Annotated in this window: 55 protein-coding genes and 1 pseudogene (2 of these 56 only partly in view); 33 read left to right on the plus strand and 23 right to left on the minus strand. The window is 69.2% G+C overall.

The features are described from left to right. A protein-coding gene (locus OIE74_RS28520) for a hypothetical protein (protein WP_329388596.1) crosses the window boundary here: on the minus strand, positions 1–838 show its 5' portion. It extends 443 nt beyond the left edge of the window; the window shows 838 of its 1,281 coding nt (coding positions 1–838); it begins with the start codon at positions 836–838; its stop codon lies off the left edge, out of view. Between the two features lie 175 nt (positions 839–1,013). On the opposite strand from OIE74_RS28520, the gene OIE74_RS28525 reads away from it, so the two are divergent. Then, complete coding sequence (locus tag OIE74_RS28525) at positions 1,014–2,189, plus strand: sialidase family protein (protein WP_329388598.1); 1,176 nt, start codon at positions 1,014–1,016, stop codon at positions 2,187–2,189. A gap of 16 nt (positions 2,190–2,205) precedes the next feature. On the opposite strand, the gene OIE74_RS28530 is transcribed toward OIE74_RS28525, so the two are convergent. Together OIE74_RS28530 and OIE74_RS28535 are read right to left on the minus strand one after the other, a co-directional pair. Beyond that, complete coding sequence (locus tag OIE74_RS28530; protein ID WP_329388600.1) at positions 2,206–2,865, minus strand: response regulator transcription factor; 660 nt, start codon at positions 2,863–2,865, stop codon at positions 2,206–2,208. Beyond that, entirely contained in the window at positions 2,853–4,148 is a 1,296-nt protein-coding gene (locus OIE74_RS28535) for a sensor histidine kinase (RefSeq protein WP_329388602.1), read from the minus strand. The genes OIE74_RS28530 and OIE74_RS28535 overlap by 13 nt, the downstream gene beginning before the upstream one ends. A 181-nt stretch (positions 4,149–4,329) precedes the next feature. Here OIE74_RS28535 and OIE74_RS28540 point away from each other — a divergent pair, with 181 nt between their 5' ends. The 6 genes from OIE74_RS28540 (at position 4,330) to OIE74_RS28565 (ending at position 10,142) form a co-directional block, all read left to right on the plus strand. Then, on the plus strand, positions 4,330–4,572 hold the full coding sequence (locus OIE74_RS28540; protein ID WP_329388604.1) for a hypothetical protein: 243 nt from the start codon (positions 4,330–4,332) through the stop codon (positions 4,570–4,572). A gap of 5 nt (positions 4,573–4,577) precedes the next feature. Then, positions 4,578–5,411, plus strand: coding sequence for an ABC transporter ATP-binding protein (locus OIE74_RS28545; RefSeq protein ID WP_329388606.1), 834 nt, complete (start codon positions 4,578–4,580; stop codon positions 5,409–5,411). A 2-nt stretch (positions 5,412–5,413) separates the two neighbouring features. Beyond that, positions 5,414–8,017: an FtsX-like permease family protein gene (locus OIE74_RS28550; RefSeq protein ID WP_329388607.1), complete on the plus strand. Its 2,604-nt coding sequence runs from the start codon at positions 5,414–5,416 to the stop codon at positions 8,015–8,017. 246 nt (positions 8,018–8,263) lie between these two features. Next, positions 8,264–8,818 (plus strand): hypothetical protein, encoded by a 555-nt coding sequence (locus OIE74_RS28555; protein WP_329388609.1) that lies wholly within the window; start codon positions 8,264–8,266, stop codon positions 8,816–8,818. A 20-nt stretch (positions 8,819–8,838) separates the two neighbouring features. After that, complete coding sequence (locus tag OIE74_RS28560) at positions 8,839–9,282, plus strand: hypothetical protein (RefSeq protein ID WP_329388611.1); 444 nt, start codon at positions 8,839–8,841, stop codon at positions 9,280–9,282. 77 nt (positions 9,283–9,359) lie between these two features. After that, a complete protein-coding gene (locus OIE74_RS28565) occupies positions 9,360–10,142 on the plus strand; it encodes a hypothetical protein (protein WP_329388613.1) in 783 nt (260 codons plus the stop codon). A gap of 109 nt (positions 10,143–10,251) precedes the next feature. Here the strand turns inward: OIE74_RS28565 and OIE74_RS28570 are convergent, their stop codons facing one another. Next, positions 10,252–10,668: a winged helix-turn-helix transcriptional regulator gene (locus tag OIE74_RS28570; protein WP_329388615.1), complete on the minus strand. Its 417-nt coding sequence runs from the start codon at positions 10,666–10,668 to the stop codon at positions 10,252–10,254. A 16-nt stretch (positions 10,669–10,684) separates the two neighbouring features. Between OIE74_RS28570 and OIE74_RS28575 the strand changes: the two genes are divergently transcribed. Beyond that, a complete protein-coding gene (locus tag OIE74_RS28575) occupies positions 10,685–11,404 on the plus strand; it encodes an NAD(P)-dependent oxidoreductase (RefSeq protein WP_329388617.1) in 720 nt (239 codons plus the stop codon). Between the two features lie 159 nt (positions 11,405–11,563). On the opposite strand, the pseudogene OIE74_RS28580 reads toward OIE74_RS28575, so the two are convergent. From OIE74_RS28580 to OIE74_RS28605, 6 genes and pseudogenes are all read right to left on the minus strand, one after another. Next, positions 11,564–12,115, minus strand: a pseudogene (locus OIE74_RS28580) (TetR/AcrR family transcriptional regulator); the annotation flags it as partial. A 338-nt stretch (positions 12,116–12,453) separates the two neighbouring features. Continuing rightward, the gene (locus tag OIE74_RS28585) at positions 12,454–13,401 is read right to left on the minus strand and encodes an MIP/aquaporin family protein (protein WP_329388619.1); all 948 of its coding nucleotides are present in this window, start codon (positions 13,399–13,401) and stop codon (positions 12,454–12,456) included. Positions 13,402–13,598: 197 nt separating this feature from the next. Continuing rightward, positions 13,599–14,708, minus strand: a complete 1,110-nt coding sequence (locus tag OIE74_RS28590; RefSeq protein ID WP_329388621.1) for a ferric reductase-like transmembrane domain-containing protein — start codon at positions 14,706–14,708, stop codon at positions 13,599–13,601. Positions 14,709–15,080: 372 nt separating this feature from the next. Continuing rightward, on the minus strand, positions 15,081–15,614 hold the full coding sequence (locus OIE74_RS28595; protein ID WP_329388623.1) for a copper chaperone PCu(A)C: 534 nt from the start codon (positions 15,612–15,614) through the stop codon (positions 15,081–15,083). Then, complete coding sequence (locus tag OIE74_RS28600; protein WP_329392474.1) at positions 15,611–17,848, minus strand: heavy metal translocating P-type ATPase; 2,238 nt, start codon at positions 17,846–17,848, stop codon at positions 15,611–15,613. The genes OIE74_RS28595 and OIE74_RS28600 overlap by 4 nt, the downstream gene beginning before the upstream one ends. Positions 17,849–17,901: 53 nt before the next feature. Continuing rightward, positions 17,902–18,204 (minus strand): hypothetical protein, encoded by a 303-nt coding sequence (locus tag OIE74_RS28605; RefSeq protein ID WP_329388625.1) that lies wholly within the window; start codon positions 18,202–18,204, stop codon positions 17,902–17,904. Positions 18,205–18,522: 318 nt separating this feature from the next. Here OIE74_RS28605 and OIE74_RS28610 point away from each other — a divergent pair, with 318 nt between their 5' ends. From OIE74_RS28610 to OIE74_RS28675, 14 genes are all read left to right on the plus strand, one after another. Next, positions 18,523–19,185, plus strand: a complete 663-nt coding sequence (locus tag OIE74_RS28610) for a hypothetical protein (protein ID WP_329388628.1) — start codon at positions 18,523–18,525, stop codon at positions 19,183–19,185. A 143-nt stretch (positions 19,186–19,328) separates the two neighbouring features. Continuing rightward, complete coding sequence (locus OIE74_RS28615; RefSeq protein ID WP_329388630.1) at positions 19,329–20,006, plus strand: sigma-70 family RNA polymerase sigma factor; 678 nt, start codon at positions 19,329–19,331, stop codon at positions 20,004–20,006. A gap of 91 nt (positions 20,007–20,097) precedes the next feature. Continuing rightward, positions 20,098–20,850, plus strand: coding sequence for an aspartyl/asparaginyl beta-hydroxylase domain-containing protein (locus OIE74_RS28620; protein WP_329388632.1), 753 nt, complete (start codon positions 20,098–20,100; stop codon positions 20,848–20,850). A gap of 573 nt (positions 20,851–21,423) precedes the next feature. Next, a complete protein-coding gene (locus tag OIE74_RS28625) occupies positions 21,424–22,842 on the plus strand; it encodes an MFS transporter (RefSeq protein ID WP_329388634.1) in 1,419 nt (472 codons plus the stop codon). Between the two features lie 66 nt (positions 22,843–22,908). Continuing rightward, positions 22,909–23,970: a beta-ketoacyl-ACP synthase III gene (locus tag OIE74_RS28630; protein WP_329388636.1), complete on the plus strand. Its 1,062-nt coding sequence runs from the start codon at positions 22,909–22,911 to the stop codon at positions 23,968–23,970. Further along, positions 23,967–24,203 carry an acyl carrier protein gene (locus OIE74_RS28635; protein ID WP_329388638.1) on the plus strand — a complete coding sequence of 79 codons (237 nt, stop codon included), beginning with the start codon at positions 23,967–23,969 and terminating at the stop codon, positions 24,201–24,203. Before OIE74_RS28630 ends, OIE74_RS28635 begins: the two co-directional genes overlap by 4 nt. Before the next feature lie 40 nt (positions 24,204–24,243). Beyond that, the gene (gene scoE, locus OIE74_RS28640) at positions 24,244–25,134 is read left to right on the plus strand and encodes a (3R)-3-[(carboxymethyl)amino]fatty acid oxygenase/decarboxylase (protein ID WP_329388640.1); all 891 of its coding nucleotides are present in this window, start codon (positions 24,244–24,246) and stop codon (positions 25,132–25,134) included. Then, positions 25,131–25,679, plus strand: coding sequence for a (2E)-enoyl-ACP glycyltransferase (scoD, locus tag OIE74_RS28645; protein ID WP_329388642.1), 549 nt, complete (start codon positions 25,131–25,133; stop codon positions 25,677–25,679). The genes scoE and scoD overlap by 4 nt, the downstream gene beginning before the upstream one ends. 104 nt (positions 25,680–25,783) lie before the next feature. Next, positions 25,784–27,334, plus strand: coding sequence for a long-chain-fatty-acid--CoA ligase (locus OIE74_RS28650; RefSeq protein ID WP_329388644.1), 1,551 nt, complete (start codon positions 25,784–25,786; stop codon positions 27,332–27,334). A 68-nt stretch (positions 27,335–27,402) separates the two neighbouring features. After that, positions 27,403–27,660, plus strand: a complete 258-nt coding sequence (locus tag OIE74_RS28655) for a phosphopantetheine-binding protein (protein ID WP_329388646.1) — start codon at positions 27,403–27,405, stop codon at positions 27,658–27,660. Next, positions 27,647–32,056 (plus strand): amino acid adenylation domain-containing protein, encoded by a 4,410-nt coding sequence (locus OIE74_RS28660; protein WP_329388648.1) that lies wholly within the window; start codon positions 27,647–27,649, stop codon positions 32,054–32,056. The genes OIE74_RS28655 and OIE74_RS28660 overlap by 14 nt, the downstream gene beginning before the upstream one ends. A gap of 70 nt (positions 32,057–32,126) precedes the next feature. After that, positions 32,127–33,176: an ABC transporter substrate-binding protein gene (locus tag OIE74_RS28665; RefSeq protein ID WP_329388650.1), complete on the plus strand. Its 1,050-nt coding sequence runs from the start codon at positions 32,127–32,129 to the stop codon at positions 33,174–33,176. A 56-nt stretch (positions 33,177–33,232) separates the two neighbouring features. Next, on the plus strand, positions 33,233–34,201 hold the full coding sequence (locus OIE74_RS28670; protein ID WP_329392475.1) for a FecCD family ABC transporter permease: 969 nt from the start codon (positions 33,233–33,235) through the stop codon (positions 34,199–34,201). Continuing rightward, positions 34,198–34,998, plus strand: coding sequence for an ABC transporter ATP-binding protein (locus OIE74_RS28675; RefSeq protein ID WP_329388652.1), 801 nt, complete (start codon positions 34,198–34,200; stop codon positions 34,996–34,998). The genes OIE74_RS28670 and OIE74_RS28675 overlap by 4 nt, the downstream gene beginning before the upstream one ends. 312 nt (positions 34,999–35,310) lie before the next feature. On the opposite strand, the gene OIE74_RS28680 is transcribed toward OIE74_RS28675, so the two are convergent. The 5 genes from OIE74_RS28680 to OIE74_RS28700 form a co-directional block, all read right to left on the minus strand. Next, entirely contained in the window at positions 35,311–36,756 is a 1,446-nt protein-coding gene (locus tag OIE74_RS28680; protein WP_329388654.1) for a hypothetical protein, read from the minus strand. A gap of 521 nt (positions 36,757–37,277) precedes the next feature. Further along, positions 37,278–38,429, minus strand: coding sequence for a caspase family protein (locus OIE74_RS28685; RefSeq protein WP_329392476.1), 1,152 nt, complete (start codon positions 38,427–38,429; stop codon positions 37,278–37,280). 2 nt (positions 38,430–38,431) lie between these two features. Continuing rightward, positions 38,432–38,797 (minus strand): effector-associated constant component EACC1, encoded by a 366-nt coding sequence (locus tag OIE74_RS28690; protein ID WP_329388656.1) that lies wholly within the window; start codon positions 38,795–38,797, stop codon positions 38,432–38,434. 124 nt (positions 38,798–38,921) lie between these two features. After that, positions 38,922–39,200, minus strand: coding sequence for a tyrosine-type recombinase/integrase (locus OIE74_RS28695; protein ID WP_329388657.1), 279 nt, complete (start codon positions 39,198–39,200; stop codon positions 38,922–38,924). 366 nt (positions 39,201–39,566) lie between these two features. Further along, positions 39,567–40,097 (minus strand): flavoprotein, encoded by a 531-nt coding sequence (locus tag OIE74_RS28700; protein WP_329388659.1) that lies wholly within the window; start codon positions 40,095–40,097, stop codon positions 39,567–39,569. A 95-nt stretch (positions 40,098–40,192) separates the two neighbouring features. Between OIE74_RS28700 and OIE74_RS28705 the strand changes: the two genes are divergently transcribed. The 9 genes from OIE74_RS28705 (at position 40,193) to OIE74_RS28745 (ending at position 47,664) form a co-directional block, all read left to right on the plus strand. Next, complete coding sequence (locus tag OIE74_RS28705) at positions 40,193–41,371, plus strand: helix-turn-helix domain-containing protein (RefSeq protein WP_329388661.1); 1,179 nt, start codon at positions 40,193–40,195, stop codon at positions 41,369–41,371. A 273-nt stretch (positions 41,372–41,644) separates the two neighbouring features. Then, positions 41,645–41,830, plus strand: a complete 186-nt coding sequence (locus OIE74_RS38690) for a DUF6415 family natural product biosynthesis protein (protein ID WP_443076258.1) — start codon at positions 41,645–41,647, stop codon at positions 41,828–41,830. A 332-nt stretch (positions 41,831–42,162) separates the two neighbouring features. After that, positions 42,163–42,525, plus strand: coding sequence for an ATP-binding protein (locus OIE74_RS28715; RefSeq protein WP_329388665.1), 363 nt, complete (start codon positions 42,163–42,165; stop codon positions 42,523–42,525). Between the two features lie 618 nt (positions 42,526–43,143). Then, positions 43,144–43,551, plus strand: coding sequence for a hypothetical protein (locus tag OIE74_RS28720; protein WP_329388667.1), 408 nt, complete (start codon positions 43,144–43,146; stop codon positions 43,549–43,551). Positions 43,552–43,654: 103 nt separating this feature from the next. Next, on the plus strand, positions 43,655–44,677 hold the full coding sequence (locus tag OIE74_RS28725; protein WP_329388668.1) for a thymidylate synthase: 1,023 nt from the start codon (positions 43,655–43,657) through the stop codon (positions 44,675–44,677). Between the two features lie 2 nt (positions 44,678–44,679). After that, the gene (locus OIE74_RS28730; protein ID WP_329392477.1) at positions 44,680–45,285 is read left to right on the plus strand and encodes a nucleoside-diphosphate kinase; all 606 of its coding nucleotides are present in this window, start codon (positions 44,680–44,682) and stop codon (positions 45,283–45,285) included. Then, entirely contained in the window at positions 45,282–46,460 is a 1,179-nt protein-coding gene (locus OIE74_RS28735) for a radical SAM protein (RefSeq protein WP_329388670.1), read from the plus strand. The genes OIE74_RS28730 and OIE74_RS28735 overlap by 4 nt, the downstream gene beginning before the upstream one ends. Then, entirely contained in the window at positions 46,457–47,059 is a 603-nt protein-coding gene (locus OIE74_RS28740; RefSeq protein ID WP_329388672.1) for a 3'-5' exonuclease, read from the plus strand. Before OIE74_RS28735 ends, OIE74_RS28740 begins: the two co-directional genes overlap by 4 nt. After that, positions 47,053–47,664: an AAA family ATPase gene (locus OIE74_RS28745; RefSeq protein WP_329388674.1), complete on the plus strand. Its 612-nt coding sequence runs from the start codon at positions 47,053–47,055 to the stop codon at positions 47,662–47,664. The genes OIE74_RS28740 and OIE74_RS28745 overlap by 7 nt, the downstream gene beginning before the upstream one ends. Positions 47,665–47,772: 108 nt before the next feature. On the opposite strand, the gene OIE74_RS28750 is transcribed toward OIE74_RS28745, so the two are convergent. The 3 genes from OIE74_RS28750 to glnA form a co-directional block, all read right to left on the minus strand. Then, positions 47,773–48,411 carry a hypothetical protein gene (locus OIE74_RS28750; protein ID WP_329388676.1) on the minus strand — a complete coding sequence of 213 codons (639 nt, stop codon included), beginning with the start codon at positions 48,409–48,411 and terminating at the stop codon, positions 47,773–47,775. After that, a complete protein-coding gene (locus OIE74_RS28755; RefSeq protein WP_329388678.1) occupies positions 48,398–48,811 on the minus strand; it encodes a hypothetical protein in 414 nt (137 codons plus the stop codon). The genes OIE74_RS28750 and OIE74_RS28755 overlap by 14 nt, the downstream gene beginning before the upstream one ends. A 327-nt stretch (positions 48,812–49,138) precedes the next feature. Beyond that, the gene (gene glnA, locus OIE74_RS28760; protein ID WP_329388680.1) at positions 49,139–50,548 is read right to left on the minus strand and encodes a type I glutamate--ammonia ligase; all 1,410 of its coding nucleotides are present in this window, start codon (positions 50,546–50,548) and stop codon (positions 49,139–49,141) included. Between the two features lie 296 nt (positions 50,549–50,844). Here glnA and OIE74_RS28765 point away from each other — a divergent pair, with 296 nt between their 5' ends. Beyond that, positions 50,845–51,309, plus strand: coding sequence for an RDD family protein (locus OIE74_RS28765; RefSeq protein WP_329388682.1), 465 nt, complete (start codon positions 50,845–50,847; stop codon positions 51,307–51,309). A 93-nt stretch (positions 51,310–51,402) separates the two neighbouring features. Here OIE74_RS28765 and OIE74_RS28770 read toward each other — a convergent pair whose 3' ends face one another. The 4 genes from OIE74_RS28770 to lipB form a co-directional block, all read right to left on the minus strand. Then, on the minus strand, positions 51,403–52,101 hold the full coding sequence (locus OIE74_RS28770; protein ID WP_329388684.1) for a DUF4191 domain-containing protein: 699 nt from the start codon (positions 52,099–52,101) through the stop codon (positions 51,403–51,405). A gap of 18 nt (positions 52,102–52,119) precedes the next feature. Next, on the minus strand, positions 52,120–52,353 hold the full coding sequence (locus tag OIE74_RS28775; protein ID WP_329388686.1) for an SCO2195 family GlnR-regulated protein: 234 nt from the start codon (positions 52,351–52,353) through the stop codon (positions 52,120–52,122). A 228-nt stretch (positions 52,354–52,581) separates the two neighbouring features. Continuing rightward, positions 52,582–53,547: a lipoyl synthase gene (gene lipA, locus OIE74_RS28780; protein WP_329388688.1), complete on the minus strand. Its 966-nt coding sequence runs from the start codon at positions 53,545–53,547 to the stop codon at positions 52,582–52,584. 106 nt (positions 53,548–53,653) lie between these two features. Then, positions 53,654–54,589, minus strand: a complete 936-nt coding sequence (lipB, locus tag OIE74_RS28785) for a lipoyl(octanoyl) transferase LipB (RefSeq protein ID WP_329388690.1) — start codon at positions 54,587–54,589, stop codon at positions 53,654–53,656. Between the two features lie 313 nt (positions 54,590–54,902). On the opposite strand from lipB, the gene OIE74_RS28790 reads away from it, so the two are divergent. Beyond that, on the plus strand, positions 54,903–56,513 hold the full coding sequence (locus tag OIE74_RS28790) for a regulator (protein ID WP_329388692.1): 1,611 nt from the start codon (positions 54,903–54,905) through the stop codon (positions 56,511–56,513). 5 nt (positions 56,514–56,518) lie between these two features. Here OIE74_RS28790 and OIE74_RS28795 read toward each other — a convergent pair whose 3' ends face one another. Further along, positions 56,519–57,010, minus strand: the final stretch of a protein-coding gene (locus OIE74_RS28795) for an NAD(P)/FAD-dependent oxidoreductase (protein WP_329388694.1). The gene runs 897 nt beyond the window's last position; 492 of the gene's 1,389 nt are visible here — the last part of the coding sequence; its start codon lies off the right edge, out of view; its stop codon occupies positions 56,519–56,521.

Here is a 57,010-nt window from a genome sequence, read left to right on the forward strand (position 1 = left end):
GGTCCCGGAAGAGCGTGTACTGCTCATGGGCGAAGGCCGGGTCTATCTCGGCCAGGAACCGCTGGATGATGCTCTGCGAGGTGCCTCTGGCCACCTCGACGGGAGCTCCGGTGCCGGGGGAGACACGGTGCGGCAGCAGTCCCGTACGGGGGTCGAGACGCTGCCGCACTCCGTCGAGCCACCGCTCGACGGTGCCGGTGAACCGGGCGGGCAGCAGTGTGTCGTGCAGCCGCAGCGAGGCCACGGCGACGGTCGAGTCGACCGGCCACGCCTGCCCCGGATACGCCGTCAGGTACGGCGACTCGGCGCCGTCGAACGCCGCCCCGAGAGCGGCCGAATCCGCCGCGAACCGCCGCACCTGCGCGGCGTCGCGCTCGCCGTCCGGCCGCAGCATGAGCGTGCCGCCGCGCAGCCAGTTGGTCCAGCCCCGGTAGAACACCCCGTACGACGGGGTCAGTTCGGCACTGAACGCGGCACGCCCGGCGACCGAGTCCAGCCGCCCCAGGGCCCACTCCGCCTCCCGCAGCGCCTCGTCGCGCGGCTCACCGGCGGGCTCCCGCATCCCCAACTCGACCCAGCTCAGGCCGTACAGCGCGTGCAGGAAGAAGTACCCCTCCGGGAACTGCTGTTGGGCCTCGTCCCCGGCGCCCTCGTTCAGGGCCCCGCGCATGAAGGCCAGTTGACCGCGTACGCCGGCGGGCTCGCCGTCCACCCCAGCGGTGGCGGGCACCACCAGCCGCACGGCCCCGATCAGCGCGCACCCACTGACGAGCACGGCGGCGACGACGCGTATCCAACGGAGCACCTGTCCCGTGGCGACCGATCTCTGGCCTGACATCCGACGATCGTAAGGGCCGCATATGCGCGCCCTTTCCTGTTCACCTCGCCGATGTGTGCTGTTCCCGGTGGTGAAGGTTCGGCGGGCTGGGCTGGGAGAGATGAGAAGTCGTGTGGTGGGGTGGGCGGGGCGTCTGGTCGTTGTGGGGCTCGGAATGGTGATCGTGGGGTATCAGATGGGATCGGGAACAGACTCCGGGACGAACGGGGCGGGCGGAGCGCGGGCGGCGGGGGAGTGTGGTGCCGTTGATGTGTTCGTGTCCGGGGAGGGCGGCTACGACACGTTCCGGATCCCGGCCGTGGTGGCGGTCAAGGAGCCTGGTTCCGGACGGGACGTGCTGGTCGCGTTCGCCGAGGGGCGGCGGCTGGGGAAGGCCGACCACGGCGATGTGGACGTGGTGCGGCGGCGTTCGTACGACGGCGGATGCACCTGGTCCGAGGTGCGGCCCGTCGCGGACTCCGGGCAGGACACGCTGGGCAACCCCGTGCCCGTTTCTGTCGGGGACAGCGGGCGCCTGGTGCTGCTGACCACGCGCAACGGCGGCGACGCCACGGAGTCCGCCATCATGACGGGGCAGGCCGCCCCCGAGGACGGCCGCCGGGTGTACGTCCAGGCGAGCACGGACGCGGGCGCCGGCTGGTCCGCGCCGCGTGAGATCACCGGGCAGGTCAAGCGGGACGACTGGCGCTGGTACGCCACCGGCCCCGGCCACGGCGTCGAGCTGACCGCCGGCCCCGACGCGGGCCGTCTCGTCGTCGGCGCCAACCACTCCGTGGCCCCGGCGGACGGCAGTACGGACACGGGAGCCGAGCCCAGCCACTACGCCGGGCACTCCCTGCTCAGCGACGACGGCGGGGAGACCTGGCGGATCGGTTACGTCGACCCGGCGGACGAGGGCACCCTCCATGTGAACGAGACCGCTGTCGCCCAACTCCCCGACGGGACCGTCTACTTCAACGCCCGGGACCAGAAGGGCAGCGCCCCCGGCAACCGGGTCCACGCCTGGAGCCGCGACGGCGGCGCCACGCTGGACGGCCCCTTCGAGGCGGCCGAAGGCATCACCGCGCCGCCCGTGCAGGGCAGCCTCCTCCAGGTCACCGGCCGGGCCGGGGCCCCGCTGCTGATGGCCTCACCCGCCGACCCCCGCGACCGGGCGTGGATGACGGTGCGCGCGAGCCACGACGGCGGCGCGACCTGGTCCACCGGATACCGGCTCTCCGACGCCAAGGCCGCCTACTCCGACCTCGTACAGCTGGACGGCGAACACGTCGGGATCCTGTACGAGACGGGGACGGCCACCGCGTACGAGGCCATCCGCTTCACGCCGCTCCCGCTCACGTCACTGAATTGACGAGGGCGGGCGGGCGTCAGCCGCGGCGGCGGACGTCGTCGAGATAGCGCAGCACCGCGGCCACCCGCCGGTCCATCTGGTCGGTGGGCGACAGGTCGAGCTTGGCGAAGATGCTGCGGATGTGTTTGTGGACGGCGCCGTCCGTGACGAAGAGCTTCTCGGCGATGGCCGAGTTGCCCAGCCCCTCGGCCATCAGGGCGAGAACGTCGCGTTCCCGGGGACTGAGCCTTTCCAGACGGGTGTCGTCGCGGCTGCGCGTGAAGAGCTGCGCGACCACGTCGGGGTCGATCGCGGTCCCGCCGTCCGCCACGCGCCGCAGCGCGTCCAGGAACTCCTCGACACGGCCGACCCGCTCCTTCAGGAGATACCCGAGGCCGGTGACGCCACCGCTGAGCAGGTCCGTGGCGAAGCTCTGCTCGACGTACGCGGACAGGACGAGCACGGCCAGCTCGGGACGGCGGCGCCGGGCCTCGACCGCCGCGACGATCCCCTCGTCGGTGTGCGTCGGCGGCATCCGTACGTCGAGGATCGCGACATCCGGCTTGTGCTCGTCGATGGCGTCGAGGATCCCCTCGGCGGTCCCGGCCGTGGCCACCACGTCCAGACCTTCCGCGCGCAGCAGCAGGGCGAGCCCCTCACGCAGCAGCGGGTCGTCCTCGGCTATCACGATCCGCATGGGAGTTCCACCTCGATGGTCGTGGGGCCGCCGGGAGGGCTGGCCACGGTGAGAGTGCCGTCGTGCGCGGCGATACGGCGGCGGATGCCGATGAGCCCGGATCCGCCGTTCTCGTCCGCGCCGCCCCGGCCGTTGTCGCTGACGCTCAGGCGCAGCTTGCCGCCACCGCCGCGCACGGTGACGCCGGCCTGCTCGGCACCGCTGTGTTTGGCGATGTTGGTCAGCGCCTCCGCCACCACGAAGTAGGCGGTCGCCTCGACGGACGCCGCGCGCCGCTCGGGTGCCTCGACATCGATCCGGCAGGGGACCGGACAGGACGCGGCGAGCCCGGCGAGCGCGCCTTCGAGCCCGCGGTCGGTCAGTACGGGCGGCAGGATGCCGCGGGCGACCGAGCGCAGCTCGGCCAGGGCCTGCTCGGCCGAACTCTGGGCGCGTTCGAGGAGCTCATCGGCGCCGGCCGGATCGCGGGCGACCATGCGCCGCGCGGCTCCGAGCAGGACGGTGACGGTGACGAGCCGGTTCTGGGTGCCGTCGTGCAACGAGCGTTCGATGCGCCGCAGTTCGGTGGCGTGGGCGTCCAGGGCGGCGGCCCGGGTGGCGGTGAGCTCCGCGATCCGCAGGGACAGGTCCGCGTCGGGTCCGGCGGACAGCAGCCGCCGGCCAGGCTTCGCCTGGAGCCTGGCCATCCCCGGTGTGAGCCCCATGATGATGGCGATCCACCCCAGACCCAGCAGGGCGACGGCGAGAACGTCGGACCAGCCGCGCGCGACGCCCAGCCCGATGGAGGCGCTGGTGGCGCCGTCCGGCAGCAGCTGCCAGTAGAGGGGGAAGGTGCTGTCGCGGATCGCGCAGAGCGGCAGCAGTACGCCGATCAGCCCCAGGAACAGTCCCGCCGTGGCGTGGCGGACGAGCCAGCTCAGCTCGCGGCGGGTGGTGGGGTCCGTGAGGGCGGGACGGAGCTTGGTGGGGGCCGGGCCGGGGCCGACCAGTTCGGGGCCCCAGCGGTTCAGCCTGCCGCGTTCGCGGTTGGCGACGGAGTGCAGGAGGCGCAGCCCGACGGGTGCCATGAGCAGTCCGACGCCGACCAGCGCGGTCACGGCGGAGACGGCCAGCCAGACGAGGGTGAAGAACGCGAGCAGGGCCGTACCGAACCCGCCCGCGAGCCTTTCGAGCGCGACGAGGGCGGCCGCGCCGGCCCGGACGACGATGTCCCGGACGCCGGTCCCGGCGCCGGCGGCCTCGGGGTCGGCGGCCCCGTCGAGTGTGCTGCGTTGGGTCGACATGCACCCCTCCTTCGGCAGCGACCATATGCGGCCCGCCGAGCCGGTCGCCAGCCGGACGGCCGATGAGTACAGCAGGCTGTACCAACGACTGGGGAGCAGGCGGGCTCGGCCGCACGGGGTGCCGATTCATAGCGTCGGTGACGACAGCGAGACACCACCGAGCGGGAAGAGGAAGCACCTCATGGCCTACACCGACCCCTACCGTCCCAGCGGCTCAGCCGGGAGCCACGACGAGCCGAGTACCGAGGTCACCGGGGCCGGAGTGGTACGCACCCTGCTCTGGCTGGTGCTGGTCATCAGCGCGGTCGGCAACATGGTCGCCTCGTACAGCGGCTCCGGTACGCCGGTCCACCTCGTGTGCGGTGCGGTCACCGCGCTCTGTGTGACGGCGCTCGTCGCCCAGCGCCTGCGGGGCCGGCGATGAGGGCGATGAGGGCGCCCGTCGGGAGGGCCGAGAAGCGCGCGGCGAGCACCGGCTTCGGCCAGGCACCGGGCCAGGTGCAGGGGCAGGCGTATGGACGGGGCCAGGGTTACGGCCAGGGCCACGCACCCGCCATCGCGCTGGTGAACCTCGGCAAGACGTACCCGGGCGGGGTGACCGCCCTGCACGACGTGTCACTGACCGTGGAGCGCGGCACGTTCCTCGCCGTGATGGGGCCGTCCGGGTCCGGCAAGAGCACCCTGATGCACTGCGCCGCCGGGCTCGACGCGCCGACCGGCGGAAGCGTGCGGATCGACGGCCAGGAGATCGGCGGGCTCGACGAGAACCGCCGCACCGAACTGCGCCGCGAACGCATCGGGTTCGTCTTCCAGTCCTACAACCTCGTCCCGTCCCTCAGCGTCGCGGACAACATCACGCTGCCTCTGCGCCTGGCGGGGCGGGCCCCGGACCGGGAGTGGCTGCACACCCTGACGGAGCGGGTGGGGCTGTCCGACCGACTGAGCCACCGGCCCGCCGAACTCTCCGGCGGGCAGCAGCAACGCGCGGCGATCGTACGGGCGTTGGTCGCCAAACCGGCCGTCGTGTTCGCCGACGAGCCGACCGGTGCGCTGGATCTGCGCAGCGCCCACGGGGTGCTGAACCTGCTGCGTGAGCTCGTCGACGAGCTCGGCCAGACGGTGGTGATGGTCACGCACGACCCGGCCGCCGCCGCGCAGGCGCACGAGGCGCTGGTGATGGCGGACGGCCGTGTCGTGGACACCCTGCTCGCGCCGACCGCCCCCCAACTGGCCGCCCGGCTCGTCGCGTTGGGAGAGAACTGATCATGCTCCGTCTCGCGGTACAGATGGCCGGGCACCGGATCAGCGCTCTGCTGGCCGTGGTGTGCGCGGTGCTCGGCGGCGCGGCGCTGATCACCGGCACCGGCGTCCTGACGGAGTCGGGACTCCGTTCCCACCTGCCGCCCGGCCGGCTCGGCGGCGCCGACATCGTGGTGTCGGCCGACCAGACCTTCCGGAGCGGCCCGGACCTGCCGCTGGCGCTGCCGGAACGCGGCACCGTACCCGCGACGCTGGTCGAGCGGCTGGCCCAACTGCCGGGTGTGACCGCTGCGGTGGGGGACATCAGCTTCCCCGTCGGGCTGCTCGACGCCCATGGGCGGGCGGTGCCCGTCGATGACCCCAGGACGGCCGGACACAACTGGTCCTCCCTCGGACTGTTGGCCGGTGGCCCGGACGTGGAGGGCGGGAAGCCGGCCGGTTCCGGCGAGATCGCCGTGGACAGGGACATCGCTGCCGCCGCGGGTGTGAAGCCCGGCGGCGAGGTCCGCGTGGTCGCGGCCGGCCGCGCCGCCGCCGACTACCGCGTCTCGGCGGTGATCGACGCGCCGGGCGCGGGTGTCCTCTTCGCCGACCGGACCGCCGCCCAACCGGCGGGCGACGAGGGCGGATTCCGGTCCGGGACGGTGGACCTGATCGGCCTCCGTACGGAGCCGGGCGTCACCGACACGGTCGCGGCGGCCGTACGCGCCGAACTCCGCGACGCCGAGCCGCGCGACGAGGAGAGCGCTGAGAAGCGCGACGAGAAGTCCCAACTGCCCTCCCCCGAACTGGTGGTGGCCACCGGCTCCGACCGCGGTGACCTCGCGGCCCCCGACACGGTGGCCGCACGGTCCCTGCTGATCCTGCTCTCCTCGTCGCTCGCGGGCATCATCCTGCTGATCACCGGATTCGTCATGGCCGGCGCGCTGGGCGTGGCCATCGCCGGGCAGCGCCGCGAACTGGCCCTGATGCGCGCCGTCGGCGCGACCCCGAAGCAGATCCGCCGGCTCGCCGCAGACCAGGCCACCGTCATCGCTGCCCTGGCGCTCGTACCCGGCATACCCCTCGGCTACGTGCTGGCCGGCCAGTTCCGGAGCATGCTCGTCGAGCGCGGCGTACTCCCGGAAGCGCTCCCGCTGACGTACAGCCCGCTTCCCGCCCTGGCCACCATTCTCCTGCTGGCCCTGGCAGTTCAGGTGTCCGCCCGGGGTGCCGCCCGGCGCACGTCCCGTATGCCCGCCACCGAAGCCGTCGCCGAGTCGCGCAGCGAACCGCGTAACCCCTCACGCCTGCGGACCCGCGCCGGCCTGCTGCTCGTCGTCGCCGCGACCACCCTCTCGGTGGTGCCGCTGCTGTCACGCACCGCGCTCGGCGCGACCGCGACCTCCATCGCCGGCATCATCGCGGCGATCGGCCTTGCCATGGCCGGCCCCGCTCTGGTCCGGAGCGTCAGCGACACGCTGGCCTGGCGTCTGCCGGCCGGTGCCTCGCCCGCCACCTGGCTGGCGATGTCCAACGTCCGGGGCTATGCCAACCGTATCGCCGGCGTCGTCAGCACCCTCGCCATGGCGGTCGTCTTCACCCTGACCTACACCCTCGCCCAGACCACGGTGCTGACCGCCACCACGAACGACGTCCGCGCCGGCACCCTCGCCCAGGAACGCCTGACCGCGCCGGGCCTCGGCGGAATGCCCGAGGGCACGCTCGCCGCCGTACGGGACACATCGGGCGTACGGGAGGCGGCTCCCGTCACCACCACCACCGTCCTCTGGCCGTACGAGCAACTGGGCGACCCCGTCGTCGAGTCCGCGTCCGCGATGATCCTCGACCCCGCCGCGCCGGGCGTGCTCGACCTCGACGTACGCTCCGGCAGCCTGGCCCGGCTCACCGGTGACACGGTCGCGGTCGGCAGCGACGTCGCCACCTCGCGCGACGCGAACGTCGGGCAGCGGATCAGTCTGATCCTCGGCGACGGCACGCGCGTCACCCCGCGAGTGGTCGCCGTCTACGAACGCGGCCTCGGTTTCGGCCCCGTCGTCGTCTCCCGCGATCTCGCGATCGACCACACCACCACCCGCCTCGACCAGAGCATCCTCATCCGCACCGACGACTCCGCGACGGCCCATGACAACCTCGCCGCCCTGGCCGCCGCCCGTCCCGGCCTCTCGCTCGAACCCGCCGACACCACCGGCGCCGGGCTGAGCGACGCGCCGCCCGAGGTCTGGGTGAACCTCGCCACCATCGCCGTACTCCTCGGCTACCTCCTCCTCTCCATCGCCAACAAGCTCACCGCCACCACGGCCCAACGCCGCACCGAGATCGCCACGTTGCGGCTCAACGGGACCACCCCGCGCCAGATCCGCGCCATGATGCGGCGCGAAGCCGCGCTGATCGCCACCGCCGCGCTCGTCGCCGGCCTGGCCGTCTCCGCGATCCCGCTCGCCCTCCTGGGCAGCGGCTTCCTCGGCCGGCCCTGGCCGGCGGGTCCGGTCTGGCTGCTTCCGGCGATCGCGCTCACGATCGTGACCATCGCCTTCCTCACGATCGAACTCCCCACCCGCCAGGCGCTCCGCACCTCACCGGCCGACGCGCTCGCCAACCGCGAGTAGCGCACCGGGACGTCGGGCCGGCCGCCGGGCGGGACGTCGGGCGGCGGCCCTTGTCACCTGTTCGCGTGACATGCCTTTCTCCGGGCCGTCACGTAATCTTCGGTACCGGACCGCCCCGGGGGAATTTCGGGAGCAATTCGAGGTCCGAGACAAGCGCTGAGAGTCAACGGGGGCAGTCTGCCCATCTCTCAGACGCGGGGCCCGCCCGTACAGGCGATGGCCCGGAAATCAGAAGGTGGAACAGAATTGATCAGAATCCGAAAAGGGCGCGCGAAGTCGACCGCTGCGGCCGGAGTTATTCTGGCCGGCCTGCTCGGCGGCGTTCTCGTCGGCGCGCCGTCCGCGGTCGCCGAATCGGGGGACGACGCGGGCCCTCTTGGCAGGTGCGACCGGGTCTGGGTGAAGAACGTCTACGGCTACAAGTCCAAGCACCACGGCAAGGGTCCTATCTACAAGGACGGGCGCGGCGGGACGATAACCGTCGAGAAGATCAGGGCAGGTGAATTCGAAACCTCGGTCAGCGGCACGGTCGGGGTCACCGCGAAGGCCGCTGTCGCCGAGGCTAAGGCGGAGGTCAGCGCGGGCGCCGCCGTCAAGACCTCGTGGAACACCAAGCACAGCTACTCGCACAAGATCTCGCGTAACAAGTACGGCAACGTGCAGTACGGATCGTGGGGGCACACCGCCCGCGTGGAGAAGTACCTCACGCTCCCCAACTGCAAGAAGTCGCAGCGCAAGACCGGGACCGCGAAGATATCGAACTCCAAGCAGGGATTCCGGTACTGGGAGACCAGTTCCTGATGCGGCGGACGGTGGCGTTCTTGGCAGCCGCGGCCTTCTTTTCCACGGTCGCGGCCTGCGCCAACGGCGAGGAAACGCGGGGTGCCCCCACGGACACCCCATCGCCCGCGGTGCCCAAGGCGCCACCGGCGCTGTCCGCGCCCGACTTGGAGATGGGGTTCACGGAGATCCTTTCCGAAGGACCTACGCGTGGCAGTGACGAGTTCAGCCCGGTGCGGCTGCAGAAGGGCGTCACCTGGGTTTCGCTCAACTGCGTGGCCGATTCGGGATCGCCGATGGTGGACGTCGTCGTCGATACCGTGGCGACTTTCTCAACTGACTGCAAGAGCGGGGAAGTCAGCTACTACGCACATGAACTCAACCTCTCCAAGCCACGCAAGGCGCAGGTCTCGATCAAGGCGCCGGACACGGTGCGGTGGACGATGAATGTCCAGGTCCCCGAGTCCGGCGAAACGCGACCGTAGTCGGCGCCCCCCCGGCCCGCCGCGGTCCGACGCAACAGCCGCCGCGCACCGGCGGTCCACACAGAAGGAACAAATCTTTGAGGAAACTCAGAAGAGCGCTGGTCGCCGTTGGCGCCACGGCCGCGGTGGTCGGCGGCGCCCTTGCCGGCGCACCCGCCGCCCAGGCCGCGCCCACCTGGCAAGCCCACGACAAGAACTGCAAGACCGTCACGGGAGGCTCGGTCTGCGCGGAGGTGCAGAAGCGCGTCACCGACGCGGGCGCGGTCAACGGTTACCGCGCGAGGATGACGGTCACCCCCACCGCGGGCAACTGGATGAAGCCGACCACCTACTCGTGGAGTTCGGACGGCGCGCTGAGCCAGGTCTGCGCGGGCGGCTGCTCCCAGCAGACTTCCGCGTGGACCTCCGCGTGGTCGCCGGTCAAGACCACCGCAGGGACGTACGTCGCACGGGGCGAGACCACCGGCGGCTATCTCTTCGACGCCGCCGCCTCCTGGAGCGGCTGGGCACGGGTCGCCGAGAAATGCGCCACGGACGTCGCCGGCAAGTTCTGTGTCTACCGGCATGAACGCGGCTACCGCGACACCATGCAGGAGCGCGGCAAGCTGACGGTGACCCCGGCCGCCGGCAAGTGGATCGAGCCGCGCTGGGTCCGGGTCGGTACCGTCATGAACGGGACCAACACCTTCAAGACCAGCGACCTCTGCGACCCGTCCTGCACGCGTCGCACCGGCAGTTGGTCCGCCACGGTGACCCGGACCATGCCCGGTCTCGCCAGCCCCCTTGAGCTCTACGCGTCCGCCCGGGTCGCACTCCCCTCCGGAACCGTGAAGACAATCAAGGCCTCCGTCACCGGCTGACCTGACCCGTCCGAAGGCCGCTTCCCCGACAACGGGGGAGCGGCTTTCGCAGGACGGCTCCCATCGGGAACGCGTAGCTCTCATTGGCGGCAGCGCCGATATCGCGGCGTTACCTCTCGCGATTCGTGGAGTCGGCAGGAGCTCGATTCGCGCGGTCGTAGGCTTCCTGCGACGCCGACACGTCGCCGAGGTGCGCGATCGACCATTCCTCCAGTGCGCGCAGCGGCTCGCACAGGGTGCGGCCCGCCTCGGTGAGCGCGTACTCGACACGGACCGGAACTTCGGGGTGGACGGTGCGGCGCACGAGCCCGTCCCGTTCGAGCCCGCGGAGAGTCTGGGTGAGCATTTTCTGCGAGACGCCCTCAATGCGTCGGCGCAACTCTGAAAAGCGGGCGTCGCCGTCCCAGAGGGCGCCCACTATGAGCACCGTCCACCGGTCGCCAATTCGATCCAGGATATGGCGAGTCGGGCAGTCGGCGCGGTAGGGGCTGCCGTGGAGCACCGACTCGGCCTGAGTGGTTACCACAAAGTGCCTTCTTTCCATGGGAGAGCTGCGCTCATACGGTAATCGGAGTGCGTCGTTCGACGCCACCCGTCCCGTGGAAAGGCACCTTGTGTCTCGCATAACCGTCATCGGCGGTACCGGCTATGCCGGTTCGGCCATCGTCGCGGAGGCCGCCGCTCGTGGTCACCAGGTCACCGCACTGAGCCGCTCGCTTCCCGACGCGCCAATCCCGAACGTGACCTATGTCCAAGGCGACGCCGCCGACGAAGCGACACTCTCGGCACCCATTGGGGGCGCGGATGTCGTAGTGGGCGCACTCGCCCCACGCGGCCCGCTGGTCAGCACCTTCCGCGACGTCTGCAGCACCATCGCGCGCCTGGCCGATGCCGCAGGCGTACCCCTGTTCGTCGTTGGCGGCTACTCGTCACTGCGCCCAGCTCCCGGGGCGGATCGCTTCGTCACCGACCTCAGCCACATCCCCGCGGAACTCCACGACGAGATCCGCGCCGGGGCAGCGCTCATCATCGAGGACCTTCCGGCCACGCCCGCGACACTCGACTGGGTCTTTGTGAGCCCGGCGCTCAGGTTTGGCGCACGAATGCCCGGAGAACGACTCGGCCGATATCGGCTCGGCGACGACGTCGCGGTTCAGCCCGAGGACGGTGGCGCGATCTCCGCCGCGGATTACGCCCTCGGGTTCGTCGACCTGATCGAGAAAGGCGACCACCACAGGGCGCAGGTCAACCTCGGCCACTGAGTGGGCAATTCCGGAATTCTTCGCGGGTTGACTGAGGAAGCGCAACGTTGACGCGTACTCCCGACATAGCAGATGCCAGGCTCCGGAATTTGCTCGTGAGGATGGGCAGCGGGTGAGCAGAAGCCATGCCGTAGGCCGGCAGTCGGGCCGGACGGTGCGTCAGACCATGGCCGGCCGGTCCACCAGCAGCTCCACCCTCCGCTCGGCGTCCCCCGGCGGCGGCCGTCCCGCCCGGGTCAGGGTCGCCGGCCCGTGCAGGGCCGCCCAGAACAACTCGGTGAACAGCGCCGGGTGGACGCCGTCACCGGCGACCTCGCCCAGGGTCTCCAGCAGGGCGGCGAAGGCGTCCCGCAGAGGCTCCGGGGTGTACTCCCTCGCGAACGCCAGGCCACCGTCGAGCCGGAACATCGCGTCGTAGACCGCCGGGTTGTGTTCGGCGAAGTCGAGGTAGGCGCGGGCGAGGGTGGTGACCCGGGCGCGCGGGCCCTCCACGGCGGAGGTCGCGGCCCGCGGCGCCGCGGCCATCTCGGCGGCGCCCTCCAGGGCGACGGCGCCGATGATCTCGCGCTTCCCGCGGAAGTGGCTGTAGAGGACGGGCCGGCTGTACTCGATGCGCTCGGCGAGCAGGCGGGTGGTGACCGCGTCCCAGCCCGGCTGCTCGGCGCCGTGATGCCGTTCTGGTTCATCGGCTCGCTCGCCCTCAGCGCGGTCCGGGCCGTCGCTGCCCTCGGCTGAGACCTGATGAACATCCCCGACGGTGACTCATGTGTTCTGAAAGACGTTGTCCTTGGATGACACCCAGCACGAAGCATCCTGTGAAGTTGACCGCGAACGGCACCCACGTGGGGAGGTTACCGTGCCATACGCGGAAGAAGAACTTCTCGATGACGAGCCGAAGTGCGACACCCCCGGTTCCGCCAAGAACGAACAAGAGCGGCATCACGGTACGAACCCCATGTCTCGCAGATCGCGGATCGCAGTGCGTCAGCGTGCTCCGTGCTCAGAGCCGCGGCAGCGACGTACGGTTCCCCGTGCCCGCCCTGATGGTGCTACTCCTCGTCCGTCCCCTTCTCGGGCCGTGTCTCGCCCACTTCCTGCGGGATGGCCTGCTGCGCACGGATGTGGAGGACATCGCCGATGAACAGGTCGTACAGCAGTACTCCGATCACTCCGCCGATCAGCGGCCCGACGATGGGGATCCAGAAGTAATCGCTGAAGGACCCGGACAGGGTGCCGGGCATCGCCAGGTCCTCCCAGCCGGCGGCATAGGCGAGCAGCCGGGGGCCGAAGTCGCGGGCGGGGTTGATGGCGTAGCCGGCGTTCGCTCCGTACGACATGCCGATCGCCGCGACGGCGAACCCGATGATCAACGGACCGAGATTGGCTTTCACGGCGGTGTTGCGCAGGTCGACGACGGCGACGATCAGCATCACCAGGAACATGGTGCCGACGATCTGGTCGATCAGCGGTCCCCAGATGCCGCCGTTGAAGTACGGCGCGGGGAAGGTGCCGAAGATGGAGAACGTCGCGTTCGTGTGCCCGTTGGTCTTCGGGTCCTTCGACACGAGGTCGAAGGCGTGGATCGCGTCGTGGTAGACCCAGAAGACGAGAGCGGCGCCGGCGAACGCCCCGGTGAGCTGGGACGCCCAGTACGGGAGGACCTTGGCCCAGGCGAACTTGCGCCGCACGGCGAATGCCAGGGTCACCGCCGGGTTGATGTGCGCGCCGCTGACCCCGCCGGCCACATACACACCGAAGACCACGGCCATCGCCCAGCCCCAGGTGACCAGCAGCCAGTCGCCGGAGCCCAGGAAGAACGTGGTGGGCCCCTCTGTGCGGCCTGAACCGGGGAGGGCCGCGACGGTCATCGCGACGACACCGCAGCCGAAGGAGATGAGGACGAACGTCCCGAGAAACTCCGCCAGGCATTCCCCGGCGAGAGTCGCTCGCCGCCTGAATCGGGCCGGCTTGATCAGGGGCGGGATCTCTACGGCCATGGGTCCTCTTCGAATCTCGTCCGGTGCGCCGAAACGCGGCTGGGTCCCCTCCCTGCGACCGCACCTTATGTTCAGGTGGTTGGGTGACCCCGCAACGGCGCGCCCGACCCGACCACGCGTGACGCACCGACTTCACACGTACGCCTGACGTGTCGCGGGACTGCCCGGCCTCCGGACGAGTGCCGGGCGTCCTCGCGTCAGACCCGGTCGGCCGTGTCCGTCGCGCGCTCGTCCGCGGGGGCCGCGGATTTCGCCGTACCGGCAGCTCGGGGACGGAGTCTGAGGACAACAGCGACGACGGCCAGTGTGAACAGCGCCAGGCCCGCCCAGATCACCCACTTGTGCGGCCACGGCACGAGAGCGCCGGCCTCGGGGGAGCGCCCGCCGTCCACGCCGGTGACGACGACCGCCACCAGCCCCAGGATGGTGGCCACCACCACGATCCTCCCGAGCAGCCTCGCGCTCAGCGGCAGCGCGACGTCGCGACGCCGGGGGCCGCGCAGGCGCAGGCGCTCGCCGGGGCGGGCCGGTGCCATCAGACGGGCCAGGAGCAGGACGGCGATCGGGATCTGCAGGGCCCACACCATGGTGCGGAAGGGGCCGTCGAACCACGCCTGGCTGCTGTACAGCAGGGTGTGCCAGGCGCTGAGGATGTAGACCACGATGACGAAGCGGTGCAGGGCCAGCCACATGCGCGAGCCGGTCCGGTGCCGCAGGTAGAAGGCGAGGCCGAGCGGGATGGCCAGGTACATCGCCAGCAGGCCGATCAGGATGGCGACACGGCCGGTGCCGGTGGCGTACCCGCCGGGGACGAACACGTCGACGAACGCGGTCCACACGCTGCGTCCGAGCGACCACTGGTCCTGGTTGGTCCGGATCTGGTCGGTGAAGAAGAAGAGAGCGTGCATGAACATCAGACCGACGGTGGTCAGGCTCGTGGTGCGGTGCCACTTCTCCAGCCGCGCGGCGGGCAGCCGGCGCCAGCGGGGTCTCGGCCCCGAACGCAACAGCCCGAATATCAGCGTCCCGTAGGCCCACAGCATCGCCGACCAGCCGAACGCCTGGCACATCCAGTACATCCAGAACTCGCCCGCGTTCGCCATGTCCGGCATGAGCTTGAGGGTCGCCGATGTCCCGTTCTCCACGCGGACGTAGAGCAGCCAGTAGATCAACAGGGTGACCACCAGGGCCAGTGAGGCGTCCGGCACCGCGCCTCGCAGATCGGCGCGCAGACCGGCCCAGTCGAAACGGGCACGCTCCTTCCCCTGACGCGAGGAAGGCGTCACCGGTCCCGAGGACTTCGCCATTGCTCAACTCCGGTTTTCCGTACGGCATGCCACGGGACACCGATGGTGAACAACCCGGGGCAATGCTGGTCTGTACCACGCTCTTCGCGGTGGAGAGTAACGACGTTTTCCCCATCACGGAAGACGGCGATCCGGCGTCTCCGTATTTCACGGGCATTCAAAAAACTTCACCATCTCCGGGAACTTTTCGGGGGAGTTGAACGACTGGACTCGGCGGTCACGCCGACAACTTGGCCGGGCCCAGGAACTGGACACGGAATCCCGCCGACTTCTGATGCGGAAGACGAATCCAGCGCTGGAGAAGTACTGGAGTACGAGCGGCGCGGGGCGGTGTGGCGGCGGGCCTGAGCCCCGGGACGCGGGTGCGCCCGGTCAACTGCCCGGGCGCACCACGGTCGCGACCGCTTTCACGCTGTCACTGTGACGGAAGTGAAGGACGAACGGGACGGCGTCACCCTCGTTCCAGCGGGTCCCCTCCTTCAGCGTGACCATCACGTCCAGGCCGTACGGCGACATGGCCAGCGCCGCCCCGGCGGGAACCGTCGCCGAGTCCGCCATTCCCATGGAGTCGCCGCCTCCTCCGTTGCTCCGGTGGCGGCTCAGCATGGCCTCCGAGATGGCGGGCGACGTCACGGACACGAGCGCGTCGTCCGCGCCGCCCTTGTTCGTCACGGTGAAGAACGCCGCCGTCTCCGTGTTGTCGCTGTACGGAAGAAAGACATGCGGATCGGTGACCTCAAGGACAGGCGGCCTGCCCGCCTGCCCCGCCCCGACCCACTGCGTCAGACCCGCCAGCGCCACTACGCAGGCGGTCCAGGGGATGAGCCCGGCATAGAAACCGTCGCGCAGCCGCTCGCGCGTGATGTGCCATCCCGTCGAGGTCTCCTGGGAGGGGCTGTCGGTCATCGCCGCAGTGCTCCTTGCTTCGTACGCGCTCCGCTTCCCGGGGCGCGCGAGGGCCGCCAGCCGCGCAGCCGGAGGCTGTTGCCCACCACGAGCAGGGAGCTCACGGACATCGCCGCGGCGGCGACCATCGGGTTGAGCCACCCCACCGCCGCGAGCGGCACGGTGACGACGTTGTAGCCGAAGGCCCAGATCAGGTTGGTACGGATGGTGCCGAGGGTCCGTCTGGCGAGACCGATCGCGTCGGCGACCGACTCGATGTCTCCGCGCACCAGCGTCACGTCGGCCGCTCCGATGGCGACGTCCGCGCCGCTTCCCATCGCGATGCCGAGGTCCGCGCCCGCGAGGGCGGCGGCGTCGTTCACGCCGTCTCCGATCACCGCGACGCGGCGGTCCTCCTCGCGCAGCCGGCGGACGAGATCGGCCTTGCCCTCGGGGGTGCACCGGGCGTGCACCTCGGTGATGCCGAGTTCGGCGGCGACCGCCTCGGCGGTGGCCTCGCGGTCGCCCGTCGCCAGGACGGGCTCCACTCCAAGGCGCCTGAGACGGTCGACGGCACGGTAACTCCCGGGGCGCAGAACATCGCCCAGGACGATGAGCGCCTCGTCCACCCCGTCGACCCGGACCCGTACCGCCGTACGCGCAGCGGCTTCCGCGTCCGCCAAAGCTCCAGCCAGGGACTTCGCCAGGTCGTCCCCGGGGGAGCACACCTCGACCCGGTGGCCGTCGACAAGACCGGAGACGCCGCTCCCGGCGGTCGCCGCGAACTCTGTCACCTCGGGCAACGGCGCGTCGGGCCAGGCGCGTTGGGCGTACGCGGTGAGTGCCCGGCCGAGAGGGTGCTCCGAACCTCGTTCCACCGCTCCGGCCAGCCGGACCACGGTCCGCTCGCCGAGGCCGTCGGCGACCACCGTGACCTTGGTGACGCTCATATGGCCCGTGGTCAGGGTTCCCGTCTTGTCGAGAATCACCGTGTCGACGTGCCGCAGTGTCTCCAGCGCCTGCGGACCGCTGACCAGTACGCCGAGTTGCGCGCCTCGGCCCGTGGCCGCCAGCAGCGCGGTGGGGGTCGCCAGGCCCAGGGCGCAGGGGCAGGCGACGACCAGGATCGCCACACACGCGGTGACCGCGGCCTGCGGATCGGCTCCGGCACCGAGCCAGAATCCGAGCACGGTGACCGCCAGGGTCAGTACGACCGGGACGAAGCCGCCCGCCACCGAGTCGGCCAGCCGCTGGGCGCGGGCCTTTCCGGCCTGGGCCTCGGTGACCAGGTGGGTGATGCGGGCGAGCTGGGTGTCCGTCCCGACCGCCGTGGCACGGACGGTGAGCAGCCCTCCGGCATTGACCGCCGACCCCACCACCGCCTGGCCGGGGGCGACTTCGACAGGCTCGCTCTCACCGGTGACCAGGGACAGGTCGAGCGCGGAGCTGCCGGAGACCACGACGCCGTCGGTGGCGACCCGTTCGCCCGGCCGGACGATGAACTCCTGCCCCACGCCGAGTTGTTCGATGGGGACGCTGCGCTCTTCGCCGTCGACCCGCACCGTCACGTCTTTGACGCCCAGCCCGGCGAGCGCGCGCATCGCCTGCCCGGTGGCGCGCCGTGCCCTCGCCTCAAGGAAGCGTCCTGTCAGGACGAACAGCGGTACTCCGACCGCCGCTTCGAGATAGATGTGGGGCACCCCGTCGCCCGCCGACGGCAGGAACGTGAACGGCATACGCATGCCCGGATCGCCCGCGCCGCCGAAGAAGAGGGCGTAGGCGGACCAGGCGAAGGAGGCCACCACGCCGAGCGACACCAGTGTGTCCATCGTGGCCGCCGAGTGCCGTACTCCCGAGAGCGCGCGGCGGTGGAAGGGCCAGGAGCCCCACGTCGCGACCGGAGCGGCGAGCGCGAAACAGAGCCACTGCCAGTTACGGAACTGCAGGTCCGGAACCATGGACAGCACCAGGACCGGTACGGAGAGCAGTGCCGTCACCACCAGCCGCCGGCGCGCCTCGGCCGCCTCGTGCGAATCGGGCTCCTCGGTCGGCTCCGCACCCTTCTGGGGCTCGGGCGGCAAGGGGAGTTGAGCCGTGTAGCCGGCCCGCTCGACCGTCGCCACCAGGACCTCTGGAGTGATGTCAGGCGGGTGGCTGACGCGGGCGTTCCCCGTGGCCAGATTGACCGTGGCGGTGACTCCTTCGAGCTTCGCCAGCCGTTTCTCCACCCGGCCAACGCACGCCGCACAGGTCATCCCGCCGACGACGATGTCTGTGGTGATCGTCGCGGAACTCCTGGTCTCTGTGCTCACTGTCCGCCGCCCGAATGCGTACCGCCCATGTCGCCCATGTCGTCGCCCATATCGCCCATATCACCCGTGTCGCCGGTGTCGCCGGTGCCGCCGCCCGGTGGACCGTCGAGCGGGCCCTGGGGCCCGGTGTCCGTGGAGTGCATGCCGGGAGCGACCGGGCCGACCGCCGAGCCGACCCAGTACGACATGCCGAAGACCACCGTCAGCAGGACCAGGAACCCGGTCAGTGCCGGGGGCGGCACGCATCGCTTCAGCAATGCCACCACCCGCGGGACGAAGGGCCCATGCCGGTCTGCCATCACCGCTCCAGAAAAGAGATCTCCGCCGACCGCCGGACAATCGGCGGGAATTCAGGGCCATGGCGGTCGGCCCGCGCACGCTCGGAAAACCATGCTGACATGAGGCGCACTCACGGGACGCAGTTGTGCGGGCTCGTCATCGTGTGAGGATTCTCCCGCCGATTCCCGGGAACTCCGAGCGCCTGTCGTCCGACGCATTTCCCGCATGGGGAAGGACGTTCCTGTCCTCCGTGAGTGATATCGCGGAACAGGCTGTTCTCGGCGTGATTGCGGTGCAACGATGACTCCGCCATGCACCTGGGTCCATGCTTCCGCGGAGTGAGGGCCGCGCTGTTCGCGGCCGTCGGTGTGCTTCTCGCTGCCCTGGGACACGTCCTCATGTCGGGAATGACCGTCCCATGGCCCGCGGTGCTCGTCGCATGCGCGATCACCGGTCTCACGGGGTGGGTCGTGACCGGCAGGGAGCGCGGATTCCCCGTGGTCCTGTCCTCGGTGGTCGCCGTCCAGGCCCTTCTGCACGCCTGGTTCGCCCTGGCCCAAGTGACGCGGCGCCCCGCCGGGACGGGCGGTGGCTCGATCATGGAGCAGTGGGTCCGGCACGTGCTGTGCCAGGCACCCGCCGCGACCATGGCCGACCACACCCACCAAGCGATGCCCGGGATGCCGGCCATGCCCGACACCATGGCCATGGGCAGCGGACAGAGCGCCACGACATCGTTGGCGATGCTCTCCGCCCATCTGCTCGCCGCCGTGCTGTGCGGCCTCTGGCTCGCGTTCGGAGAGCGGGCCGCCTTCCAGTGCCTACGGGCCTGTGCCGGCTGGGTCGTCGCCCCCCTGCGACTGCCAGGCGCCCTGCCGGCACCTTCCGTCCTGCCGCGTGTACGAGCCGATTCCCCGCACACCGTCCGCGGATCGCGGCAACTGCTGCTCGCCGACGCCATCACCTCACGGGGTCCGCCCACGGGAACCGCTGTCCTCTGACAGCCCGATTCCCGTGACCACGACGGCTCTCACCGGCGCGGCCACGGTGCCCGGCCCTGCCTGAACGGGGCCGTACCAGTGGGCCGGAGCCGCCTGCGAGCGGTGTCCGGACCGACCCGGATTCCGAAGAAGGACATCAGGCGATGACGCATGCCCTGCCCCGAACCGACCTGAGAGACAGCGACGTACGAACCCCCGGCCTCCCGGGTACGAACGAGGCGACCATCACGGACTGGGCCCTCGCCGCGGGTGAAGGTGACGCCGACGCCGTGGAACGGTTCGTCGGCGCCCTGCACCGCGACATCTGGCGATACCTGGCGTACCTGAGCGGCGACCCGCAATCCGCCGACGACCTGACCCAGGAGACCTTCCTGAGAGCGCTGGGCAGCCTGCCCCGGTTCGAAGGCCGTTCATCGGCCCGCACCTGGCTGCTGTCGATCGCCCGGCGGTCCTTCATCGACAGCCTCCGTCACGCCGCCGTGCGGCCGGTCGTCTCCGACACCGTCGACTGGTGCGTCGCGGCCGAGAAGACCAGACCTCAGGGCATCCCCGGCTTCGAGGAAGGAATCGCGCTGACGGAGTTGCTGGCGTCCATCCCGGCGGAGCGGTACGACGCCTTCGTCCTCACCCAACTGCTCGGCCTGCCCTACGAGGAAGCCGCGCGGGCCATCGGCTGCCCGGTGGGCACGGTCCGCTCCCGGGTGTCCCGCGCCCGTGGCCACCTGATCGGCATGCTCATCGACGCGGAGCGCGCGGCGGCCGGAGGGGCGGACCCGGCCCACCGGCCGTCCACGGCGAATCTGACAGGCGCGGCGGCCTGATGCGCCGGACAGCAACGAGGGCGAGTGCGGTCGCCTTTCCGCATGGCACTGCCGCTGGCCGAAAGTCGCTCTCGAACGTGAGGAGTTCCGCGTGACACCCGAGATGGAGAACGCGTTCGCGGAAATCAGGAGAAGGTCCGGGCCGGCCTCCATCGCGCGCGTGGAGCGGATGATGGAGACCGGGAACCAGCCACGCCATCCGCTGCAACGCGGCGCCAAATGGGTTATGCCCGGCCTTTCGCAGAGGCCCTGGCACGACCCCTACGAATACGCCGAACTGGCGCCCGTCGTCGAGGCCCTGGAGTCCAGCCACCCATCGATCAAGGACGAGCTGAGCGAGGCGTGGGCAACCCGACAGGGCGCCTTCTCGGACTACGAGCACTATCTGACCCGGCAGAAGGACTGGCAGGCACTGTATCTGTTCCGGCGGGGAAGGCTGGTCGATGAATCGGCCTCCCTCGCGCCCACCGCTTTCCGGGTCATCGATGAGATGGCGGTCGAACCCGAGAAGATCTGCCCGCTCCTCGAATGTCATTTTTCGACCCTGTTGCCCGGAGCGGCCATTGATCCGCACTGCGACCTGTGGAATTTCAGCATCAATCTCCATCTCGCCGTCGACATCCCGGACGGCTGCGGCATCACGGTCGCCGGTGAGCATCGTTCCTGGCAGGAGGGCAAGTGCCTGCTATTCGACTACTCCTTCGAGCACGAGGCGTACAACTCGGGGACCCGTCCGCGCACCTGCCTGCTCGTCGATCTCTGGCATCCGGACACCACGCTTCCTGAACGCGAGGCGCTCGTCGTTCTGTTCACCGAGATCCGGCGGCTGATGGGCGACGACTGAACACCCGATACCCGACCCCCGACACCCGTCACCTCCGCATGGCCCGTTCCGGCTGCTCACGTCCGGAGCGGGCCATCGCCGTATACGGAGCAGGGGTATATTGATTCCTCGCTCCCGATCCGCAGCCGCACACTTTCACGCTGTCCGGGAACTGGATGTGTTTTCTGGGCGACTTCCTCTGGATAGGCTACGATGGGCGAGTTGGAGCGAAGCTCCCCGAATTCCTTCCGGTCGGCCGCCACTTGGCCGTGAGACCAGAATTCTCAAGCCGGAACAGGCCAGTTTGACAGCGCATCAAGAGGCGCTCCATGGCTGAAAATAAACTCTCTCCCGAGCCTTGCTGACACGTTCTTCGACGGCGTTCTTCACGACCGTTGGAACTCCCGGCGCCTTCCTCTCCAAATACATGATGGCGAGCAGGATTCAAGACCATTTTGAGACGGTCCTGATTCGCTCCTTGAGCGCTTGTCCGGCGGGGGAGTGTGAACCACCATCCGATGAGCCACCAGGGCCCCGGCCAGGGGTATCCGCCTGGTCCGCGATTCCACCGAGTACCGAGAGGGCCGTCGCAGGATGTCCGTAACGAAGTCGCCCGTCGCCGTGACCGGCCCCCGCCTGGGGGCACCTCTTCTGGCGCTCGCCGCCGCGCAGTTGGTCATCGCACTCGACTTCAGCATCGTGTACGTGGCGCTTCCCGGTATCCGGAGCGCACTGGGCTTCTCCGCGCAGGATCTCCAGTGGGTCGTCAGCGCGTACGTGGTGGCCACCGGCGGCCTGCTTCTGCTGGGCGGTCGCGCCACCGACCTGTTGGGCCGCCGTCGGATGTTCGTCCTGGCCGCACTCCTCTACGCGGTCTCGTCCCTGGTGGGTGGTCTGTCCGAGTCCGCCGGAACCCTCGTGGCGGTGCGCGCCGTCCAGGGTCTGGGCGGGGCCCTGCTCTTTCCCGCGACGCTCTCACTGATCAACACGGTCTATGCCGAAGGGCCGGCCCGTAACCGCGCGCTCGCGGTGTGGGGGGCGGCCGGCGCGGGAGGGCTCTGCTTCGGTTCGCTGCTCGGCGGGGCGCTTGTGCAGATGTTCGGCTGGCAGGCGGTGTTCTTCGTCAACGTTCCACTGGCCGGTGCGATCGCCCTGGCGGGGTATCTGCTCTTCCCCGCGGACGTCCGGCGCCCGGCGCGGGACGGGTTCGACGTCCTGGGAGCCCTGACCGCCACGGCCGGAATCACCCTTCTCGTATTCGTCCTGGTACGGGCTCCCGAGACGGGCTGGAGGACGCGCGAGACCGCCCTTCTGGTGCTGACCGCTCTGGCCCTGACCGCGATCTTCGTGGTGGTGGAGTCACGGTCCCGTGCCCCGCTCGTCCCGCCCCGTCTGTTCGCCCGTCGCGGGCTCTTGGGGGCGATGGCCCTGACCGCGCTCTACGGCGCGACCTTCAGCTCGATGCCGTACTTCCTCACGCTGTACTTCCAGACGCTGCACCGATACACCGCCTTCGCCACAGGTCTCGCCTTCCTGGTGCCCGCCGTGGTCGTGGCCCTCGGTGCGCGGCTGGGCGCCAAGGCGGTGTCGCGCTTCGGACCGCACCGCACTCTGCTGGGCGGAATGCTGGCGGGCGCGGCGGGTGCCCTCGCCCTGGGGCCGGCCCTGGCCGACTCGGGTTCGTATCCACCTCTGCTGCCGGGGCTTCTCCTGCTGAGCCTGGGACAGGGCATCGGATGGACCGCCATGTGGATCGCCGCTGCCGCCGGCGTCGCCCCGGACGACCAGGGAATCGCCTCCGGCCTGGCCTCCACGACGCTTCAGGCCGGCGGCGCGCTGGGTCTGGCGGTCCTGGTCGCGTCGGCCAACTCCGTCACGGGTTCAGCGGGTGCCGGGCTGCTCGACGGAATCCGTACCGCCGTGCACCTGATCGCGGCAGGGCTCTGCTGCGGGGCGCTGATGATCCTCGCCCGGCGGCGGACGCACACCTCACCGACCGGGCAGGCCAGGTGAGCGCCGGCCCCGCCCGCCCACTGTTCGCCCATCACTCACCCCTTCAGCACACCGAGGAGGACCACTGTGTACGGACGCCGTACCGGTACTCCGGCCGTCGCCCCCGTTCTGACCGGACTCGCCGGCTGGCTCCCCTCCGCCGTGGTCACGAACGACGACCTCGCCGCGAGGTTCGCCACCACCGACGCGTGGATTCGCTCCCGCACCGGCATCGCCCGGCGACATGTCGCGAAGCCCGGCGAGGCGACCTCCGATCTCGCGGTGGAGGCGGGGCGCCGTGCCCTGGTCTCCGCCGGCACGGGGAGCGCGGACACGGTCATCGTCGCCACGACCACGCCGGACCGCTCCTGCCCGGCGACGGCTCCCGTCGTCGCCGGCCGACTGGGACTCGTCGAGGCGGCGGCGTTCGACGTCGGCGCTGTCTGCACCGGGTTCGTGTACGGACTGGCCACCGCCGCGGGGCTCATCGCGGCCGGAGTCGCGGAACGTGTCCTGCTCATCGGGGCCGACACCTATTCGACGATCGTGGACCCCCAGGACCGGGCCAACGCGGTGATCTTCGGGGACGGTGCCGGTGCCGTCGTCCTGCGTGCGGGAGATCCCGGCGAGCCCGGCGCGGTCGGCCACTTCGACCTGGGGAGCGATGGCACACAGGAGGAGCTGATCATGGTCGCGGCCGGGGGCTCACGGCAGCCCTTCACCGCGACCGACACGTCGCGTCAGGACCTTCACTTCTCCATGCGCGGCAAGGAGGTCTACCGCGAGGCCGTCACACACCTGACCGCCTCGGCGCGCAACACCCTCCGGCACGCCGGCCTCAAGGCCGACGAGATCGACCACTTCGTGCCTCATCAGGCGAACCTGCGCATCCTCCGCTCGGTGTCCGATGAACTCGGGCTCCCGCCGGAACGGCTGCGGAGCAACATCGAGTCCGTCGGGAACACCGGAGCCGCCTCCATTCCCCTGGCGCTCGCCGACGCGGCCGCCCGCCGCATCGTCCAGCCGGGTGAGCGTGTCCTCCTCAGCGCCTTCGGCGGAGGCCTCACCTGGGGATCCTGCCTGGTCGACTGGCCCGAACTCGCGCCCACACCACACCCGTACGAAGGAGGAGAAGAACCCACTCCATGAGTACCACCTACGACCAGCTGGTCGCGATCATCGCGAAACTGCACGACGCCCCGCACGACCGGATCCATCCCGGCGCGACCTTCGCCGAACTGGATGTCGACTCCCTGACGCTGGTCGAGATCAGCATGCGGGTCGAACGTGACCTCGGAGTGACGGTGGAGGACAGCGAACTCCGCCCGGACCTCACCCTCGACGCCACCGCGAAGCTGATCGACACGAAGAGGGACCAGTAAGACACCGCACCGCCGATATCAACCACGAAGGGCAACGACGATGAAGATCTCGGCACACTCGGACGCCGCTTTCGGGGTCACGGTCGAGGGGTTCGACCACGACACCGCCGGGTCCGCGGACATCGACACCCTCAAAGAAGCGGTCTACCGCCACAAGATGGTGGTCCTCAAGGGACAGGAACTCTCCCCGCCACGGTTCCTGGAACTCGGCAGACGGCTCGGCCGTCCGGAGACGTACTACGAACCGATGTACCGGCACCCGGAGATCGAGGAGATATTCGTGTCCTCCAACGTCCCCGAAGACGGCAAACAGATCGGGGTGCCGAAGACCGGGAAATTCTGGCACGCCGACTATCAGTTCATGCCGGATCCTTTCGGTATCACACTGATCTACCCGCAGGTGATACCGGAGAAGAACCGGGGCACGTACTTCATCGACATGGGAAAGGCGTACGAGAGACTTCCCGGGCACCTCAAGTCCGCGGTGAGGAGCACGTATTGCCGGCACACCGTGCGCAAGTACTTCAAGATCCGTCCGCACGACGTGTACCGCCCCATCTCGGAAATCATCGACGAGGTCGAACGGAAGACACCTCCTGTCGTCCGCCCGACCACGTTCACCCACCCCATGACCGGCGAAACCGTCCTGTACCTCAGTGAGGGGTTCACCGTCGGGATCGAGGACGAGGACGGAAAACCGGCCGAGGGGGATCTGCTGCACCAGCTCTTCGAAGCCACCGGCCAGCTCGACGACACCTTCGGCCACGAGAACATTCACCTCCAGAGCTTCGAACAGGGTGACCTGCTCATCTGGGACAACCGCAGTCTCGTTCACCGGGCCCGCCACACCGTCACCCCCGAGCCGACGGTGTCCTACCGGGTCACGGTGCACGACGAGCGGAAGCTGTACGAGACGACGGCCGCGGCATGACGAGCGTTCCGTCCGTCCTTCGGACCGCACGGCCGGCGCGGTCGTACGAGACGGACCACGCCCTGCTCGCGCGAGTCCTGCTGCCCTACAAGGAGAACTGCGCGTACGTCCGGTCCGCCGAAGTCACCACGGAGTCAGGACGCGTGGCGGCGCACTGCGAATTCGCGATACCGGAATCCTGCTACATCAAGGACACCGGGCACCTGAACTCCGTTGAAGTCAACATCTGTTACAACCAGATGATGTATTACCTCGTAGCGAAGTCCGTCCAGGAAAGGCTCCTTGAACCACTCTCCTCCTGGACGCTGGAGGACTACTGGACGCGCCAACTGCCGGACATTCTCATCGCCCGCTTCTCCAGCAACTTCCGCAGGCCCGTCAACCCGCGTTCCTTCTCCGGTGAGATGGAGTTCACCGCGGTGTCGCCAAGGCGGCCGGCAGGCGGCAGCCCCCTGCTGGTGGCGGAGACCGCCTTTCGGTACCGGGACGGCGACGGGGGCCGATGCGACGGCGAGGCCGTCCTCGCGTTCGTCAATCTTCCCTAAGGGCTGTCGTCGCGCGCCCGCCAGGGATTACGGGACAGCCCTTAGTTTCGCCGCATTCGGCGACGCACCGTCACATACCAGGAACAGAGGAGCGGATTCACGTCATGACACTCGTGGATACGGCGCGTTTCCACGCCGAGCACCGGCCCGACGCCCTCGCGATCCTCTGCGAAGGACGCGGCGTCACCTACGGACAACTGGACCTCGAAAGCGACCGCGTCGCGCGCGCCCTTCACGGCGCCGGGCTCCGGCCCGGCGCCAGGGTGGCTTACCTGGGCAAGGAATCCGAGCGCTACTACGAGATCCTCTTCGGCTGCGCCAAGAGCGGCACCGTCCTGGTCCCCGTCAACTGGCGCCTCGCCGCTCCCGAGATCAGCCACATCCTCCAGGACTCTGCCAGTGAACTGCTCTTCCTGGAAGAGGAGTTCACCCCGGTCACCGAACGCCTCGGGACCCCGCCGCCCAAGACGGTCGTCCGCCTCGGGAACGGTGGCGCGGGAGACCCCTTCGAGATCTGGAAGACGGGGCGGCCCGGTGCGGAGCGGACACCGGCCCCGCCGATCGGTCCTGACACGCCGGTCGCCCAGCTCTACACGAGCGGGACCACGGGGCTGCCGAAGGGGGTCGTGCTCGCCCACCGCAGCTTCTCCGCGATCCGCGACGCGATGGCGGACGCCGGGCTGGACTGGATCGACTGGCGGCCCGGTGACATCGCGCTGGTCGGCATTCCCGGCTTCCACGTCGGCGGCCTGTGGTGGGCCGCACAGAACTTCAACGCCGGGACGACCGTCGTGGCGATGCGCGCCTTCGCCGCCCGAGACGCCGCGGCCCTCATCCGGGACCTGGGTGTGACCACCGCCTGTGTCGTCCCCGCCATGCTCCGGCTGCTGCTGGCCGAACCGGGCGTCACCCCGGGCGACTTCTCGACTCTGCGAAAGATCGTGTACGGCGGTTCGCCCATCTCCGAGGCCCTTCTGGAGCAGAGCCTGGCCATGTTCGGCTGCCAGTTCGCGCAGATCTACGGCCTCACGGAGACCGGGAACACCGCCGTGTGTCTGCCGCCCGCCGACCACATACCCGGGCACCCCCGCATGCGGGCCGCGGGCCGCCCGTACCCCGGTGTCCGAGGCAAGGTCGTCGACGAGCGGGGGCGTGAACTGCCCGCCGGCACGGTGGGCGAGATCTGTCTGGCCACCCCGGCGCGGATGGTGGAGTACTGGGGACGGCCGGAGCAGACCGGCGAGACCCTGATCGACGGCTGGATCCACACGGGTGACGCCGGCTACATCGACACCGACGGCTATGTCTTCATCCGTGACCGCATCAAGGACGCGGTCATCGTCGCGGGCGAGAACGTCTACCCCGCGGAGATCGAGAACGCCCTCGAACACCACCCCGGGGTGGCCGAGGCCGTCGTCGTCGGCGCTCCCGACGAACGCTGGGGCGAAAGCGTCCACGCCTTCATCGTCGCCGCCCCCGGACAGCAACCCTCGTTCGGGGAGCTTCATCGCTTCCTCATGGACCGGCTCGCGAGCTTCAAGCTGCCCGCCCGGTACGAGTTCATCGATCAGGTACCGCGCAACCCCAGCGGCAAGATCCTGCGCCGCGAACTCCGGGACCGCTTCTGGGGCGGCTCCGAGCGCAAGGTCAACTGACCGCGCCCGAGGCCCTGTTGCCGACCCGGCACCCCGTATGTGTCACGCACCCTCGCGAGGAGATTCCTGTGCCCGAACCATTGACTCCCGCCTCGTTCCGGACCGATCTGGCCGAGTTCCTGCACCTCAGCCCGGAGGAGGTGGACCTCGACGAGAACCCCCTCCAGGCCGGCCTGGACTCGCTGCGTATCGTCACGCTCGCGGAACGATGGCGGGCCGCAGGCGCCGACATCGGTTTCGTGGAACTCGCCGAGCGCACCTCCTTCGCCCAGTGGTGGCAACTGCTCTCCGAACGGCTGGCGGGAGCTCCCCGTGCGGACGCCTGACACGCGCGTGGACGAGGCCCGCCTGCTGGCGGCGCAGGAAGGCATCTGGACCGGCCACCACCTCGACCTCGACAGCCCGGCCTACAACACCGCCGAGTACGTCGAGATCCATGGACCGGTCGACACCGCGGTCTTCGGCGAGGCACTGCGCCGGGTCGTCTCCGAGACCCAGGCCCTCAACGTCCGATTCGACACGGTGGACGGACAGCCGCGCCAGATCACCCGGTCCGTCGCGGGCTGGCGACCGCACATCTCTGATCTGACGGACCGGAGCAGCCCGTCGGAGGCGGCCCTGGCGTGGATGCGGCGGGACCTGGCCCGGCCGGTCGACCTGCGTCGCGACCTCGTCTTCGGGCATGCCCTGTTCCGTATCGGGCCGGATCATTTCCTCTGGTACCACCGGGTGCACCACATCGCGCTGGACGGGTTCGGACTCGCTCTGGTGGCCCGCCGCGTCGCGGCCGTCTACACCGCGCTGGTCGGTGGCGAACGGATCGGTGACAGCGGCTTCGGCACCCTCGCGTCCGTCCGGTCGGAGGAGCGCGCCTACCGCGAGTCCGAACGGTTCGCCCAGGACCGGGCCTACTGGGCAGGGCGTTTCGCGGACCGGCCTTCCGTGGCCGCTCTCGCCGAACGCCCCGCCCTTCCCGCCCGGACCTTCCTGCGGCGCGTCACCGATCTCGGAACCGAACAGTCGGCCGCCCTGCGGGCGGTGGCCCAGCGGCTGTCGGTCACCTGGTCCGACATCGTCCTGTCGGTCACCGCCGCGTACCTCCGGCGGGCGACGAACGAGGACGAGATCGTACTGAGCCTGCCTGTCATGGGCCGACTCGGCTCCGTCTCCCTGCGTGTCCCCTGCATGGTGCGCAACATCCTGCCGTTGCGCGTCACCGTGCGTGAAGGAGACAGTCTGCGAGACCTGGCGACCCGCGTCTCCGGCGAGCTGAGATCCGGTCTGCCCCACCAGCGCTACCGCTACGAGCAGATGCGACGCGACCTCCAACTCGTCGGCGGCGGACGGCGGTTGTCGGGGCTTGGCGTCAACATCATGCCCTTCGAGTACGACCTGCGGTTCGCCGGACACCGCAGCACCGTCCACAACCTGTCGGCGGGACCGGTCGACGACATGGCGATCAATGTGTACGACCGGGCCGAGGGCGCGGGACTGCGGATCGCCGTGGACGCGAACCCCGAGCTGTACGCCGAAACAGAACTGACACGGCATCAGCAGGGTTTTCTCTCACTGCTGCGCATGGCGGTGGCGGAACCCGACAGTGCCCTGGGGGCGCCGGCCCGCTCGCGTACGGTCACGGTGCTGGACGGCGGTCCCCTGTCCGGCCCCGCGCGCCCGGTTCTGAAACGCATCGCGGACCACGCGGCGCGGCGCGGAGGCGCCCCCGCGGTCGAACATGACGGCTCACTCCTCACGTACGCCGAACTCTTCGGCTCCGCACGGAGACTCGCGCGACGTCTCACCGCGCGGGGTGCCGGTCCCGGCACCGTCGTCGCCGTCGCGCTCCCACGCGGGATCGACCTGGTCACCACCGTTCTGGGCGTTCTCCTCTGCGGCGCCGCCTACTGCCCGCTGGACCCGCGGGCGCCGGCGTCCCGCACCGAGGCGATGCTGGCTGATACCGAGCCGTCGGTCACCGTGACCACCGGCGCACACGCCATGGCCGTCCCCCATGGCGAGCTTCTGCTCCTCGACCGGGACGAGGACACCCGACCGCCCGTCGCGGACGAACCGGCAGGACCCGGTCCCTTCGCGGGCAGCCCGGGGCCGGACGCTCTCGCGTACGTGATGTACACGTCCGGTTCCACCGGCCGGCCGAAGGGTGTCGACATCAGCCACGGAGCCCTGGCGCACTTCGTCGCCGGAGCCTCGGACCGCTACGGATTGCGGCCCGAGGACCGCGTTCTTCAGTTCGCGCCACCGCACTTCGACACCAGTGTGGAGGAAATCTTCCTCACGCTCTGCGCCGGAGCCACGCTGGTGGTCCGCACGGACGACATGACCGAGTCCGTCCCCCGACTCATGGACGCCTGCGCGACGCTCCGGATCAGCTTCCTGGACCTGCCCACGGCCTACTGGCACGAACTCGCCCATGCCCTCTCGACCGGCTCCACGGTGCTTCCCGACGCGATACACACGGTGGTGATCGGCGGTGAGGCGGCACTGCCCGAACGCGTCGACCGCTGGCGCCGGACGGTCCGACCGTCGGTCCGACTGCTCAACACCTATGGCCCGACGGAAGCCACGGTTGTCGCCACCGTGGCCGAACTGCACGACGAGGCACTCCCCGCACTCCCTCCCGGTGACGTCCCGATCGGTGTTCCACTGCCCGGTACCCGCGCCGCCGTCGTCGGCGACGAGCTCTACCTGCTCGGTGACGCTCTCGCACTCGGCTATCACGGCCGGCGGACCCCGGACGGGGAACGATTCGCCCCACTCGGTCAACTGACCGGCGCACCGCGCGCCTACCGCACCGGCGACCTCGTCCGGCTCGGCGACGACGGACAACTGCGGTTCACCGGCAGGGCCGACAACGAGTTCAAGATCAGCGGACACCGCGTGCACCCCGCCGAGATCGAGACGGCGCTGCTCGGCGACCCGAGCGTGAGGGAGGCGGCGGTCGTCGGAGACGTCCTGCCGGACGGGACCCGCCGCCTCGCCGCGTACGTCGTCACGGAACCCGGCGGCCGGGCGGAGGGCCACGACCGCTGTGCGGCGAGGATCAGAGGGCGGCTGAGAGCGACCCTTCCGGCGGCGGTGATCCCCGCCCTCATCGAGTTCGTCGCGCGGCTGCCCCGCACCAGCTCCGGAAAGATCGACAGGAACGCGCTGGGCGCAGAGGCGCGCGAGAGGCGGGCGACCGTACCGTCGCAGTCCGGCAGTCTCCTCGAACGAGCCATCCAGACGGCGTGGGGAACGACGCTCGGGACGGATGCCGTCTCGCCCCATGACGACTTCTTCGACCTCGGTGGGCAGTCACTTCAGGCGATCCAGGTAGCCAACCGGCTCGGCATCGAGCTGGCCAGGGAGGTACGCGTCGCGTGGCTCTTCGAGTACCCGACCGCGGCGGAACTGGCGGCCTTCCTGACCCGGCGCCAACAGGTCCCCACCGCAGGGCCGTTCGCCGCCTCGTCGCTGTCGGCCTTGCCGCCCTCCGCCTCGCCGCTGTCCGAGACCGCGCGCGACGACGCCGTACTCGATCAGGACATCCGGCCGCGGGCAACCACCCCCGGCGTGCCGTCCTCGCCACGGCGGATACTGCTCACCGGTGCCACCGGCTTCGTCGGCGCGCACCTCCTGGCCGAACTGCTCGCACGTACCGACGCCGAGATCATCTGTCCCGTACGCGCACCGAGCCCTCGCCGGGGATCGGCCCGCATCCTCAAGGCCCTGCGCGAGCTGCGGATCGCCCCGCCCGGGGACCGGGCGCGGATCACCGCGATCCCCGCCGATCTCGCCCGCCCTCGACTCGGCCTGGGAAGCGCCGCGTTCGCGGGCCTCGCCGACGGTTGCGACGCGATCTTCCACAACGCAGCGACAGTCAGCATCATGCGCGAATACACCAGTCTGCGCGGGGTCAACGTCGAGTCCACCCGGCAACTGCTGCGTATAGCCGCCGAGAGAGGGACGCCCTTCCACCTCATATCGACGCTGTCGACCGCGCCGCCGCGGAGTTCGGCGTGCGAAGTGCCCGAAGAGTTCTTTGCGCCGCACAACGGACTCGCCTACGGATACCAGCAGTCGAAATGGGTCGCCGAACGCCTGGCGGAACAGGCCGCGGAACGAGGGCTGCCCGTCTCCGTCCACCGCCTCGGCCGGGTCACCGGAGCACCGGCAACCGGCGTGGTGAACGAACGGGACTTCCTCTGGAGCGTGCTGAGAGCGGGCATTCCCGCCGGGATGCTGCCCGACCTGTTCGAGAGCGAGATCTGGACCCCGGCGGACTATGTCGCGAAGGCCGTCGTCGCGATCTCCCTGGGCACGCCGCCACCGGGCGGCGAGGTCTACCATCACGCCCCGGCTCCGGCTCAGGTGCGGCTCTCCGACGTGTACGCGTGGGTCGGGGAGTTCGGCTACGACGTCAAGCGGATGCCGCTGGACCGATGGCGCGCTCAACTTCCCCGCACGGCCGACGTGGCGGCGACGACTCTCGCCTTCTTCGACTCCTGGGGGACCACGGACGACCAGGAACCGGAACTCGCGATGGGCGGGATCCGCTCGGACAACGCGAACAGGAAACTGAGGGGCACCGGCATCATCTGCCCGCCGATCAGCCAGGACCTCATGTTCCGCTATCTCGCCCGCTGCGTGAGCACGGGAGCCCTGCCCGCGCCGCGAGGGGGCGGTGGTCCGCCGGCCTCCGGCGACGAGCGGGGCGACTGAGGGAACTGGGGCGGCTTCCGCCCCGACTACTCGGACAGAAAATCTGACCAGGCAGCACCAAGGAGCCAGTATGTCCAGGAAACGGCCGGTCGCCATCGCGGTCACCGCGCTCTGTCTGCTCGCGGCCGGATGTGCCGACTCCTCGACGGAGACGGCGGGCGACAAGTCGCCCAAGTCGGGGTCGGGGGCGGGGCCGGGGTCCGGGTCGGGCTATCCGGTGACTGTCGAGAACTGCGGCGAGAAGCAGACCTTCACGAAGGCGCCCGAGCGTGTTGTCGTCATGAACGGCGCGTCCGTCGCCGAGGTCTCCTCGCTCCTCGCCCTTGGCCTCGGCGACCGGATCGTCGCCAACCAGCAGTCGTACGGGAGGTCCGAGGTCAAGGGGCGGGCCGAGGCCATCAAGGCCCTGCCCACGGGCGACGTCAAGCCGAACGAGGCCTACGACATCCCCCGCGAGGCGATGCTCGGGCTGCGTCCCGATCTGGTCCTGTCCATCACCTCGTACGGGTTCGACGCGAAGAACGGGTTCGCCACGCGCGATGACCTCAGCTCGGTGAGCGCGAACAGCTATATCTCGCCCCAGGGTTGCGCCGACGACCCCTCCAGGATGAGCGTCGCCGACAGTCACACACTGCTGCGCGACCTCGGCAAGATCTTCGGCGTGAGCGACCGGGCGGAGAAGCTGATCGCCGAGTCCGAGAAACACATCGGCACGATCTCCGCCAAGGTCGATGGCGAGGAGAAGCCGAACGTCATGGTGCTCTTCTCGAACATGGTCATGGGCGGGAACGACTTCAGCTCGATCGTCGCCAACGGCATCATCAACGACATCCTCACCAAGGCCGGCGGCTCCAACGCCTTCGCGAACTCCTCCAGGAACACCTTCGCCGACCTGAGCAAGGAGAAGGTGGCCGCCACCTCCGTCGACGCGCTCGTCGTCGTCAGCTACAACGACCCCGACCCCGAGGCGTACGCCGAGAAACTGCTCAAGGAGTTCCCCCAGTGGCCGGCCGCCAAGAACAAGACGTACACCGTCCTGTCGGACTCGATCTACCTCGGGCCGAGCAACGACGTGGCGGTGGACAAGCTGGCAAGGACGCTTCACCCCGACGCGTTCTGAACCGGCTTCCCCTGCCGCTGCTCCTGACGGTGCTCCTGGCCCTGCTCGTCCTGGTGATGGTGGTGGGCGTCAGCATCGGGGCGGTCACCATCCCGGTCGGAGAGGTGTGGCGCATCATCCTCCGTCACCTGACGGGCGGCGGTGCGACGGGCGATCCCGCCACGGACCAGATCGTGTGGAACTTCCGCACGCCCCGTGTCGTACTGGCCGCGCTGGTCGGCACCGGACTCGCGATCGCCGGCGTGATCCTCCAGGCGGTGGTGGCCAATCCGCTCGCCGACCCCACCGTCCTGGGCTTCTCCTACGGAGCGTCACTCGGCGCCGTCATCGCCATCACGGCGGCCGGCGGCGCGACACTGGGCGGGCTCGGCGTCTCCTCCGCGGCCTTCGCCGGCGCTCTGGCTGCCGGGGCTCTGGTCTTCGTCCTGGGGCAGAAGAGAGGACGCATGGCACCAACCCGGCTGGTGCTGTCGGGAGTCGCCGTCGGATACCTCTTTCTCGCGGCCACGAGTTTCCTCCAACTGCGGGCGACTCCGACCGAGTTGCGCACCGTCATGTTCTGGATGCTCGGAAGCGTCTCGGGAGCCAGATGGGATCAACTGCCCGTGGTCGCCACGGTCGTCCTCCTCAGCGCCCTCGCTCTTTCGCTGTTCGGCCGCCGGCTCAACGCCCTGCTGGCCGGGGACGAGTCAGCGACAGCGCTCGGCGTCGACGTCCACCGGCTGCGGGGCATCCTGCTGGTGATGTCCGCCCTGGTCACGGGCACGGTGATCGCCGTCGCGGGAGGGATCGGCTTCGTCGGCCTGATGATCCCTCACCTCGTACGGCTCGCCACCGGAGCCGACCACCGCAGACTGCTTCCCCTGACCGCGGTGGTCGGCGCCATATACCTGGTTCTCGTCGACCTGCTGTCCCGCACGCTCAACCGCCCCAACGAACTGCCGCTCGGCATCCTCACCGCCCTGCTGGGCGCTCCGTTCTTCCTGTGGCTGCTGCGCCGCAACAAAGGACTGGACACCGTATGAGACTCACCGTCGAACAGCTCCACATCACCCTCGACCGGCAGCCGATCCTGCGTGATGTGGGCCTGGAGGTGCCCCCGGGCGCGGTCGTCGGCCTCGTCGGCCCGAACGGCAGCGGCAAGTCCACGCTCCTGCGCGCCGTCTACCGCTCCCTGCGCCCCAGGACCGGTGTCGTCCGCGTCGGCGGCGACGACGTCTGGACGCTCTCCTCCCGGGACGCCGCACGCCGGACCGCCGCCGTACTGCAGGACGGCGGCAGCGTGTCGGGACTGAGCGTCACCGAGATCGTCACCCTCGGCCGCACCCCCCATCACGGCCTCCTCGGCCGGGACAGCGCCGACGACCGCCGGGCTGTGGACGACTCCCTCCGGAAATGCGGCGCGGACGTCCTCGCCGACCGCGACTTCGCCTCCCTGTCCGGCGGCGAACGCCAACGCGTCCTCCTCGCCCGCGCCCTGGCCCAGCATCCCGACGTCCTGGTTCTCGACGAACTCACCAACCACCTGGACATCCGGGCCCGCTTCGAACTCCTCGACCTGATCCGCTCCACGGGCACCACGACGCTCGCGGCCCTGCACGACCTCGACCTCGCGGCCCGGCTCTGCGACCGGATCATCGTGCTCGACGAAGGATCCGTGGTGGCGGCGGGGGAGGTCCTCGACGTCCTGACCTCCGAAATCCTGGCCGACGTCTTCGGCGTGTCCGCCAGCGCGGCCCGCCACCCGGACGGAGTCGTACGCATCACTTACGCGGCCGAGCCACTCAACACGAAGCGGCCCACGCGAACGGCGGCCCGATAACCACGGCTCTTCCGAGCCGCGCTCAGGGCGAACCAACGAGGGCCGCTGCCCCGGCTACGGGGTGGCGGCCCTCACGGTCGACTCCGGCTTTTGGATGTCGAAGTACAGCTCGATAAGTCTTCTGACCTGCACAGACCCTCTTGTGAGGAGCTGGCCGATGCACAATCGGTGCACATTGCGAGGAAGGGAAGGGCTCTGCCTGGGCCTGCCGATCGTCCAGGGCACCTGTAGTCGGGTTACGGCCTGCGTGACGTCGGCCGGCCAGTCGCGCCGAGCAGGCGAGCCCCAGCCTCCGGGAGGTCTCAGAGCTCGCTACTGGGCGGCATTGGCGCATGGTGAGTCACTGTCGGGGACGATCTTGATGCGGGCGTCCTCCAGACGGATGCTTGTGTTTTGGTTGGCGGCGGGGTCCCAGAACTCGAGCCGGTCACCGGATTGCCCAAAGATCACCACCGGAATGCTGTGGGGAGGCGGGGCTCCGTAGAACGGCACTTCGCGGGAGGTTGGCTCCACGCACGCGTACTCGGCGCTGACGCCGAAGTAGTCCGGGATGTCGTGGCCGGCTGTGGCGAGCGCGCGGTTCTCCGCGCCACTGTTCGCCGCCGTGTGGAGGATGAGCAGGCTGAACGCCATGCTCATGCCTAGACCTAGGGTCACCGCAGGGGCCCAGGACAGCCATGGCCCTTGAACTCGCAGGGAGGGGGCGAGGAATCGCATCCACCCCAGGTAGGCAACCGGCAGCAGCGCCGTCGCGACGAATACGCATAGCACCCAGAGTCCCGCCTGAATGTTGCCCAGCCCGTCGCTTCCGAGAGTGGGGCGCACACCGAACGGCGACAAATACGCTCGCTGGACGAGTGCCCCGAGCCATGGCACCAGGGGAACCGCGAGGGGCACGGCCAGCGGGACCAGCCACGGAAGCGCGCGATGCGTGGGGGTGCGCCGCACCGCCAGAAGGGTTCCGCCCAGCAGATAGCTCCCGGCCAGGGCCACGAGCGGGCCGCCAACTCGTGGGTTGTCCAAGCCGACCGCGGGCCAGAGCCCGGCACCGAGCAAGCAGATCGCCGTCGCGGTGAAGACGAGCGCCAAGGCTGCCAGGACGTGCCAGCCTCGAGACACCGAGGGGCTGCCGATCTCGTGGACCTCTGGGTCCAGCCGCCGCAGTGCCAGCGGGTGGTGCGAGAATTCGGCCCGAGCGGCTCGTCGTGTACGCGCCAGGCGACGCGGTCGGGGCTCGTCGAGCCCGGTCGGGACGCGGACCAGCCGGACAGTGCCCGTATGCGGATCGTGCCCGCCGGTCCTGATGGCCAGGTGGAGCGCGTGGCTGATCCGTCGACTCAGCGGTCTCCGCTTGCCCCGCAGGTGCCATTCGATCTGTGGTCGCTGGACACGCTCAACAAGGTAGGCGTCGCGACAGTGCAGGGAGAGCTCGGCATTCTGGGCCAGCGTGTCGAGGGTGGCGACCGCCTGTTCGACCGCTGTCTCGCGAACCGCGCGGATGCGGATCTCGAGCACGCGCAGCGTCCAGCTCGCGTCCGTCGTTACCGTGGTCTCCCCGGCCGAAGCCTCGCGTATGGGCCAGCCCATCACGTCGCAGACCTGCTGGAGCAGGTCGAGTTCCTCAGGGTGGTCTAGGACCTCCACGAGGATGCGGATACGCCGGTTGAAGGGCAGCCCGGCCGGGCTCGCAGGCCCCGGGTCCGGCTGGGGGGCGGAACTCTGCCGGACCGGGCCCGGTCCGGAAAACGGAGTGCTCATAGGTGGATTCTGCCGTCACAGCTACTGCACACTTCCCGGCCTTGGCCCATGGTGTCCCACCCGGTCTCAGAACCACGCTGAATAAGGCACACCCCTCCCGTCTCGATTCGGGAATCAGTCAAACCGTCTTGGTCAAGCCGCCTGTCGATACGGCTTGCCGATCGCCAGGTGGGCCTTCTCGGCTGATCACGTCGTCCACAACCGTCGCAAGGAGCAGTCGAGCGCCGCGCGCCGACCAGATCCAGCCGCTATTCCTCATCCGCCGGTTGCCGGTGAGACTCCTCTGTAACACTCCTGCTGACGGACCCAGGCACCGAATCGGGGGTAGGACAGTGGCACAACCGCGAAAGGGGTACTACCGGGCGGCGCACTACGTGCGGCCGACGAACGTATCCAGCAAGGTCAAGATGCCGGCGCTCTGGGTGGTTGTTGTCGGCGTTCTCTTGGTGATCGCCGCTTGGAACACTCTCTTCGGCGATGGCGGCGACAAGACGACGCCGGAGCCTCAGCGCACGGCTCAGTCAGCCACGGAATCGCCGTCCCGTTAGCTTTCGGAAGGCTTGTCCCCAAGGGAACGTGGTGCGGGTGTTCTGGCTCCGGCCATGTGGCTCCTCGGATTCAGATCCTCTTGCAACCGGGGGAGTAGATCGAAGCCGTTCCCAGCACAACTGCCAGTCATTCAGCTGCTCGTCAGGCACTCCGCAGGCGGCTAGATAGACGCCCGTTGTCCGCCATGTCCTGGGCAAATCCTTGCGGTTAAGGAGGTTGCCGACCGTTCCGGGAGCGATCTGCCCGCCGGAGCGGTGGCTGATCGCCGCATGCGTGAGGGAGCTGGCGATGCGCACCTGCCCCAGTGCGTGGAAGAACCCTTCGACGGTGCGGATGGCTGCAGGGTCTGGCCACGTTCGTTGGCCGGCATGCACGTCACTAGGGCTGCTGGACACAGGAGGTCGGCTGAAGGCGGGATTCCAGCCCAGCGCGAGCCGGCCGTTGCTGTTGCGCTCCCGTCCCTGGGGAACGGGGCGACCCTTTGCCGAAAGTGACCTTCGCAGCTCGCGGAAGACAGAGTCGAGCTCCAGCCGCTCGGGGCCTCCTGAGATACCGGAGGTGAGGATGGCGAGCAGCTCGCCGGTGAAAGCGGTGTGGGGTTCCCCGGGTGGGGCGAGCGCCTGACGGTTCTCAGAGGCCGCGGCCAGCAAGTAGCTCCCTTCGACATCGGCTTGGGCAGCCAACTCCGACAGCCCCATCGTTCCCAGAGCCAGTCCGCCGTAGCAGCAGTCGAGAATGACGACCGTTCGTTCCGCTCGCCCCTCCAGCAGAGCGCCACGGAGCCATCCGTACGGAATCCCTGTTTCGACCCTTTGCTGTTTGGATTGAGGCAGCCCGAGATAGAGCTCGCCTTCTGGCGTGACCAGGCCATGCCCCGCGTAGTACACGAGCAGCGTGTCCCTGGCTGCGGCGCTGGCGTCGCGCAGGGAGTCCATGGCCGCTGTCGCGCTGGGCGGGTTGGAAAGCACGATGCAGTCGTCTCTGCCAAGACTCCAGGATGTGGGCCCCATGAGCACCTCCGCCATGGAGTTGAGGTTGTTGGAGACGGCCGGTAGATCTTCGAGGAAGTCGTACGTGCTCGTTCCGATCAGCACCGCCCTCGAAGCGCCGGGATCTGGGAACACGCTCAACCTGCCGAGCCCTCCCCGCCGTTTCGCCGGCTCTCTTGGAGTAGCCGTGTGATTCGTTCGATCTCCTCGTCACTGCAGTCGGTCAAGGCGTCAACGAGATCCTCGTGGCGGACCGTCACGCGCGAGGCTCGTGGGCGTGTCTGCTTCCAAGCGGCAAGCGTGAGAGCAAAGTTCGCGGCGCTCCATCCGTTCTCCGTGACCAACTGCAGGATGTCGGAGACTGCCCCCATCTCGCCCTCGCGCGGCGGTTGCTCGCACATCTCGACGCTGGCAGTACGCCGGATGTCGGGGTCTCGGCGGAGCCAAGTGAGCAGGGAACGGAGTTCGTCGTCCGCCGGCTCGACACGAACCTCAACGCGCATGTGATCCCCCTACTGTCGCGTTCTGGGCGGTGGTGGTCTCAACCATGGTCGGGCACGGTCGGACGCGGAGGGGATGTCTTCGCTCAACCTCTCTGCGGAGAAGCGGGACGAGGCGCAGAAGGGTCTATGCGGCGGCTCGATATCGTCGGCCGATCGCCTTGCGGGCCTTCTCAACCGCTCCCGTTACGCGGTGGACGTACCGGCGGAGAGCAAATGCAGGGTCCTCGTGACCGAGGAGGTCGGCCAGGGTGTAGACGTCCACGCCTTCGTTGATCGCCTCGGAGGCGAAGAGGTGTCGCAGGGCGTGCGGCGGCGGCCTCACCACCGGAACCGCCATCATCGCCGACGGGCTTGGCCACACCAGCCCCTCATTGCTGACCGGGGCCGTCGACTCCCGCCTCATCGCACCGGACCCGGGTAGCCGACCAGGGCGCCGACTTCGTCAAACACGGCATCACCGCGTCCACGGCAGGATTGCGCCCTTTGCCAGTCTTCGAGCGGGACAAGGGACTCTCTCGTCACGCCCGGCGTGCCGCGCCGTTCGGCCACACGACATCAACGGGCAGTCCTGCCGCGCGCGCCTCCTCGACGGTGTCGGCGGTGCCCCCGCCCTTGCCCGACGGAGGAGTCCCGTCCCTACACCGCGACAAGCCGGTCCGCGCGCGTGGGAGCGGCCTGCCTCCGAACCGCGCGGAGAGAGCGCCGTACGGATCTCCCCGGCCTCTCGTTCCGCGTGCTGCCGAGGAGCCAACAGGCGGTGACGGACGCGTCAGCCCGCGACTGCCTTCACCGCGTCCAGCGCCGCAGGCCACGGATACGGCTTCTTCTCGCCGGGCTGGTTCGGCTCGAACCCCCCGGGGCCGTACAACACCCGTACTCCGGCGCCGCGGAGCGTCTCCAACGACCGGTGGAACGCCGGATGCTGCACATACGCCGCGTTGACGCACGGCATCGTCACCAGCGGAATGCTCTTCCCGATACCCTCAGCGACCACCCCGACGACGAAACTCGAAGTGATCCCCAGCGCCCACGAGTTGATCGTGTTGAAGGTGGCCGGCGCGACGAGGATCGCATCCGCTTTCGGCCAGACGTCCGGCTGGCCCGGCAGCTTGTACTCGGACCGGACCGGGCCGCCCGTCCGCTCCTCCAGCGTGGGCAACTGATCACCGAGCCAACGGGCCGCCGTCGGTGTCAACCCGAGACGCACATCCCAACCGCGCTCCTGCGCCTCACCCACCACGTGTCCGATGTCGAACACCGGGGGCGCCGCGCTGCCGAACAGGTACAAGGTCCTCGTCATGCCGTCCAGTCGACCACACACGAAAGCCGGGAACCGGTCGGCTCAGGCCCGGCGCGAGTAACGTTCCAGATGACGAGTCAGGAACGGAGACCCGTATGCGCAAGGACGAGCACACAGGCACTCGCATCGCCGACCAGAGGAAACTCGCCGGGCTGACACAACGCGGCCTCGCCGGGCGCATCCCCTACTCATACAGCCTGCTCCATCAGGTCGAAGCGGGACACAAGAACGCGAGCCCAGACCTCGTGTCGGCCGTCGCCAGGGCACTTCGTATCGACGTCACCGCCCTGACAGGACAGCCTTACGTGACGGAACTCCAGCAGGACCGGCTCGCGGAACTCATCCGCCCCATCCGCGAATCGCTCGACCTTTACGACCTCGGCGCCGACCCCGACCTCCGCCCCCGCAGCGTTCCGGAGTTGATCACTGCGGCGGACGACCTCTGCCGCCAGGTCCGCGCCACCCAGCTCAACAAGGCGGCCACCGCACTGCCTGCGGTTGTCGCGGAACTCACGACCGTCGCGCACCGGAACCCCACGACGGAACTGTGGCGTTCCCTCGCGTCCACCTACCGCACCGCCCACGACATCACGGTCAAGCTCGGCTACTTCGACCTGTCGAGCATCGCCCTCGCTCGAATGGACTGGGCAGCGCAACGCGCCTCCGATCCCCTCCTCGCCGCGGTGCGCCAGTACATGAGGGCCTTGGTCTACTTCCGCGAGGGCGAACACACCATCGGACTCCGGCTCATTGCCGCCGGCCAGAGTCTCATCGGCGACGCCGACGAGACCGTGGAGTCTCTTGCCGTCGCTGGGCAACTTCATCTCGGAGCCACCGTGATCGCCGCACGGGCCCAGGACAAGACGACAGTCAAGACGCACTTGGCGGAAGCGCGGCGACTGGCCGGCCACACGGGCGAGGCGGGTCACGTTCACTGGCTCAGCTTTGGCCCGACCAATGTGCAACTGCACGAAGTGTCGGCGGATGTAGAGCTGCGCCACTATGGCAAAGCGGTCACCGACGCGGCGGCGGTGACGATGCCGAATTCGTGGCCCCTGTCCCGCCGGGCTCACTTCTACGTCGACAAGGCGCGCGCGGAGATGGAGATCGGGCGTACCGAATCCGCGTTGGTAGACCTGGTGACGGCGCGGAAGATGGCCCCGCAGCAGACCCGCTATCACCCTGGGGCGCGCGAGACCATCAAGGGTCTGGTGCACAAGCGCCGCACAACCCCGGACACGCTGGACAGTATGGCCGCGTGGATCGGTCTCTGACAGGTGTCACGCCCGCCCGGCGGGTGTCACTGAAGAGTGACACTTAGCCCCTTCCCCGCGCCGCACGCTGGTGACACCTCATCACCGACGAGCCGGGGAGCACGCCATGGACGAGACCACCTATCCAGCGATGCAGAGTACGTTCCCGCTCGACATCTCCACGATGACCGCAGCGGCAGCCGCCCTGCTCGATGATGACGCCGGGCCTCCTGCCGGCGAAGCACTGACTTCGCTCACTCACTTCGCGGGCACCTCAAGCTGCTCATCCCGGAGTTGGAACAGCGGTGCGACATGGCCGAGCCACGGGACGTGGCATGCGCTGAAGCGGGGATAGGTGAAGCGCAGCGTCACCTGGTAGCCGACCCCAGCTCGCTCGGCCCGGTACGGCACGCCACACTCCTCGCCCGCTCCGTCGCGGCGCTGTGCCGCCACTTTCAGCGCCTGGCGGTACCAGGATGAAGATCATGCCTTCCTGGATCGGCGCCGAGGTCTGCAGGGTGCCGGGCTGAGGCCAGCAAAGACCAACGGCACAACCCCTTGCCCCGAACGGCCAACACCGGAACTGAGCGACCGCGCGGCAGGCGACAGCGGCATCAGAAGCTCGCGAAGTCCCATGTCCCGGTCAGGGCTTGGCCTTCCACGACCTCAGAGGAATTCCTATGCATCCGACGCCTCTGGCACACCGCATTCCCGCTCTCCACTCCCGGCGTTTACCGGCCCGTCTCGGCACGATCCCGGCGGGTGGCGAGACGGGGACCTGGAGAGGGCCGATGAGAAGTGCGCACGCTGCGATGTCGTTCGATGCCGATCCGAGGCGAGTGGAGGCTGCGCGTCGGGTGACGGCGGCTGTGCTGGGGAGGGCTGGCGTCAGGGACCGTGAAGTGGTAGGGACGGTGCAGCTGCTGGTCAGCGAGATCGTCACCAACGCAATCGTCCACGGCCAAGCCAACTCGGTCTCTTTCCACATCACTTGTGACCCCACTGGTGAGGTATTGATCGAGGCGGACGACCACTCGGCCGGTGCTCCGGAAGTACGGAAGGCGGATCCGGACGACGAAGGTGGACGCGGCATGCAGCTCGTCTCTTTCTTCGCCCGTGACTGGGGCCGCAAAGGCACATGCACCTGGTGCACGTTCACCGCCGGGAGCGGCTGATGCACTCCTCCTCGATGGTCCTTGCCGCGACCGGTGGGCGCACAGAACCCCCGGTTGAGCGGTGGTTTCCACCCCTCGATTCCGAGGGTCTCGCCCGCGTCGCCAGCCTGCTTCGTCAGGTGAAGTCGTTGGAGGCGATCGTGGACGACGTTGGTGACGTTCTGGGTGACCAAGATCCCTGCGAGAGCGAGTTCGAAGAGAGCGCCGAGCGCTTGCGCGGCGATCTCCTGCGACTCGTGGCTATCGCCAAGGCCGCTGGGGGCGGGGACGCACAGGTGTGCCGTCTCCTTCAGCGCGCGCCGCGCTGCGCTTCGAGGCCCTCCTCGATGAAGGAAGTCGCATGACGGCCACCACCGCTGGTCCCTGGGCCGCGCGCCGACCCACCCAACACCCAAAGCCCCCCAAAGGCCGCGTCCCGACTCCAACGGTAGCCACGCGAAGGGAAGAGCTTCCTACAGGACAGCCAAGACCGAGGACCGACCGGGATACGGCGGGCGCCACCGGGTGTCGCCACGGCCTGGACAGCACCGCAACTCGCATTTCCTTCTGAGCCTGTTGGCCCGAAACGCCGACCAGGCGCATTCGAAGCCCGCTCACGTACTTCCCGGAGACTCCACCATGCGCACCACGATCGCTGACGCAGACACCGCGACTCTGGTCCAGGAGACCACCGACGCTCTCCGCGCCGCATTCCGTCAGCACGGCCTTGCCGTTCCCGGTCTGTCTGCAGTCGGGGGCACGGTGGAGCTTGGCGAGGTCACTGTCGCCACCGCAGACCGGCTCGCCTGTCTCCTGGGTGCACCGGTGCAGAGGGTCGAGCGGAACCTGGAGGAATGGCCCGAGGTTCGGCAGGTCATGCGCAGACTCGGTGCGGCCTTCACAGCAGCGACTGGCGGCGGCTTTCTCGATCTGTACTTCCACCACGACTGTGTCCGCTGCGACCGCGACGCCGCCCTGGCACTCAGCCGCATCAACGCGCAGGCCGCGCAACGTCTCCTGGTCGCTCTCCGACCGCGAGCGGCGTGACCATGAGCCCACCATCCCGGCAGCCGGTGTGCCGAGCCGATCCGCGGCTTTTTCCAGCGGACCACCAGCCCGGCTCCAGGCTGTGTACCTGAAGGAGGAACCCGTGTTAACTCCACCTGTCTATCCGGACTTTGAGCGCGCGTATCTGGATGTGCTCGGTCATCTGGTGGATCGGTTCGAGTACCGGAACGCACCGCGTGGGAACGCCGCGCGTGAGCGCGTCGGTCTCAGTTTCCAGATCGCCGATCCGCGTGCGCGTCATCCGTATCTGGCCGAGCGGAAGGTCAATCCTGTCTGGCACTTCGCCGAGGCGCTCTGGTACCTCGCCGGTCGCAACGATCTGGAGATGCTCGCGTACTACGCGCCGCATGTGCGGCAGTTCTCGCGTGACGGTCGGACGATGGGCGGCTCCGCGTACGGCTCGCGCATGTTCAACCCGCCCACGGACGACGGCACATCACCGTTCGACCGGGTCCTGGAGCTGCTGCGTACGGAGCAGGACAGCAAGCGGGGCCTGCTGCCGATTTTCACCGCAGACGAGCTGGCCGTGGCCGACAACCCCGACATGTCCTGCGTGGTCGCCCTGCACCTCCTGGTCCGGGAGGGCCGACTCCACATGGTCTGCTACATGCGGGCCAACGACTGCGACCGCGGGCTGCTGTCCGACACGTTCTCCTTCACGATGATCCAGGAGTTCGCCGCCGCACAGCTCGGGCTCGAACTGGGCACCTACACCCATCACATCGGCTCGGCGCACGTCGGCGAGCGTGATGTCCCGCGCATCGGGCGTGTCCTTGCCGAGGCCGAACTCCACGCGCCACAGGCGCGGTTCCCGTTCCCGAGGATGCCTGCCGGCACGTCCTTCTCAACCATCTCCGACCTGCTCGTACACGAGGAGAGACTGCGCAACGGCCGGGGCCGCCTGCAGCCGGAGAAGATCGCGGCGCTCGGCTTCGACCCGTACTGGCAGCAGGTGCTGCTGCTCTTCGAGGTGCACCGGCAGATCCGCCGCTGCCCGGCGGACCCGGTCGAGGAGAGCGTGCTGGGCGCCCTCGATCCGGGACTTCGCTGGCTGGTGGCCCATCGCTGGCCCAAGAGCATGCCCGATATGGGAGCGCGATCGTGACGATGCCCGGTAAGCCGTCCTGGAGCGGCGGTGTGGTCGACGGCGTCGACTGGGACCGGTGGACGGTGATCCTCTGCAAGCCGGACTGCGCCGAGACCGGCCTCACCGACCGGGTCCTTGAGCGGATCGCCGCCTGCGGTGTCGCCGTCCTCGGCCGGCTCGACCTTACGGCGAGGGCGTGGCAGGCCCACGTGCACTACTGGGACCTGCTGGTGGACGCCGACTGGTTCACCGACCGGGACATTCCCACCGCGCTCGATGCCCTGTACGCCGACAAGCCGGTGACCGTCGCCCTCGCCCACGGTGATGCCGGTATCCACGGCAGAGTGCGGGACCTGCTCGGTCACTTCGACCCCACGCAGGCCGCCAAGGGCACCATCCGCGGGGACCTCGGCCGCGACAGCCTGGAAGAGGCGCTCGTCGGCGGCCGGCTGGTGAACAACCTCGTGCACACCTCGGACGACCCCGACGCCGCGCGCCGGGACTTCGGCACCTGGTACGGCGCCCGCCGCCGCAGGCTGCTCACCCCACCCCCGCAACACCCACCGCACCAACGTGCGGCAGCCGAGCACCCGCTCCGGCACACCCCCGACTGGAGATCCGCATGAACACACCCGTCGCCCCGTTACGCCGTGCCCTGCCCATCCTGTTCTCGGACCAGATCGGCGGGCTCAAGCCGGAACTCGCCGACGTGATCGAGTACCGCAAGTCGGGGCTGTCGCTGAACTGGATCGTCGGCTGCTCGCTGGAGTGCGGATACTGCGTCCGGCATCTTTTCGACAACTTCGAGATGAAGGCCCCCCGCCGCCTCATGAGCGACGAGGAGGCCGTCACCCGCCTCGTCGGGCACCCGTACTTCCGGGCGCACAAGACGCCCGTCCAGCTCCTGAACCGGGCTACGGACCCCATGCTCCCCATCGTCAAACCGCACGTGTTCAACGTGCTGCGGGCCCTGGATGAGCGGGGCCTGACCAACCACGTACTGATCATCACGCGATGGCGGGTGACGCCCGAGGACTGCGCCGTCCTCAACAGCTTCACCCACCCGCGCCTGACCGTGCTCGTCACGCACTCCAACATCGCCGACCCGGCGATCGAGCCCGTTGACTCGACCATCGCCGCACGCAGCCTGCGCACCTTGTACGAGCACGCCGAGCGCTACCGCACCGTCCTGTACTGGCGTCCGATCGTGCCCGGCCTCAACAATTCCGCCGCCGACATCGAACGGGCACGGGAACTGTCCCGGCACGCGCACGCGACCGTCTTCACCGGCCTGTTCTTCCGCGATCAGATCGCCTCCTACTACCAGGCACACGGCCTGCCGATCCCCTACGACGAGACAGCCCGGCGGAAGATCATGCCCGAAGTCTCCGAGCAGCGGATCCTCGACGCCTTCCAACAGGACGGCACGTGGGGGGCGTTGTTCCGCAAGACGAGCTGCGGGGTGGCGTACGTCCACGGAGAGGCCGACTACAACGGCCACTTCGGCATCCGGGAACTGTGCGACATCTGCCCCGAGACCCAGATCGCGCGGTGCCAGGCGGCCTGGGTCAAGCCGGATCCGGCCACCGTCACGGCCGAAGCCCAAGCACTAGGCGCGACGGGCGCGGTGGAGGTCAACGACCGTGCCATCGTCGTGGAGGGACTGGACGAGCCGCCGCGCTACTACCTCCAGCACGGCTTCGGCTACCAGTGCCACGACCGCACCAAACCCCATCACCACCGCCGGCACGGCCGGGCCCCCATCGGCTGGACGGCGGAGAACGGACCCACCCCCGCATGAACTTCTCCTCCTGGCCCCCGCTCCTCGTGGTCGACGTCGAAGGCAACGGCGCCAACCTGCCCGACCTCGTCGAAGTCGCCGCACTCCCCGTACGCCAAGGCAGCCCGGACACCAGCACGGCCGGGGCGTGGCTGACCAAACCCCGGCACCCCGTGACCCCGTTCGCCACACGCGTCCACGGCCTGAGCAACGAGCGCCTGGATACCGAGCCGGTCTGGGAGGAGATCGCCGACCAGGTCGGCACGCTGCTGGGCACCTCGTGGATCTGCGCCCACAACGCGCACGTCGACCACCGGGTGCTCTCCGCACACCTCCCGGCATGGCGGCCGGCCGGAGTCCTCGACACCCTCCGCCTGGCCAAGGCCACCTACCCCGGCCTGCCCAAGTACTCGCTCGATGCCCTGATCGAAGACCTCCGGCCGGACCTGACCGCAGCCCCCGCACATCGCCACCGCGCCACCTACGACGCCTACGCCACCGCCCAGCTCCTGATCCTCATGGCCGACCGGTACGACACCTGGGACCAGCTCGTCGCCGCGGCCGTGCCGCCCGGCCTGCCCGGAGCCCCCGAACCAGACAAGGACCCCACCCTGTGGTGACCAACCCTCAGCCCATCCGCATCGGCGTCATGGGCACCCACTCCACCGGCAAGACCACACTCCTCAAGCGCATCGAGATGGAACTACGCGCCCATGGAATCCCCGTTGCCCGCACCGGCCGGCTCGGAAAACGAGCCGCACTCGCCGGCCTCCCGAAGATGCAGCACCACACCGCCACCTCCACCGAATGGATCATCACCCAAGGCATCGCCGACGAAATCGCCGCAACCGCCCACCCCGCCCCCGAACCAATCCAAGTCCTCCTCGCCGACCGCGCACCCTTCGACGCCCTCGCCTACTTCCACGCCGCCCAGCAATGGCGACACGAAACCCCCGACCCCCTGGAGCAAGAACGACTACGCCTCCTCGCCTCCACCCAGACCCCGAAATACCACCTGCTCCTTGCCACAGTCCTCGACCCGGCACAACCGGTCGAGAACAAGCACGACTACGACGCCCACTACCGCGCGCTGGTCGACCACCACACGCACACGCTCCTCGCCGAAGACAAGATCCCGCACCAGCGCATCACCAGCGACCCCAACAGCCAGGCACACGCCATCGAACTGGCACTCCAACTCTGCCTCAACCAGGCCACGCCATAAGCATCATCCGGCAGGCAGTATCACCATGACCACCTCGGCCTCAGTTCAGGAACCAAAGCTGGAAAGAGGGACGCGTCGGCAAGCCGGCAGAGACTTAGGGCCCGTGACCTATGTCTCGTACTTCTCCGTCGCGGCCCGAGCCGACTTCGCGTTGGAAGTTGCGTTGAGACGGGCTACCTGCGCGCGTTGCGAGACTTCGCCCCCGAAAGAGGACCATCCGAAGAGAGAAGCGAGCAGTTCGGCTGCAACAGCCGCTGCTGTTGTCAGCGCTGCCATCACCCCGCACATGGACGCGGGGGGCCTAGCAACCCATCGGCCTCGGCTTCTTGCAGCCGCGATGGCGCATTGCTCCGACCAGAGCTCAAGAACCTGAGCGAGACGGGCGAAGCAGGCTGCCGCCGCAGCCAAGCAAATATAGAAGCTAGTGAGCCCTCCGCCGATGCGCGCAGCGATACCAGGAGGCGGTCCTTCGTCGCTCCAAGGCCAACCCATGACGGAATAGACGACGGCCAGACCGGCCGAAGCGGCTATCCATGCAGACCCGAGCAGATACTCCAGGCGGCCCTCGTAGTCATCCTCCTCTTCCTTGTCATCCTGCTTGGGCTGTTGTTTAGTCGACGCAGGTTCGCCGGACGTCTTTTTTCCTGAGGGCGGAAGAATGATCTGCCAAAAGCCACCGTGGACGTCGCCGCCCACAAACGTGCCGGAGCCGTGGTTGTGCTGTTCCCGGTGCTCAGCGTCCGCCATCTGACGCCCCGTCGTAGTTGAATGTCACGCCACCGTGCACGTCACCACCGATGAACGTGCCAGTGCCAGTGTTGTGTTGGTTCCAGACATTCGAGACCGGCGGGTCAGGCACTGCGAGTTCGTCCACCTCGCTCATGGCGTCGCGGTGCTCGTCGAGATAGTGAGCGATGAGCTGTACCCAGGCAGTCGCTGCGAGCGCCTGAGCTTCTGGAGAGAGCGAGGTGAGCTGCGCTGCGGTGTCATCCACTGCCTGGGCAGCGGCGCGCTGTTGATCCGGGGCCGCCCGGCGGAAGAAACGCGCAACTCTCAAGCGCATCTTCTCGGAGCCCGATGTGGCTATGGCTGCGACCAGCGTGCCAGCTGCACCAGTGGCCACAGCCATTAATTCGGCGTCGTACATGATCGATATCTCCCCATCCGTGATGACGTGCCCCAGCAGAACCTACCGGGCACCACTGACACTCCGAGGGGACAATCCGCAGTCAGTGGCCTCTGGATAGTGCCGCCGCACACAGCGACCGAACAAACCAACGAGGGCCGCTACCCCGGCAACGGGGTAGCGGCCCTCGCAGTGGTTATGACGTCGCGTCAGGGAATCGGTCCGGCGGTGCACACTCGGTGCACAAGGGGGTGGAAAGCTAGCAGCTACCGTGAGAACTGGTGAGAAGCGTTCTCGCAGGTCAGCGCTGGTTGTGAGCCTTCCGCCCAAGTGGCCGGACTCCGCAGTCTAGATGTCGAAGTACAGCTCGAACTCGTGCGGGTGCGGGCGGAGTTGGATCGGGGCGATTTCGCTGGTGCGCTTGTAGTCGATCCACGTCTCGATCAGGTCCGACGTGAACACGCCGCCCGCCTGGAGGTACTCGTTGTCCGCCTCCAGGGCGTCGAGGACCGCCGGGAGGGAGGTGGGGACCTGGGCCACGTCCGCGTGTTCTTCCGGGGCCAGTTCGTAGAGGTCCTTGTCGATCGGCTCCGCCGGCTCGATCTTGTTCTTGATGCCGTCCAGGCCCGCGAGGAGCAGGGCCGAGAAGGCCAGGTACGGGTTGGACGACGGGTCCGGGGCGCGGAATTCGACGCGCTTGGCCTTCGGGTTGGAGCCCGTGATCGGGATACGCATCGCCGCCGAGCGGTTGCGCTGCGAGTAGACCAGGTTGACCGGGGCCTCGAAGCCGGGGACCAGGCGGTGGTACGAGTTCACCGTCGGGTTCGTGAACGCCAGCAGCGACGGCGCGTGCCTGAGGATGCCGCCGATGTAGTAGCGGGCGGTGTCCGACAGGCCCGCGTAGCCCTGCTCGTCGTAGAACAGCGGGTCGCCGCCGGCCCACAGGGACTGGTGGACGTGCATGCCGGAGCCGTTGTCGCCGAAGATCGGCTTGGGCATGAAGGTCGCGGTCTTGTTGTTGCGCCAGGCGACGTTCTTCACGATGTACTTGAAGAGCATCAGGTCGTCGGCCGCGGCGAGCAGCGTGTTGAACTTGTAGTTGATCTCGGCCTGGCCGGCGGTGCCGACCTCGTGGTGCTGGCGCTCGACGTCGATGCCGACGCCGTCCAGCTCCAGGGAGATCTCCGCGCGCAGGTCGGCGAAGTGGTCGACCGGCGGGGTCGGGAAGTAGCCGCCCTTGTAACGGACCTTGTAGCCGCGGTTGTCCTCGGTCGAGCCGGTGTTCCAGGCGCCGGCCTCGGAGTCGATGTGGTAAAAGCTCTCGTTCGACGTCGTGTTGAAGCGCACGTTGTCGAAGACGTAGAACTCGGCCTCCGGGCCGAAGTACGCGGTGTCCGCGATGCCGGTGGAGGCGAGGTACGTCTCCGCCTTCTTGGCGATGTTGCGCGGGTCGCGGCTGTACTGCTCACCCGTGATCGGGTCGTGGATGAAGAAGTTGATGTTCACCGTCTTGTCGCGACGGAAGGGGTCCACCCGAGCGGTCGACAGGTCCGCGCGAAGCGCCATGTCCGACTCGTGGATCGCCTGGAAACCGCGGATCGACGAACCGTCGAAAGCAAGCTCGTCATCCGGGTCGAACGCCTTCGCCGGGATCGTGAAGTGCTGCATCACGCCAGGCAGGTCGCAGAACCGGACGTCTACGAACTTCACGTCCTCGTCAGCGATGAACTTCCTGGCGTCGTCGGCGTTCTGGAACATCCAGCTCCTCCTCCTCCCGTCCCCGGGGAGGGGCGGGGGTCTATCGCTACTGGTCGTGCGGCCAGTGCGGTGGCACACGCAGGACCCGACCATAGGTATGCGGGATTTCTCAAGCATGACCCATTTGTTTCGCCGAAGTTAACCGGCCCGGGTGTGCCGCGTTCCACAGACCGGCCACGGCGGCCTGAAACAGCCCTGCCGTCGGCAGAGCACGGCGGGCCGTCCACGCCCGCACCTCTTGTCTCTCTTGTACCCCGGGACCTGGTCCACGTACCCCCGCGCAGTACCGTGGTCGGGTGGACAACAGGCAAGCAATCGGATCGTGGCTCTCCGGACCCCGCGCGACGGCCGAGGAGATGGGCACGGACTTCGGGTACCGGGGCGAGCGCCTCGGACTGCCGAAGGAAGGCCCCGGTTCCGCCGCCCCCGCCGGGCGGCGTTTCGGCGCGCTCTTCCTCGACTGGGCGCTGTGCATGCTGATCGCGTACGGGCTCTTCGCCCAGAACGCCCAGTCCGCCTCCAACTACGCCCTCGGCGTTCTCCTCGTACTGAACATCCTCACCGTCGGCACCGTCGGCTGCACCCCCGGCAAGCGCCTCTTCGGGCTGCGGGTCATCTCCGAGAACCGCGAGCGGCTCGGCTTCGGGTGGGCCGTGGTCCGCAGCGCGCTGCTCTGCCTCGCCCTGCCCGCCCTCATCTGGGACCGCGACGGGCGCGGGCTGCACGACCGGCTCGGGCGCGCCGTCCAGGTCAGGATCTAGTACATTTAGTTACAGAGAAGTCCCCAGGACACCAGGACATAGGAGAGGGCGGCGACGGAACTCGCGTTCCGCCGCCGCCCTCCATACGTTCGTTCAGCGCATCTTTCCGCCGCGCGGCATCCGCATGCCCTTCGGCATCGGGCCCTTAGGCAGCGGCATGTTGCTCATCAGGTCACCCATCGCCCGCAGCCGGTCGTTGGCCGCCGTCACCTGGGGGCCGGAGAGCACCCGGGGCAGCTTGAGCATCGTCGTACGGACCTTCTTGAGCGGTACCTGGCCCTCGCCGTCACCCACGATGATGTCGTGCACCGGCACATCGACGACGATGCGCGCCATCTTCTTCTTCTCGGCCGCCAGCAGGCTCTTCAGCCGGTTCGGGTTGCCCTCGGCCACCAGGACGATGCCGGCCTTGCCGACCGCGCGGTGGATCACGTCCTGGCTGCGGTTCATCGCGACCGCGGGGGTGGTGGACCAGCCACGACCCACGTTCTCCAGCACGGCCGCCGCCGCTCCCGGCTGGCCCTCCATCTGCCCGAAGGCAGCACGCTCGGCGCGGCGTCCGAAGACGATCGCCATCGCGAGGAAGGCCAGAATGAAGCCCAGAATGCCGAGATAAATGGGGTGACCGACCAGAAAGCCGATCGCGAGGAGGACGCCGAAGGTCACGATGCCCACGCCCGCGAGGACGAGACCGACCTTCTTGTCGACCCGTCGGGTCATCTTGTAGGTGAGGGCGATCTGCTTCAGTCGCCCAGTTTCCGCCGCAGTGTCTGCGTTTTCCTTCCTCGCCATAACCGAAGTTTACGTGGCTCAGGAAGGACGGCCCGACACGGCCTCCAGTACGTGCTGCGTCTCGTCCCGGTCCTTGGCCCTGCGGCGGTCCTCAAGGACGGCGGTCCAGGCGTTCCTGCGGGCTGTGCGCTGGCCGCCGCTCATGAGAAGCGACTCCATGGCGCGCAGGGCGGTGGCGACGGAGGGCAGGGCGTTGGGGCGGCTGGCTGCCGCCATCACCTCGGTGACGGGTCGTACCGGCGCGGCCTGCATGGTGGCTGTTCCTCCTGGGAACGAGTGCGAGTGCGGGGTGAGGTGTGCTTGACAACGAGGGTTACTCCTCGGTGTTACCAGTGCGTGACCAAGCGGTCAAACGGCCGTGAATGCCCGAAGCCGTACCTCGGAACGCCGCCGCGGCCCGTACTCGGCCCCTTACCTGCGGGGAGAGTACGGGCCGCGGCAATGCGGCCGTTACTGTCGAGTAGCCACTTGTGCTCGGATTCACACCGCCTGGCGGACGGTGTCCGCGCCCCGGCGCTCCGTCGCCTGCTGGAACAGGCGCCCCGCGCGGTACGAGGACCGGACCAGCGGCCCCGACATCACACCGGAGTAGCCGATCGCGTCGGCCTCGTCCTTCAGCTCCACGAACTCGTGCGGCTTCACCCAGCGTTCGACGGGGTGGTGGCGCGGGGAGGGCCGCAGATACTGCGTGATCGTGATCAGCTCACAGCCCGCGTCGTGCAGGTCGCGCAGCGCCTCGCTGACCTCTTCACGGGTCTCGCCCATACCGAGGATCAGATTGGACTTCGTGATCAGGCCGGCCTCACGGGCCCGCGTGATGACATCGAGGGAGCGCTCGTAGCGGAAGCCGGGGCGGATCCGCTTGAAGATCCGCGGCACCGTCTCGACGTTGTGCGCGAGCACCTCGGGGCGCGAGGAGAAGACCTCGGCCAGCTGCTCGGGCTCGGCATTGAAGTCGGGGATGAGGAGTTCGACCTTCGTACGGCCGGCCGGGCGATCGGCGGTCTGCGCGTGGATCTGGCGGACGGTCTCCGCGTACAGCCACGCGCCGCCGTCCGCCAGGTCGTCGCGTGCGACGCCGGTGATCGTGGCGTAGTTCAGGTCCATCGTGACGACGGACTCGCCGACCCGGCGCGGCTCGTCGCGGTCCAGCGCCTGGGGCTTGCCGGTGTCGATCTGGCAGAAGTCACAGCGCCGTGTGCACTGGTCGCCGCCGATGAGGAAGGTCGCCTCGCGGTCCTCCCAGCACTCGTAGATGTTGGGACAACCGGCCTCCTGGCACACGGTGTGCAGGCCCTCGCCCTTCACGAGTTGCTGCATCTTGGTGTACTCGGGCCCCATCTTCGCCCGGGTCTTGATCCACTCGGGCTTGCGCTCGATGGGGGTCTGGCTGTTCCGGACCTCCAGGCGCAGCATCTTGCGTCCGTCGGGTGCGACAGCGGACACGTCCGGCACCTCTCTCTGCTGGCGCGGCATTCGAATCTTCGGTGAACACCAGAGTACGCCCGTTGATTGCTTGGTATTGCGTGGCCGGTGGCCCGGCGCCGGCGGGTCAGGCGCGCGCCGGTTGCCCGACGGCGTCGGCGCCCGCATCGGACTTGGCCACGGCATCGGACTTGGCCATAGCCGTGAACTCGGCTACGGCCTCGGACTTGACCCCGGCCGCGGACTTCGCATCGGCCGCCGCCCTGATCGCCGCCTCCGCCTCGATGTCGCGAGGTTTCGGCTCCGCCTGCTCCAGGACGTTCCGCAGATGGTGCTCCACCACGGGGAGCACCTCGGCGACGGTGAGGTCGTGGCCCAGTTCGTACGAGAGCGAGGTCACGCCCGCGTCCCGGATCCCGCACGGCACGATCTTGTCGAACCAGGTGTTGTCCGGGTTCACGTTCATCGAGAAGCCGTGCATCGTGACGCCCTTCGCGACACGGATGCCGATCTGGGCGAGCTTGCGGTCCTCGCGGCGCTGTCCCGCGTTGGAGGGGGCGTACTCCGGCCCGTTCAGCCGGGGGTCGAACTCCCCGTCCGTCAGCCGGGGATCGAAGTCCAGCGACAGACCGCCCAGGGCCGGGCGCTCCTCCACCGGATCGCCGAGCACCCACACGCCGCTGCGGCCCTCGACCCGGGTCGTCGCCACGCCGAAGTCGGCCGCCGTACGGATCAGCGCCTCTTCGAGACGGCGCACGTGCGCCACCACGTCCACGGGGCGCGGCAGCTTCAGGATCGGATAGCCGACGAGCTGGCCGGGACCGTGCCAGGTGATCTTGCCGCCTCGGTCGACGTCCACGACGGGAGTGCCGTCCAGCGGGCGCTCACTGTCCTCAGTACGCCGCCCCGCCGTATAGACGGGCGGATGTTCGAGCAGCAGGCAGGTGTCGGGGATCTCGTCCGCGTAGCGGGCCGCGTGGACCTCGCGCTGCTTCTCCCACGCCTCCAGGTACTCGACGGCGTCGTCGCCGAAGCCCAGACGGACGAACCGCAGCTCACTCACGGCATTGCCTCCTTCGTCTGCGCCCGGTGTCCGGCGGGTGTGATCCTGGGTGTCCCCGCGACAACCGGGCGCGTGCACATATCGCGCCTCAGCCACTGTACGACCGCGTTCCGCGGAGTGGTCCGGCAGGCCCGCGGGGGCCGGGAGGGCTATACAGGACCGGTGGGTGCGGTACGTCAGCAAAGCCCACAATCCTCACACGATCGGATGAATGTGGGGCGAAGGTGACGGTGCGGGCAGCTCGGACCGCTAAATTCGCGCCGTTCCATGAGGGCTGCTCTCGGGGCCCGGAAGGCAGGAGACCGTACAGCTGATGTCGGAACGACCTCCGCAGCGCATCCCCAACCGCCAGCTCGCCGCGCTCATCGCAGAAGCCGGTTTCTCCAACGCGGGCCTCGCCCGCAGGGTGGACCAGCTCGGGCTGGAACACGGCCTCGATCTGCGATACGACAAGACATCCGTCACGCGGTGGCTGCGCGGTCAGCAGCCACGCGGCACCACGCCCGCACTGATCGCCGAGGTCTTCACACGACGCCTCGGCCGGCGGCTCTCCGCGCAGGACCTGGGTCTGGACGCCTGCGCGCCCGTGTACGCGGGGCTGGAGTTCGCGGCGACCCCTGAGGAGGCCGTCGACATCGTCGGCGGGCTCTGGCGCAAAGACTCGGGGAGCCACGCGGAGCTCCGGAAGATCGCGTTCACCCCGGCGGGCCTCGTCGTGCCGAGCCGCGACTGGCTGATCGGCCGCGCGGACGAGCGGGTCGGGCACGAGGCGTCCGCCGCGCAGGGGACCGCCGCCCCGGCTCATGTGCCGGGCCAGCCCACGGGCCACCGGCTGGCGACGGCCGGGGGCGGGGGCGCGTCGTACGGGGCGTCGTCCTCCTACGGAGGCGGAGGCTCGGGGCCCGGCCGCGCGGGGGACGGCACCGCGAGCGCCCGGGTGCCTCTCCAGGGCCGTGCCACCGTGCCGCGTCAGGCCGTCCCCGCCGGGATGTCGGCCCGGCAGACGGACCGCGTCGCCGGGCAGCGGGTGGGCGGCGGCGACGTCGCCGCCCTCCGGTCCGTCAGCGACCTGTTCCGCACCCTGGACCAGGCGTACGGCGGCGGCCATGCCCGCCAGGCGCTCGTCAGGTACCTGGAGCACGAGTGCGAGCCGATGCTGCGCGGCGTGTACGGCGAGGCCACCGGGCGACGGCTGTTCGCCGCCGCGGCCGACCTGACCAGGCTGGCCGGCTGGACCTCGTACGACATCGCCGCGCACGGACTCGCCCAGCGCTACTTCGTACAGGCGCTGCGGCTGTCCCAGGCGGCGGGCGACCGGGCGTACGGCTCGTTCGTGCTGATCACCATGAGCCGCCAGGCCGTCTATCTCGGGCACGGCAGGGAGGCGGTCCAGCTCGCCCGCGTCGCCCAGCAGGGCGTCGGCTCGTCCGCGCCGCCCGTGGTGCAGGCGCTGCTGCACTCCGTCGAGGCGCGCGCGCACGCCGTGCTCGGCGAGGCGCGGGCCTGCACCACCTCGCTCGCGCGGGCCGAGCGCGCCCTGGAGTCGGCGCGGCCCGGCGACGAGGTGCCGCACTGGGCGCGCACCTTCGACGAAGGGCAGCTCGCGGACGAGTTCGCGCACTGCTACCGCGATCTCCAGCAGTACCGCGCGGCCGTCCAGCACGCGGAGCGCGCGCTTCAGTTACGGTCTCCCGCCTTCGCACGCAGCCGGCTCTTCTGCCGGGTGGTGCTGGCCTGCGCCCGCCTGGGGCTCGGTGAGCTGGACCAGGCGTGCGCGCTGGGAGCGGAGGCGGCGCAGCAGGCGACGGAGATCCGGTCGGCGCGTGCGGTGGACTACGTACGGGACTTCGAACGGCGGCTGGAGCCGTACCGGGAAGCGGCCGCGGTACGCAACTACCGTGACCGGATCGCGGCGTTCGGCTGAGCGGGCTATGCCGCCGTGGGGAGCTGGACGGGTCCGTCGCCGGGGCGTACGCCCAGGTCCGCCAAGATCGCGTACGCGGCCCTGCGGCCCGACGAGAGCGCGCCCTGGACGGTGCTCGTGTCGCGGTGGTCCCCGCACACGTACAGCCCCGACAGCAGCCGCACCTGACGGCACAGATCGTGCGGTGCCGGCATGGCGGGGACGGCCTCCGGGTCGTGGTGGACGGCCAGCAGCTCCCAGTCGGCCGTGGACGTGCCGTACAGCGTCGCGAGATGCGCGCGTACCTCGGCGTCGAGTTCGGCCTCGGGAGGCGGCGTACGGAGCCCGAGCACCGTCGAGGAGATCAGCGAGCGGCCCGCCGGGGCGCGCGACGGGTCCACCGCGCTCATGACCGTCGTGTGGGCGACGGGGCCGCCGCGCCGGTCGCCGTCCAGGAGCAGCGCCGGTTCGGTCATCGGGGGCGTGGGGGCAGTGTGGTGAAGGACCGTCACGGGGTG

Origin of the sequence: Streptomyces sp. NBC_01716, assembly GCF_036248275.1 — a bacterium.
GTDB lineage: Bacteria > Actinomycetota > Actinomycetes > Streptomycetales > Streptomycetaceae > Streptomyces.

What these genes read in the sequence shown, in the direction of transcription:
- OIE74_RS28525 (WP_329388598.1), top strand. Translation starts at nt 1,014, where the DNA reads ATGGGATCGGGAACAGACTCCGGGACGAACGGGGCGGGCGGAGCGCGG.
- OIE74_RS28530 (WP_329388600.1), bottom strand. Translation starts at nt 2,865, where the DNA reads ATGCGGATCGTGATAGCCGAGGACGACCCGCTGCTGCGTGAGGGGCTC.
- OIE74_RS28535 (WP_329388602.1), bottom strand. Translation starts at nt 4,148, where the DNA reads ATGTCGACCCAACGCAGCACACTCGACGGGGCCGCCGACCCCGAGGCC.
- OIE74_RS28540 (WP_329388604.1), top strand. Translation starts at nt 4,330, where the DNA reads ATGGCCTACACCGACCCCTACCGTCCCAGCGGCTCAGCCGGGAGCCAC.
- OIE74_RS28545 (WP_329388606.1), top strand. Translation starts at nt 4,578, where the DNA reads ATGAGGGCGCCCGTCGGGAGGGCCGAGAAGCGCGCGGCGAGCACCGGC.
- OIE74_RS28550 (WP_329388607.1), top strand. Translation starts at nt 5,414, where the DNA reads ATGCTCCGTCTCGCGGTACAGATGGCCGGGCACCGGATCAGCGCTCTG.
- OIE74_RS28575 (WP_329388617.1), top strand. Translation starts at nt 10,685, where the DNA reads ATGGGAGAGCTGCGCTCATACGGTAATCGGAGTGCGTCGTTCGACGCC.
- OIE74_RS28585 (WP_329388619.1), bottom strand. Translation starts at nt 13,401, where the DNA reads ATGGCCGTAGAGATCCCGCCCCTGATCAAGCCGGCCCGATTCAGGCGG.
- OIE74_RS28590 (WP_329388621.1), bottom strand. Translation starts at nt 14,708, where the DNA reads ATGGCGAAGTCCTCGGGACCGGTGACGCCTTCCTCGCGTCAGGGGAAG.
- OIE74_RS28595 (WP_329388623.1), bottom strand. Translation starts at nt 15,614, where the DNA reads ATGACCGACAGCCCCTCCCAGGAGACCTCGACGGGATGGCACATCACG.
- OIE74_RS28600 (WP_329392474.1), bottom strand. Translation starts at nt 17,848, where the DNA reads ATGACCTGTGCGGCGTGCGTTGGCCGGGTGGAGAAACGGCTGGCGAAG.
- OIE74_RS28605 (WP_329388625.1), bottom strand. Translation starts at nt 18,204, where the DNA reads ATGGCAGACCGGCATGGGCCCTTCGTCCCGCGGGTGGTGGCATTGCTG.
- OIE74_RS28615 (WP_329388630.1), top strand. Translation starts at nt 19,329, where the DNA reads ATGACGCATGCCCTGCCCCGAACCGACCTGAGAGACAGCGACGTACGA.
- OIE74_RS28625 (WP_329388634.1), top strand. Translation starts at nt 21,424, where the DNA reads ATGTCCGTAACGAAGTCGCCCGTCGCCGTGACCGGCCCCCGCCTGGGG.
- OIE74_RS28635 (WP_329388638.1), top strand. Translation starts at nt 23,967, where the DNA reads ATGAGTACCACCTACGACCAGCTGGTCGCGATCATCGCGAAACTGCAC.
- scoE (WP_329388640.1), top strand. Translation starts at nt 24,244, where the DNA reads ATGAAGATCTCGGCACACTCGGACGCCGCTTTCGGGGTCACGGTCGAG.
- scoD (WP_329388642.1), top strand. Translation starts at nt 25,131, where the DNA reads ATGACGAGCGTTCCGTCCGTCCTTCGGACCGCACGGCCGGCGCGGTCG.
- OIE74_RS28650 (WP_329388644.1), top strand. Translation starts at nt 25,784, where the DNA reads ATGACACTCGTGGATACGGCGCGTTTCCACGCCGAGCACCGGCCCGAC.
- OIE74_RS28665 (WP_329388650.1), top strand. Translation starts at nt 32,127, where the DNA reads ATGTCCAGGAAACGGCCGGTCGCCATCGCGGTCACCGCGCTCTGTCTG.
- OIE74_RS28670 (WP_329392475.1), top strand. Translation starts at nt 33,233, where the DNA reads ATGGTGGTGGGCGTCAGCATCGGGGCGGTCACCATCCCGGTCGGAGAG.
- OIE74_RS28675 (WP_329388652.1), top strand. Translation starts at nt 34,198, where the DNA reads ATGAGACTCACCGTCGAACAGCTCCACATCACCCTCGACCGGCAGCCG.
- OIE74_RS28680 (WP_329388654.1), bottom strand. Translation starts at nt 36,756, where the DNA reads ATGAGCACTCCGTTTTCCGGACCGGGCCCGGTCCGGCAGAGTTCCGCC.
- OIE74_RS28690 (WP_329388656.1), bottom strand. Translation starts at nt 38,797, where the DNA reads ATGCGCGTTGAGGTTCGTGTCGAGCCGGCGGACGACGAACTCCGTTCC.
- OIE74_RS28695 (WP_329388657.1), bottom strand. Translation starts at nt 39,200, where the DNA reads ATGAGGCGGGAGTCGACGGCCCCGGTCAGCAATGAGGGGCTGGTGTGG.
- OIE74_RS28700 (WP_329388659.1), bottom strand. Translation starts at nt 40,097, where the DNA reads ATGACGAGGACCTTGTACCTGTTCGGCAGCGCGGCGCCCCCGGTGTTC.
- OIE74_RS28705 (WP_329388661.1), top strand. Translation starts at nt 40,193, where the DNA reads ATGCGCAAGGACGAGCACACAGGCACTCGCATCGCCGACCAGAGGAAA.
- OIE74_RS28715 (WP_329388665.1), top strand. Translation starts at nt 42,163, where the DNA reads ATGTCGTTCGATGCCGATCCGAGGCGAGTGGAGGCTGCGCGTCGGGTG.
- OIE74_RS28720 (WP_329388667.1), top strand. Translation starts at nt 43,144, where the DNA reads ATGCGCACCACGATCGCTGACGCAGACACCGCGACTCTGGTCCAGGAG.
- OIE74_RS28730 (WP_329392477.1), top strand. Translation starts at nt 44,680, where the DNA reads ATGCCCGGTAAGCCGTCCTGGAGCGGCGGTGTGGTCGACGGCGTCGAC.
- OIE74_RS28735 (WP_329388670.1), top strand. Translation starts at nt 45,282, where the DNA reads ATGAACACACCCGTCGCCCCGTTACGCCGTGCCCTGCCCATCCTGTTC.
- OIE74_RS28740 (WP_329388672.1), top strand. Translation starts at nt 46,457, where the DNA reads ATGAACTTCTCCTCCTGGCCCCCGCTCCTCGTGGTCGACGTCGAAGGC.
- OIE74_RS28750 (WP_329388676.1), bottom strand. Translation starts at nt 48,411, where the DNA reads ATGGCGGACGCTGAGCACCGGGAACAGCACAACCACGGCTCCGGCACG.
- OIE74_RS28755 (WP_329388678.1), bottom strand. Translation starts at nt 48,811, where the DNA reads ATGTACGACGCCGAATTAATGGCTGTGGCCACTGGTGCAGCTGGCACG.
- glnA (WP_329388680.1), bottom strand. Translation starts at nt 50,548, where the DNA reads ATGTTCCAGAACGCCGACGACGCCAGGAAGTTCATCGCTGACGAGGAC.
- OIE74_RS28770 (WP_329388684.1), bottom strand. Translation starts at nt 52,101, where the DNA reads ATGGCGAGGAAGGAAAACGCAGACACTGCGGCGGAAACTGGGCGACTG.
- OIE74_RS28775 (WP_329388686.1), bottom strand. Translation starts at nt 52,353, where the DNA reads ATGCAGGCCGCGCCGGTACGACCCGTCACCGAGGTGATGGCGGCAGCC.
- OIE74_RS28790 (WP_329388692.1), top strand. Translation starts at nt 54,903, where the DNA reads ATGTCGGAACGACCTCCGCAGCGCATCCCCAACCGCCAGCTCGCCGCG.